Below are 43,652 nucleotides of genomic sequence, written 5' to 3'. Positions count from 1 at the left end.
TCACCTTTCAAACTCAGCACCTTGCGGCATCCAGTTCTACTCAGCGAAGCCTTGAATTATATACCGGTTTTTACACCGCCTACAACCCAAAACCAAACTTTCTTCTTCCACCTTCTCAGCCCCGGCAACCACAGGGCCTAGACCCCATCATCACCCGAACCTCCAGCGCCCCGCACCTCTGCAGCACCGCCTCAGTAGCGAAGCCCTCGACTATAGCATGAGTTCGGAGGGCAAAGGGAAAGCTGATCAATTCTTTCCTGAAGGCCTTCTCCAACCTGCGCTCCGTGCAGGCTCCGGCCACGCCACGACCACTGCGCCTCCTTGCGGTCCTCTATTAAAGGGGGAGAAAACACATCCAGTGGGGATGCGAGCGCCCCGCCCAGTTCTGCCCCATCGCCGGCAACACCACCCTCCCCCCGATAATCCTGCCCTTATGGCACTTATCACCTTACTGGACGCCCAACTCGCATTTGGGCATGTTGCACTGCTGGACCACGCCGGCTTTTCCCTGGAGACTGCCGAGCGCGTGGGACTGATCGGGCGCAATGGCGCGGGCAAGTCCTCGCTGCTCAAGATTCTCGGGGGGCTGGCCAAACCAGACGACGGCTCACTGCAGGTACAACAGGGCGTGCGCATTGCCTTCGTGGCCCAGGAACCCTCTCTGGATTCCACCGCCACCATCTTCAAGTCCGCGTCCGAAGGATTGCAGCGCGTCATTGCCATCCGTGACCAGTACCTGTCGGGTGCGGAAGGCCTGGACCTCGATGCCCTGCAATCCGAAATTGAAGCCTACGACGCCTGGAACTGGGAACAGCGGGTAGAGGAAACACTGCAGCGCCTGCATCTGGATCCGGATGCCGTTGTGGGCACATTGTCAGGGGGGACCAAGAAGCGTGTGGCACTCGCACAAGCGCTGGTAGCCCGCCCGGACGTCCTGTTGCTGGATGAACCCACCAACCATCTGGACCTCGACTCCATCGAATGGCTTGAAGACCTTCTGCTTGATTTTCCAGGCAGTGTGGTCACCATCACCCATGACCGGTCGTTCCTGGACCGCGTTGCCACCCGCATCGTGGAGCTTGATCGTGGGCAGTTGCGCTCCTACCCCGGCAACTTCGCGCAATACCAGATACAAAAGGAGGATCAGCTGGCCCAGGAAGCCGTCATTTCCGCCAAGGCCGACAAACTCCTCGCCCAGGAGGAAGTCTGGATTCGCCGCGGCGTCGAGGCGCGCCGCACCCGCAGTCAGAGCCGCATCAGCCGCCTGGAGCACCTGCGCGCGCGCCGCGAGGCCCGCCGGGAAGTGGTGGGCAGCGTTCGCATGGACGTGGCGACCGGCAGTTCCAGCGGGTATCAAGGCAAGATCGTCGCGGAGCTCAACGGTGTGGGCAAATCCTTCGGCGACAAGACCATTGTGCGCAACTTCACCGGAACGATCCTGCGCGGCGACAAGGTGGGCTTGATAGGACCCAACGGCGCAGGCAAAACCACCTTGCTCAAGATGATTCTCGGGGAGCTGGCACCCGACGAAGGCACCATCCGCCAAGGCGCCAATCTGCAGGTCGCGTATTTCGACCAGATGCGCCATGCCGTCAACCTGGATGCCACGCTGGAGGACTTCATCAGCCCAGGCAGCGAATGGATCGAAATCGGCAACCAGCGCAAGCATGTCAAGAGCTACCTGAGCGACTTCCTGTTCTCTCCGGCCCGCGCGCATTCCCCTGTCCGCTCGCTGTCGGGCGGCGAGCGCAACCGGCTGCTGCTGGCCCGGCTGTTCGCGCGTCCCGCGAATGTCCTGGTACTGGATGAGCCCACCAATGACCTGGACATCGACACCCTCGATCTTCTGGAGGAGCTGCTGGAGAACTACGAAGGTACCGTGTTCCTCGTCAGCCATGACCGGACTTTTCTCGACAACGTGGTCACCAGCACCATCGCCTTCGAGGGCGACGGCCTGTGGCGGGAATATGAAGGTGGCGTGCAGGACTGGTTGCAGCAATCCAAGCGCAGCCGGGCACTCCAGGCCTCCCCCGCGCCCGGCCAGAAGGCTGGCCGAGAGAATTTGAGCGAAAATCCGGCTCAGGCCTCATCCAGCAAGCGCGAGCCGCTATCAAAAAAGAAGCTTAGCTACAAGGAACAGCGTGAGCTCGACCAGTTGCCTGCACAGATCGCCGGACTCGAAGCAGAGCAGCAGGAACTGCAGGACGCTCTGGCGGATGGCACCCTGTACAGCGCCGACCCCGCACGGGCCGCCGCCATGACCACGCGGGCCGGGGCCATCGAGGAAGAGTTGATGGCCGCACTGGAACGCTGGACGGCCCTGTCCGCCTGACGCACCAAGGCACCGGGCACAAGCAGGACCGCGCTGCTCTGTCGCCAAAATGCGCGGCCTGCAACGCAGGCCGTGCCCGGCCATCAGATCCGGTGGTGCAGCCGATCCGTCGCGCCCCGCAAACGCGTAATCAATGCGGAGGCGATCTGCCCCAGCGGCAGAACCTCATCCGCGGCGCCGTGGGCAATGGCTTCGCGCGGCATGCCAAATACGATGCAGCTGGCCTCATCCTGCACGTAGTTGTAGCTGCCAGCATCCTTCATCTCTTTCATCGCGGCCGCGCCATCGTTGCCCATTCCGGTGAGCATGATGCCGAAGGCATTGCGCCCCACCACGGCAGCGGCCGACTTGAACAGCACCTCGACCGAGGGCTTGTGGCGATTCACCGGCGGGCCATCATCCACCACGGCAACATAGTTGGCACCACTGCGGGCCACGTGGAACTGGGTTCCCCCCGGAGCGATGTAGGCATGGCCAGGCAGGATGCGTTCCCCGTTCACGGCTTCCTTGACCGTGATCTGGCACAAGCCATTGAGGCGGGCCGCGAAGCTGGTGGTGAAACCCGGGGGCATATGCTGGGTGATGACAATGGCGGGCGAATCCGCCGGCATCTGCACCAGCACCTCCTTGATGGCCTCGGTACCGCCGGTGGATGCCCCGATGCAAATCAGTTTTTCGGTGGACAGGCGCCCCAGGAGCGCCGACGCGGGCATGGCAGGCGCTGCACCTGCACCACTCCCCGCGCCGCCAGCGGCGGTGGTTTCGCGAGCGGGCGCGCGGCGAACCTGCGCCACCGCGGCCACGCGGATCTTGTCCACGATCTGGGTGGCCAGATCGTTGAGGCCGCTGGCCAGGCCGACACGGGGCTTGGCCACAAAATCCACCGCGCCCAGTTCCAGCGCCTTCATCGTCACTTCAGCGCCCCGCTCCGTCAGCGTGGAAATCATCACCACCGGCATCGGTCGCAAGCGCATCAACCGCCCCAGGAAGTCGATGCCGTCCATGCGCGGCATCTCGACATCCAGTGTGATGACATCGGGATTGAGCTCGCGGATCATCTCGCGCGCCACCAAGGGATCATTGGCCGTGCCGATGCACTCCATGTCCCGCTGCCGGTTGATGATCTCGGACAGCAGACTGCGGACCAACGCCGAATCGTCCACCACGATCACCCGGATTTTCCTGCTCATTAACTCACGCCTTCCTCAAAACAGATCGACAGAACCGCCCGAGGTGGTCTTGGCCACGGTGGCGGCATTGCCGCGCACTTCCTGGGCCACCAGGGCCTCGGGATGTGCGTGCGCCAACCGCTTGACCATGGCTTTCCCTGTGATGGGGAAAAAAACCACCTTGCGCGGATAGATATCCAGCACATCCTCGGAGACGATGGGAATACGCTCCGTGTGAAGGTAGTTCAAAACAAAATTGGTGTTGCGCTCACCGACATTCATGGTCGTGAAGTTGTGCATGACCTGCGCCCCGCCAAAAATCTTGGCCTGCATGGTTTCGCGGCGGGCTCCGAGCTTGAGCATCTCGTTGATCAGCAATTCCATGGCGTACGAGCCATAGCGCCCCGAGGCATCCCCCACATCGCCATCGGGCAGCATGAAATGATTCATGCCTCCTATGCGCGCACGGCTGTCCCACAGGCAGGCGGCAATGCATGACCCCAGCACGGTCATGATGACCATGTTCTCGTCGGCGACAAAATATTCGCCCGGAAGGACCTTCACGGCATTGTGCTGAAAGTGATGGTCCAGATAAAAGAAGGAAGCCTCCCCGGGTTTGCGGCTGTGCGCCTTGAGCTCCTGCAGCGAAGACTCCCGGGCCGGCCCTGACCCGGCGGCATAGATGTCCGCGCTCAGGGGGGCGATGCGGGGAGCACGGCGCCGCTCGGACATGCCAGGCGCGGCAACGGCCGAAGAAGGGGATGAGCCTGATGGAGTGGTGGTCATGTGTGCTCGGTGCTAGGCAACATGCGGGTCAGCGACGCTCGTACACCGTTTTGCCACGCAGCGTAAACAGGTCCCTAGACTCGCTGAAGTTCTCGGCATGCCCTACAAACAGCATGCCGCCGGGCTTGAGGACCCTGTGGATCCTCTCCAGCACCCGCCGCTGCGTGGGTGCGTCAAAGTAGATCATCACGTTGCGGCAAAAAACCACATCGAAGGGCTCTTTGAACGGCCAGTCGTCCCGGATGAGGTTCACACTCATGAAATCAATGGCACGCCGCAGTTCCGGCTTGGCCCGCACCATGCCCAGATTGGCCCCCTTGCCCCGCAGAAAGAACTTCTGCAGGCGCTCCGGGCTCAGGCCTTTGAGGCTGTCGAGGCGGTACACCCCCTGCGCTGCCGTCGCCAGCACGCGGGAATCGATGTCGCTGGCGGTCAGCTTGAAAGACGCGTTGGCCCCCAGCGCCTCGAACGCCGTCATCACGATGGAATAGGGTTCTTCTCCGGTAGAGGCGGCATTGCACCAGACCCGCCAGCCAGTCGATGGCTTGCTGCGCAGATGCGAGGCGAAGATCTCGAAATGGTGCTGTTCGCGGAAGAAGGCCGTGAGGTTGGTGGTGAGCGCATTGATGAACTCCTGCCACTCCGGGCCGTCATGCGTCTCAAGCCATCCGAGATAGTCGTGAAAACTGTTGTGCCCCGTGTCACGCAAACGGCGCGAAAGGCGGCTGTACACCATGGCGTGCTTGCCGTCGTGCAAGCTGATGCCCGCGCGCTGATAGATCAGCGCCTGCACCCGCGCGAAATCCGCATTGGTCCAGACAAACTCGCGCCCCTGGGCCAGCGGCCCCGAGGGGGCAGCCGCGGCGGCATAGGCCGGATCCACCCTGGCGGTGGTGGGCCGGGCCGTGGGGAATGCACTGGTGGGTTGGGCCATATTGATCGTCCGACGGGAAATCCTGTTCGCTCCAAGAGACCTGCTAGCCACACCCGCCATCTGCTGGCAGGTGCTGGATCCACCACTGGTGTGACGGTTGCGCCCTATTCGCCCTATTCGTTGGCGGTCACCAGCCCCATGTCCACGCCGGACATGAGTTTCTCGATGTCCAGCAGAATCAGCATGCGCTCACCCACCGACCCGAGCCCGAGGATGCAGCTGTTGTCGATGGCGCTTTCAATATCCGGTGCAGAGCGAATGCTCTCGGGCGTCAGTTCCATCACGTCGCTGACGGAGTCCACCACGATTCCGACCACCCGGTTGCGGAGGTTCAAGATGATGACCACCGTGAAGCTGTTGTAGTCCGCCTGCGCGCAGTTGAACTTGAGGCGCATGTCGACAATGGGCACGATCGTGCCACGCAGGTTCACGACGCCCTTGATGAAACTGGGGGCGTTCGCAATCCGTGTCGGTGGCTCATAGCCACGGATCTCCTGCACCTTCAGGATATCGATGCCGTACTCTTCCTGGTCGAGGCGGAACGTCAGATATTCGCGGGTGCCCGTTGGCACCGCCTCTGCGGTTTTACCCATCACACTCATGGTGAATTCTCCTTTCGTGACAGCGCCCTGCCCTTCGGGCACGGCTGCTCAAATCTAGTGGCGCGCCCGCCGCACCAGCCCGCCCGTATCCAGGATGAGCGCCACCGTGCCGTCGCCCAGAATGGTGGCGCCCGACACGTTGGGGACCTTGCGGTAGTTCGATTCCAGGTTCTTGACCACCACCTGGTGCTGGCCCAGCAGCTCATCCACCAGCAGCGCAACACGGCTGCCATCCGCTTCCACGACCACCATGATGTTGCTGGACTTGTTGGGGTCAAAACGCGGCACCTGGAAGATCTTTTCCAGCGCGATCACCGGCATGTATTCGTCGCGCACCTTCACCAGTTGCGATCCCTGTGCCACGGTGCTCACATCGTCCGCGTTGACCTGGAAGGACTCCACGACGGAAGACAGCGGCAGGATGTAGACCTCGTCGCTCACCCCCACGGACATGCCATCCATGATGGCCAGCGTCAACGGCAGGCGCACGGAAACCTTCATTCCGTAACCCTCGGCCGAGTCAATCTCCACCGACCCGTTGAGCGCCGCGATATTGCGCTTGACAACGTCCATGCCCACGCCACGCCCGGACACATCGGTCACCTCGTCGGCGGTGGAAAAGCCTGGTGCAAAGATCAGCTGCCAGACCTCCGCATCGCTCATCTGCTCGGACACTTCGATGCCGCGCTCCTGCGCCTTGCTGAGGATCTTCTCGCGCGAGAGGCCACGGCCATCGTCGCGCACCTCGATCACGATCGATCCGCCCTGGTGCGAGGCCGACAGCGTGATGGTCCCGTGTTCCGACTTGCCCTTGGCCAAGCGGTCCGCCGGCATCTCGATCCCATGGTCGCAGCTGTTGCGCACCAGGTGTGTCAGCGGATCGGTGATCTTCTCGACCAGCCCCTTGTCCAGTTCGGTGGCCTCGCCCAGCGTCACCAGTTCGACCTTCTTGCCCAGCTTGTTCGCCAAGTCCCGCAGCATGCGGGGGAAGCGGCTGAAGACGATGGACATCGGAATCATGCGGATCGACATGACCGATTCCTGCAGGTCGCGCGTGTTGCGATCCAGGTCGGCCAGGCCCGCCAGCAGCTGCTGGTAGGCGCCTGCATCCAGCCCCCGGCTGTTCTGCGCGAGCATCGCCTGGGTGATCACAAGTTCACCCACCAGGTTGATGAGCTGGTCGACCTTTTTCACGTCCACGCGAATCGTCGTGGACTCCATCTGCGCCTGCATGGCGACCTTGGGCTCCGCAGCCTTGGGGGCCGCAGCCTTGGGCGCTTGTGCGGGGGCCTGCGCTGCCGCCCGGGGCGCATCGGTGCCGGGAGCACCCGGCGCATCGCTGAAGAAGCCGTACGCCTCGCCTCCGGCGGCATCCGCGGCGACCACGACATCGTCGTCCGCGTCCTCCGGGGCTGCAGCCGCTGCTGCAGCGGCCTCACGGATGAGGACCTGCTCCTTGGACACATGGAAGGCGAACAGGTCGAGCAGATCATCGTTGGTGGAGGTGGTCTCCACCGCGAACAGCCGCGTGTTGGGCTGGGTGCTTTCCATGTCCCTGATGGCACCGAGCCCGGGAATATCCCGGAACAGTTCCTTGATGGCATCGGCCTGCTGCGGCCGCTCCAGCGGGCCGATCTGGATTTCCAGTGCACGCGCCTGTCCAGCGACTGCGGGCGTCACCGCCTTGGGCGCTGGAGCCGCTACCTGCGGGGCTGGCGCAGGTGGCGGTGGTGCCACGGCGGGCGCGTCGCTGGGGACGAGCCCCGCAGCAAGCTCACTGATGCGGCGCACCAGCGACGTGGTGGAGACAGCCTCTCCCTGGCCTCCGGCCTGATGGCGGGCCAGCAAGCTGCGGGATGCATCGGCGGACTCCAGCAGCACGTCCACCATCTGGGGAACGGGTTGCAGCTCATGGCGGCGCAACCGGTCCAGCAAGGACTCCATCTGGTGCGTCAGCTCCGCCACGTCCGAAAAACCAAAGGTGGCCGAGCCACCCTTGATGGAATGGGCGCACCGGAAGATGCCGTTGAGCTCTTCATCATTGGCGCTGCTCAGATCCAGATCCAGGAGCATCTGCTCCATCTGGTCCAGGTTTTCGCCCGCTTCCTCGAAAAAGATCTGATAGAACTGGCTCAGGTCGAAGTCAGCGCCTGCTCCCGATCCTTCTTGGTAGGTTTCCGCCATCGTGGGCTCCTGTGTACTTGGTGGTCCGGGCCAATCCAATCCGGCTCAGCGGATCACTTTCTGGATGACTTCGATCAGGCGATTGGGATCAAAAGGCTTGACCAGCCAGCCCGTCGCCCCGGCCGTGCGCCCGGCCTGCTTCATCTGATCGCTCGACTCGGTGGTGAGGATCAGGATCGGGATGGTCTTGAATTTGGGGTTCTCGCGCAGTTTGCGCGTCAATCCGATACCGTCCAGGCGCGGCATGTTCTGGTCGGCCAGGACCAGATCAATGTCATGGCTCTCGGCCTTCTCAAGGGCATCCTGCCCATCCACCGCCTCCACAACGTGGTAGCCGGCACCCGTGAGAGTGAACGACACCATTTTCCGCATGGACGGTGAATCATCTACGGCTAGGATCGATTGCATGTAAGGCTCCAACTGACTTGAATATATAGGTTAACCAGTGACGTGAAGATCAGAACAGGTCCACGGAACCGGCATCCATCTCGCTTTGCGTGACGGGGTTGGGCCGGTCCGGCGCCATCTCTGCAAATGGCGCTGCTTCTTCACCATCTTCATTGCCCATGGCCTCGGAGGCCAAGCGGAAAGCGCATCCTTGAAGCACCTTGGTCGTGTGCCAGATCAACTGGGACGCCATATCCTGGAACTGCAATTCGGTCACGGCGCTGCGCAGCGCGGCCCGAGCGGCCACCAGCTCCGGAGAATCGGCCACAGCCGCGTCCGTCAGCACGGCATTGGCCTCTCCAAAACGTTCCAGCAGGTTGTCGGTGGCATGGCTGAGCAGGCCTTCCAGGCGATGCAGGTCATGCATCACGACCAGCAACGAATCCTGCAGCTCTGCCGCCACCATGACGGGAACCTGGACAGCAGGTCCTCCAGACGTTGTTAGCGTAGATTGCATCGTTTCTCCATCGCAGCACGCAGCAGCAAAGCACGCAAAAATCCCAGGACTACGATATCTGCACAAAAGCCCAAAGCAAAGGCATGCGCACCATGGTGTCGGCATCCATTGGACGCTGACGCTGAAACCATCCCAATCGGACAAACACCCTTGTTTGTTCCAATTTGTATCCTATGATAGCGCTCCTATGGTCACCATAGCACCAGACCAGACCCTCAGCATCCTGCATCTTGAAGATTCACTGGCGGACCATGAGCTGACCGCCTTGACCCTGCGGCGGTCCGGGCTCCATTGCCATCTCCATCAGGTCGACTCGCTTGCCGACTTCCAGCGGCTGACCGATACCCAGGCTTTTGACATCATCCTGGCAGATTACCGCCTGCCAGGCTTTACCGCGCTGGACGCATGGACGCATGTGGCGCAAAAGCCGCAGCACCCCCCTTTTGTGCTGCTGTCCGGCGCCATCGGCGAGGCAGCTGCCGTGGACGCCATCCGCCTGGGCATCGCAGACTACCTGCTCAAGGACGACCTGCAGCGCCTGCCCCATGTGATCGCACGCGCTCTGGAGGTCCACGACGCCCGCAAGGCGCGCGAACAGGCCGTGGCGCAGCTGGAGGCGTCCGAACGCCGGCTGGCGGAACTGACAGAACACCTGCAAACATCGATCGAGCAGGAACGCGCATCCATCGCCCGAGAAATTCATGACGACATCGGCGGCGCATTGACGGCCGTGAGGTTCGATGTGGCATGGATCGGACGCCACAGCACGGCCCCGGCGATGCAGGAACACGCGGCGTCGGCGGCCGAGATGCTGCAGCACGCCATCGAGGCGAGCCAGCGGATCATGATGAACCTGCGCCCGCCGATCCTCGAACAGGGGCTGGTGGCAGCCGTTCAGTGGCTTGCCGCCGGCTTCGAGCGCCGCTCGGGCATACCGGCTCCGGTCGTGACCAGCAGCGAGACCATCCACGCTCCGCCCGACATCCAGCTGGCGGCCTACCGCACCGCGCAGGAAGCGCTGACCAATATTTCCAAACATGCCCATCCAGGCACTGTGCGTATCGATCTCTCCGACAAGGAGGGCGTCCTGACGCTGGAGGTCACCGACGACGGCCGGGGCATCGATCCGCAAATGCTCGACAAGCCCAAGGCCTTCGGGCTCAAGGGCCTGCATGAACGCGCCCGGACTGTCGGGGGGTGGCTGGATATCAGCAGCCGGCCCGGCCAGGGCACCTCCGTGATCCTTTCCATACCGCTAACATCGCACCCATCACCAGCCCCAGGAGATGTGCAGTGATTCATGTGGTCCTGTGCGATGACCATGCCGTTCTGCGGCGCGGAATACGCGACACGCTGGCCGACGCCCCCGATATCCAGGTGACTGGAGAGGCCGGGGGATATTCCGAGCTGCGCGAGGTGCTGCGCTCGGCAGCCTGCGATGTGCTGCTGCTGGACCTGAACATGCCGGGGCGCAGCGGCCTTGAGGTACTGGCCAGCCTGCGCGAGACGCACTCCGCCATCAAGGTGCTGGTGGTGTCCATGTACCCGGAAGACCAGTACGCCCTGCGCTGCCTGAAGGCCGGCGCCCAGGGATACGCCAACAAGGCAGGGGATCCGGTCGAATTGATTGCGGCCGTGCGCACCGTCATGCAGGGGCGCAAGTACCTCACGGCAGAGGTTGCCCAGATGCTGGCGGACAGCCTGGCACAGCCCACGCCGGAGGCGCCGCATGCGGCGCTGTCCGAGCGGGAGCTGCAGACACTGGTCAAGATTGCCTCCGGCCGCAGGCTGTCGGACATCGCCGAGGAGTTGATGCTCAGCCCCAAGACCGTGAGCGTGTACCGTTCGCGCGTGCTGGAGAAGCTGAAGCTCTCGAACAACGCGGAACTCACCGTCTACGCCATCCGCAACCAGCTGGTCTGAGACGGCCTGCACACCCCCCTCTTTCCCCACTATCGCTGCGTGGCAAAGAGATCGACCGCCTGCTGCATCAGCGCCAGCACCGGTTGCTCCAGCAGCGGGAGCGTGGCCACGATGCCCAGCATGCCCACGGTCAACGTCACCGGGAACCCCACGGCATAGATGTTCATCTGCGGCGCCACCCGCGAAATGATGCCCAGCGTCAAGTTGACGAACAGCAGGAGCGCGATCATGGGCAGCGCGATCCACAGCGCACTGGAAAACAGGGACGAACCCAGCTCGTAAATGCGCATCTGCCCAAGGGCCTGCAGGAAGTTGCCATCGACCGGAAAGCGGTCAAAACTCTTCACCACGGCCATCAAGATCAGCAGATGGCCATTGATCACCACAAAGAGCAGCATGGACATGTGTCCAAAAAAGCGGGCTACCGCACTGATCTGCGCATTCGAAGAGGGGTCGAAAAATGATGCGAAATTCAACCCCATCTGCAACCCGATGATTTCGCCCGCCAGCTCCACGGCCGCAAACACCAGCCGGACGGAAAACCCGATCGCAAGCCCCACGGCCACTTGCTGGGCCACGGCTCCGAATGCCTCGCGCCCGTTGACGCTGATGACCGGTTGATTCACCAGCACGCCCTGGGCGCACAGCGCCACCAGGAACGCCAGTCCGATCTTGACGCGCATGGGTATCGTCCGCATGGAAAACACTGGCGCGACCGAGAAGACGGCGAGCACGCGCAAGAATGGCCACAGGATGGGAGACAGCCAGGCCATCAGCTGGGCTTCGGAGAAAGTGATCACGCGATCCCCGATGGGCAGCAAGAAATGGGGCTGGCGAACAAAGGGTGCGGCGCGAAGCGCAAGGCCGTGCCCCGCACTAGCCGATCATCGACGGAATGGACTCGATCGTCCGGCGGATAAAGTCCACCAGGGTACTGAGCATCCAGGGCCCCGCGATCGCAAAAACCACCATCGCGGCGATCAGCTTGGGAACAAAGGCCAGTGTCGCCTCATGGATCTGCGTGACCGCCTGGAAAATGCTCACGATCAGCCCCACCGCCATCACGGCACCGAGCACCGGCATCGAAATCATCAGCAGCAGCGTCAAGGCGTCGCGCCCGATGGTCAGCACCATTTGCGAAGTCATCGCCCACTCCTTCAGGGAACAAAACTGGCAGCCAGCGAGCCGATCAGCAAATTCCAGCCGTCCGCCAGCACAAACAGCATGAGCTTGAACGGCAGTGCCACCAGCACCGGAGACAGCATCATCATGCCCAAGGACATGAGGATGCTCGACACCACCATGTCGATCACCAGAAACGGGATGAAGATCATGAAGCCGATCTGAAATGCCGATTTCAGTTCGCTGGTGACAAAGGCTGGCACCAGCACCCGCAGCGGCGCGGTTTCCGCCGTCACGCTCGCATCCAGGCGCGCCAGCCGGGAAAAGAGGGCGAAATCGGATTGCCGGGTCTGCTTGAGCATGAAGCTGCGCATCGGCGCCTCGGCCTTGACCAGGGCCTGTTCGAAGCTGATGGTGTTGTTGGTGTAAGGCACATAGGCGTCCTGGTACACCCGGTCCAGGGTGGGCCCCATCACGAAGAAGGTGAGAAACAGCGACAGTCCGATGATGACCTGGTTGGGCGGCGCCGACTGGGTACCCAGCGCCTGGCGCAGGAGAGACAAAACGATCACGATGCGCGTGAAGCCCGTCATCATGAGCAGCACCGCCGGCAGGAAGGACAGGGCCGTGAAGAACAGCAGGGTCTGGATGGGCACCGAATAGCTGTTGCCCGAAGGGCCGCTGCCCACCACCAATGGCAGTGCGCCCGCGGAGGCCTGCGCGGCGGCCGTGCCATGCACCATGGCGCCCAGGGCGGCCACCGCAGCCAGCAGCAGCACATGACGCACCCGTGAAGCCTCAGCCATGGGAAGGACTTCCAGGCGCGTTGACGGCCGACGCAACCGCGTGCGCGAAAGATGGTTCCGCCTTGGGCGCCGCGGAAGGCGTGCTGGCGGCAACGGCCGGCAGCACGTGCAGGCAGCTCACCTGCTGCGCGGTGACGCCAAGAACCAGCCAGGTCCGCGCGTGTTCCGGCCCCACCTCCACGGTGACCACGCGCTGCTGGGGACCCACGGCCACGGCGGAGAGCACGCGGGAAGCCGCTCCAGCCCCCAGGCCGGCGGTGGCGTGGCGCTGCTGCAGCCGGCGGACCAGCCAGGGCAGCAACGCCATGGCGCCCACGAAAAGGACGACCACCACCAGCGTCTGGGTCATGCTGCCACTATCCACGGCTGACCCGCCGAAGGCGCTCGGAAGGGGTCACCACGTCCGTGAGGCGGATACCGAACTTGTCATTGACCACGACGACCTCGCCCTGCGCGATGAGATAGCCATTCACCAGGACGTCCATGGGCTCGCCCGCGAGCGCGTCGAGCTCCACCACCGAGCCTTGGGCCAGCTGAAGGATGTACTTGATCGGCACCTTGGTGCGCCCGAGCTCCACCGACAGCTGGACCGGAATGTCCAGCACCATGTTGATGTCGTTGACCGTGCCATCCCCGCCGCCAGAGAAAGGGCGCACGGGGTCGCCGGAGAGCGGGCCGCCCTGCTCGGCATCGCCGGGCTTGTCCTCAGTCCGCTTTTGCTCCTCGAGCGCCTCGGCCCAACCCGCAAAGGGGTCATCCGCCGCGCCGTCCTTGTTATCTTCTTCAGTTGACATCTTTTTCTCCCAGCCAGCTCATGTCGGCATTGCGCAGGCATTCTTCGATACGAATGGCGTACTTGGAATTGTGCGTTCCGTACTGGCATTCAAAAATAGGCACGCCCCCGATCGACGCGCGGATGCGGGGCTCGCGGTCGAGCTCGATGAAATCGCCAGGCTTCATGGCCAACAATTGCTCCACCGTGGCATCGGCGCGGGCCAGTTCAGCCACCAGCGTCACTTCGGCGGCCTGGATTTCCCGGGTCAGCACGCGCACCCAGCGGCGATCCACCTCGATGGAATCGCCCTGTGTGGACGAATACAGCACGTCGCGGATGGGCTCCAGCGTCGCGTAGGGCATGCAGATATGGATCGCCCCCGAAAGGTCGCCGATTTCCAGCTGAAAGGCCGTGGACACGACGATTTCGCTGGGCGTGGCGATGTTGGCGAACTGCGGCTGCATTTCCGAGCGCTGGTATTCGAGCTCCAGGGGGTAGATCCCCTGCCACGCCTTCTTGTATTCGGCGCAGATCACATCCACCAGGCGGTTGATGACCCGTTGCTCCGTGGGCGAGAAGTCCCGCCCCTCGATCCGAGTCTGGAACTTGCCCACGCCGCCGTACAGCGTGTCGATGATGCCGAACACGAGCGAGGGTTCGCACACGATCAGCCCGCTGCCGCGCAGCGGACGGATGGCCACGATGTTGAAATTCGTGGGGACCGCAAGCTCCCGCAGGAAGGCGCTGTAGCGCTGCACGGACACGGTGCCCACCGAGATCTCGGGGCTGCGGCGGATGAAATTGAACAGGCCGATGCGGAAGTTGCGCGCGAACCGCTCATTGACGATTTCCATCGTCGGCATCCGTCCACGGACGATGCGCTCCTGGCTGGAAATGTCGTAGTTGCGTACGGACCCCGCCTCCGCCACTTCCTCGACCGATTTCTGGCTCTCGCCAGTAACCCCTTCGAGAAGGGCATCGACCTCTTCCTGCGAAAGAAATGAATCACTCATGACTGGTCCTTGCCCGGGTCACTGGATGATGAAGCTGGAGAAAAGCACCCGGTGCACCGGGTTGCGCTCCGTGCGCCGGCGCGCGGGGCGTTCATCTTCGTCGCCGTCCTTGTCGGCCGCCGCGGCACGCGCGCGGTCGCGTTCCGTGGCAACCGGATAGCCCAGGGGACGCGAGACTTCGCGCAGGATATCGGAGGCCAGTTTTTCCTTGCCTTCCCTTTGCAGCAATTCGGCGGAGGTCCGCTGGGAAATCAGCATCAGGATGCCACTGCGGATGGTGGGCAGGTACAGCTTCACCTGTTCCGCCGTCTTGGCATCTTCCAGCTCCAGGGTAATGCCGATCTGTGCAAACCGGTCGCCACCGGGGTCCGCCAGGTTCACCACCATGTTCTCCATGGGCAGGAAGGTGGGAGCCACCTTGGGGGCCTCCTTGCGGGCCGGCGCAGCCCCTTCCTCGTCTTCGGCGTGGGAACGGCTGGAAATCAGCCAGGCCGCCACCCCGCCGCCAATCACCAGCACCGCCACAACGCCGATGATGATGATGAGCATCTTCTTGCTTTTGGCCGGAGCCGCTGCGGGGGTATTGGCTGACACGATGCGGATTCCTTGGTGGGAGACGGGCCGTACCCACGCAATCAATGGGCGGACAAGACCGGATGGCCCATTATTGGGCGATGCTGCGACCAATAATAGCCAGAATAAAAGCCCAAAACCATGGCATTCGCAGCGCTATCCCGATTGCAGGTCACCCGCCAGGAGCCGTGAGCCGGCAATGCGCCCACGGCGCGGCGCATGCGGGGCGGGCCGAAGGTTCCCGCCGCCATGCGGACTCACACAAAGATGTCCACGGCACGGTCTGGCGCGCCGCCACCGCCGCGCAGCGGCGAGGCCATGCTCACCGGCGTGGCGGCCACCACCTGCGCCTGGCGTGACCCATCGCGGCGGCCCTGCCGTTCGGGGTCGGCCGCATTTTCACGTTGTCCGGCCGACGTGCCGACCGACATGCCCGAGAGCACCAGCCCCTCGCTGCGCAGCAACTCGCTCAATTGCGCCATGCTCCGGTCCAGCATGTCGCGGGTCTGCGGCTGGTCGCTGCGGAAAGTCACATGGGCCTCATTGCCCGACAGCGACACCGACACCTCGACGGGCTGCCCGTCGCGGTTGAGCGTCAGCTCCGCATTCTGAGTCTTCTGGTTGATCCAGTACGTCACCTGCTCGGCGACCTGGTCCTCCATGCCGGCCTGGGCAGGATCGCCAAACGCCGCGGCGCCATCGACGGCCGCTCCTGGCTCCACGGGCGCCACGCCCCCGCCATTGTCGAACCATGCGCCGGCATCCCCCCGCCCTTCGCCAGGGCTGCCGCCACTACCGGCGGCCTCCCCACCCCGTGCGGGCGCTGCAGCCGCCAGCAGGTCGCCCGCCATCGCTGCGCCGTTGGCCACCAGGTCGCCGGCCCCGGCAGCCGCGCTCCGATCGGCGGCGCCCGCAACCGGCAGGCCCGCCGCCATGCGCTCGCTGGCGGCCTGCACCGTCGCCACGGCCGCCATGTGGTGCCCTTGCGTCGGCAGCGCCACATCGCCCGCCCGGGCCCGGCCCAGGGACATTTCTGCGGAATCCGCCCTTTGGGCCAATGCAGTTTGCATGCGCGAGAAAGCCCGGCCGAACGCTGCGGCACCGGCCTGTGGTGCCCCGCCCTTGAGGTCCGCGGAAGCGTCGAGCATGGCCGTTTCGGCCACCATGCCCTGTGGCAGGCCGTCCACGCCCGGCACACCAGCCGCCAACGGGTTCGCCCCTGCCTGGGCGCCCGCGCCGGGCATCCCCGAGCCTGCCGCCGTTCCATCTTGCACTGCAATGCGAAGGCCGGGGCCCTGCCCCGCCGCCGCCCCGGCGGCATCGCCCCGCACAGCGGCGTCGGGCGCCAGCAATCCCTGCCATGCCGCCAGGGCCGAAGCATCCAGGGCATCCTTCGCGGCATCGGCGGGCAACCCATCGGCCGGCGCCGCGCCGGCGGACGGCAGGTCCAGCGGCCCGGCGTCCCCCGGGGCAGCAGCATCCCCGAGCGCTGCCAGCAGGGCCAGAAAGCCGCTGGGGGCGGCACTGTGGGCGTCGTCCGGCGCCTGCGCCGTGGACCGGGTCCGCGCGGCGTGGGCCGGCTGGGTGCCCTGGGGAGAAGAAATTCTTGCTTGTTCCATTGTCACTACTCCCGGCCCGCAGAGCCTTGCATCGCACTTCGGTACTGCAGGGCAGCCCGTTCATCGGTTTGTTTCTGATCTCTTCGCATTTCAGCCCGCTCCAGGTCGTGGCGCCGCTTCTCCATGACCTTGCGCAGGCTGGCCAGCCGCAGTTCCGCCTCCAGCAGGTTGCGCCGGGCCGCCTCCACCCGGTTGGCATGGTCACCCACCACCCCGGTCTGGACACCCGCCGCATGTCCCAAACGGTCCATGAACTGGTAGTGGTGGTACATCACCTCGGGCTTCATCGTGGTGTCGGCCTTCATGCCCCAGCGCGCTTGCGTTTCACGGGCATAGTCTTCGAGCTGGTCGAGCTGGGCGCGTGCCGCCTGCTGCGCTGCCTGCGTGTCCTGCAGCACCTTGCGCGCGTCGTCCCGCTTGCGGGAAGCCACCTCGACGGCGACGGACAGCGAATTGAGGCTGGACATGGCTGGCGATCCGCTGTGTTCAGTGGTCCAGCACCGCCGCCATGCCCGCGACGCTCTGGTCCATGGAGGCCGCCTCGAACATGTCCTGCTGCAGGAACCCCGCCATCTGCGGCTGCAGACGGATGGCCTCGTCCAGCGCCGGATCGGAGCCGCTCATATAGGCGCCCACCTGCACCAGATCGCGGCTTTTCTGGTAGCGCGAATACACCGCCCGAAAGCGCCGCGCCAGGTCGAAATGCCCGCGCGACACCACGTTGTGCATCACGCGCGACGCGGATTGCTCGATGTCGATGGCGGGGAAATGGCCCGTCTCGGCCAGCGCGCGCGAGAGCACGATGTGGCCATCCAGGATGGCGCGCGCCGCGTCGGCGATGGGGTCCTGCTGGTCATCCCCTTCCGAGAGCACTGTATAGAAGGCCGTGATGGACCCGACGCCATGCAGTCCGTTGCCGCTGCGCTCCACGAGTTGAGGGAGCTTGGCGAAACAGGAGGGCGGATAGCCCTTGGTGGCAGGGGGTTCGCCAATGGCCAGCGCGATTTCGCGCTGGGCCATCGCATAGCGGGTCAATGAATCCATGAGCAGCAGCACATGCTTGCCCTTGTCGCGGAAATGCTCGGCCACGGCCGTGGCATAGGCCGCGCCCTGCATGCGCAGCAGGGGGGGTGCGTCCGCCGGAGCGGCCACCACGACCGAGCGCGCGCGGCCGTCTTCGCCCAGGATGTCCTCGACGAATTCCTTGACTTCGCGCCCCCGCTCGCCGATCAGCCCCACCACGATCACGTCGGCGCGGGTGTAGCGGGCCATCATGCCCAGCAGGACGCTCTTGCCCACCCCAGAGCCTGCGAACAGGCCCAGGCGCTGGCCGCGCCCCACCGTGAGCAGGGCGTTGATGGCGCGCACGCCGGTGTCCAGCGATTCGCGCACGGGATCGCGGTCCATGGCATTGATCTGGCGGCGCCCCATGGGCTCGGACACCACGTCCTGCACCGGCCCGCCATGGTCCAGCGGCAGGCCCTGCGCGTCCACCACCCGTCCGAGCAGGCCCTCGCCCATGGGCAAGCGCAGCACACCGGCGCGCTGGATGGCCCGCGCGGGCTCGCCCAGTCGCGGCATGGGAACGTAGGGTGCCGCCGGCACCACGCTCGCGCCGCTGGACAGCCCGTGGATGTCTCCCGCCGGCATCAGAAACGCGCGATCGGCGGAGAACCCCACCACCTCGGCCAGCACCGGGGCATGGCCCGGCATCTGGACCATGCACTGCGAGCCCACCGGCACGCGGATGCCCACGGCCTCCAGCACCAGGCCTGTCAGCCGCGTCAGGGTGCCGCGTGTTTCCAGCGGAGCGCCCTCGGCAACACGCTCGCGCGCATCCTCGATGAGGCGTGTCCAGGCGGCGGGGGCCTCAACGCTCATCGCCGCCCTCCTCCTGCCAGGGCGACTGGAGGCCCAGCGCCGCAATGGCGCGCTGCCAGCGCTTGTCCAGGCTGCCATCCACCACGGTGCCCGCAGACTCGACCATACAGCCGCCTGGCGGTACTGCGGCATCGGCCATCCACTGCACCCCTGGCGCATCCATCTCCTCGCGCAGGGGCTGGGCCATCGCCTCCATGTCGGCGGGGTTCAACCGGACCATCGCGGGCCGGCCTTCGGTCACCAGCATGCCCACGGCCTCCCGCACCACGGGCTGCAGGGCATTGGGGTTGACGGACAGCTCCTGGCGCACCACCTGGCGTGCGATGTCGCACGCCAGTTCCAGCAGCTGCTGGGCCATCTGCTGCTGCATGTCGATCAGGCTCGCGTCCAGCGTCTGCATCACACCCTGAAGGCGCAGGGCGGCTTCGTTCCCTTGCTGCGCGATGTAGTCATCCATGCGGCGCTGCCACTCCAGTGCCGTTTGGGCCTGGCCCTGGGCAAAGCCCTCGGCATACGCGTCGTCACACGCCTGCTGGACCAGCGCCTGCTGCGCGGCCTCGTCTATTTCGACCGGAATCTCGGCCACGGGCTCTGGTTCTGGCTCGACGAGGTCGGAGCCATCCACGGCGCCAAACTTCCACTGTGTGAAATCGCCGACTTCCTCGCTGGGGATGAAGCGCGAGTACGAACGCTGGCTAGACGAAGGCATCATCACCGCCGGATCCAATCACGATCTGACCCTCGTCGGACAGGCGACGCACGGTCTTGAGAATTTCCTTCTGCTGGGCCTCGACTTCGGACAGCCGCATCGGGCCGCGCGATTCGAGGTCTTCGCGCAGCGCTTCGGAAGCACGCGAGGACATGTTCGAGAGGAACTTCTCGCGCAACTCCGGCACCGCTCCCTTGAGCGCAACGATGAGCGTTTCGGAAGCCACTTCCTTGAGCACGGTCTGGATCGCCTTGTCGTCGAGCTTGAGCACGTCCTCGAACACGAACATCTTGTCCATGATCTTCTGGGCCAGGTCGGGGTCGTAGCCGCGGATGGACTCCAGCACCACGGCATCCATGTTGCCGCCCAGCAGGTTGATGATCTCGGCCGCTGCCTTGACGCCGCCGAGCGAGCTCTTGCGGATCTTGTCGCCGCCGGCCAGCACCTTGAACAGCACCTCGTTGAGGTCCTTGAGCGCCGTCGGCTGTATGCCTTCGAGCGTGGCCACGCGCAACAGAATTTCACTGCGCTGGCGGTCCGTGAGGTGCATCAGGATGCCCGATGCCTGGTCGCTGTCCAGGTGCACCAGGATGGCCGCGACGATCTGGGGATGTTCGTTGCGCAGCAACTCGGCCACGGACAGCGGGTCCATCCACTTCAGGCTTTCGATGCCCGAGACGTCGCCCCCCTGCAGGATGCGGTCGATGAGCAGCCCGGCCTTGTCATCCCCCAGCGCACGCCGCAGCACGGCGCGCACGTAGTTGCCGGTATCCGACACCAGAAGGCTCTGCGCCGCCGCCGCGTTGGAGAACTTGTTGATGACCTCGTCCACCTTGTCGCGCGACACCGAGCGCATGCGCGCAATGGTTTCGCCGAGCTTCTGCACTTCCTTGGGCGAGAAATGCTTGAACACTTCGGCCGCCTCTTCCTCGCCGAGGGACATCAGCATGATGGCTGCGTCGTTGAGTCCTTGGTCGTCCATGGTGGTCGTCGTCCGTGATGTCGGCGGTCAGACTGGCTCGCCGTTGAGCCAGGTCTTCAGGATATTGGCCACGGCCACAGGGTTCTCCTTGGCCAGCACCCGCGCCTCTTCCAGGCGCAGCTGCTCCGGCGTGGCGGGAAGCACTTCGTTCTTCGCGGCGGGCGCAGGCAGCGCGGGGCGCTCGGGTGTTTCGGACTCCACGGCGTCGAGCTGGCCGCCGGCCACCGGGATGGCGCGGGGCTTGGCAGCGGCGCCGCCCTTGAGCGCCGGCCGCACCAGGCCCAGCAGCACCAGGGCCGCGAACAGAACCGCACCCACTGGCCAGGCGAAGGTCTTGGCCAGTTCGATCACTTCAGGCTGTTTCCACAGCGGAACGTCGTTGGCAGGCGTCGCGTCCACCTGGAACGGGGTGTTCATGAGGTTGACCGAGTCGCCACGATCCCGGTTGAAGCCAATGGTTTCGCGCACCAGGGCGGTCATCTGCTCGAGCTGCTCTGGCGTGAGCGCCTTGGATACCGTCTTGCCCTTGTCCTCGGCGGACTGGTAGTTCACGACCACCGCCGCACTCACCCGCTTGAGGGCGCCGCTGCCGCCACGCGTCACGCGCACGGTCTTGTCCACTTCGTAATTGGTGATGGATTCGCGCTTGCTCGCCGCTGCCTGCGCACCCTGGGCCTGCTGGCCCGCCGCCGTGGGTGCCGGATTGGCGCCGTTGATGGGCGCCGCAGCAGGAGCGGGAGGCTGGTTGGTCGTGGCGCCAGGCACGCCCGTGGGCAGCGGATTGCCCTGCGGACCGGAGCTTTCCACGATCTGCTGGCTGCGGATGGCGCTGGCATCGGTGGCGAGGTTGGGGCGGTGCTGCTCGGACGTGGATTCGGTCTGGGTGAAGTCCACCTCGGCCGTCACCTGCGCCTTGACGTTGTTGCGGCCCACCACGGGTTCCAGGATGTCCAGGATCCGGCGGGTGTACTGCTGCTCGATCTGCTGCACATACAGCAGTTGCTGCGCGTCGACCCCGGTTCCCGCGGCGCCATCGGGCGATTGGGACAGCAGCTTGCCCGTGTCGTCCAGCACGCTCACGGCGGAGGGCGCCAGTTCCGGCACGCTGGAGGCGACCAGGTGCACGATGCCCGCCAGCTGGGCACGGTCGAGCACGCGGCCGGGATGCAGGCTCACCAGCACGGAGGCCGAGGGTTTTTGCTGCTCCCGGAAAAAGCCATTCTGGTTGGGAAGCGCCAGGTGCACGCGCGCGCCCTGCACGGACGACAGCGCCTGGATGGAGCGGGTGAGTTCACCCTCCAGGCCCCGCTGGAAGTTCAGGCGTTCCTGAAACTGCGTCATTCCGAATTTGCTGGACTCCATCAGCTCGAAGCCCGCCACGGAACCCTTGGGCAGGCCCTGGGTGGCCAGGCGCAGGCGCACGTCATGCACGCGGTCGGCGGGGATCAGGATCGCACCGCCGCCGTCGGCATGCTTGTAGGGCACGTTCATCTGCGACAGCTGGGCGACGATGGCACCGCCATCCTTGTCGTTCAGGTTGGCGAACAGCACCCGGTAGTCGGGCTGGCGCCCCAGCACGATGGCCGCAATGGCCGCCGCCACCAGCAGCGCCGCACCCACGCCCAGCCGCATGCGCTGCGCCCTGTCCAGGGCAGACAGCCGCTGCAGCCAGTTCGGGCCGGCAGGGGGAGTGAGAGGAACTTCAGCAACTGCAGACATCTTGCTTTCCAGTAGGGCAGGCCCGACAAGGACCAAAGCGTGGGGTCGATTATTCGGCCACGCCCTCAAAATGTTCGCTGGATAAGCCGCGCGTTTGGCCATCAATTCAGAGCGATGGGCGGGGGCGCGATGGCTAGGATACGCAGCATACCCCCATTCCCACGGACACCGCCATGGACCTTCGCATCTCAAGCTCTACCGCCCCGCTCACGGGCGCTGGCGTGGCGCGCCGTGCTGCGGCGCCGCAAAACGACGCCAATGAAGTGGGTTTTTCAGGGGCGCTCAAAGGCGCGCTCCAGTCGGTCAGTGCGGCCCAGAACCGTGCCAGCGACCTGCAGACGGAAGTCCAGATGGAGAACCCCTCCGTCAGCCTCGAGGAAACCATGGTGGCGATCCAGAAGGCCCAGATCGGATTCCAGGCCACGCTGCACGTGCGCAACCGGATGGTGCAGGCCTATACCGACATCATGAACATGCAGGTATAGCAGGGGCGCTCCCCTGAGGCGCTGCGCGCCTTCCCCTCGCTCTCACAGCGCTGCGCGCTGTGGGCAAGGGGACGATGCCCTCGCTGCGGGGCAGCCCTTGCTGGGCATCCCTCGCGGGGGGCGCGCCGGTATCTGGCAGCGCAGGTCTGCGCTTACTCCTGATTTTGTAGCTGCTTGCGCTTTATGGATAAGCGCTACAGGCACTTTTTATTCCGTAAAAGACACGCCACACTCTCAGCACAGGGAGCTCCGCGACGCATCGCTGGCCGTGGCAGCTTCGTGACAAGCGTCAGGAATCAGCCGCTCTCAATTTAATAGCTGCTTGCGCCTGATGGACAAGCGGTAGCGCCGTATTTCATCCATGAAAAAGCCGACCTCGCGGGGTCGGCTTTGTCTGGGGCTTGGCGCATGCCTCAATGCATCATCTGCGGCTGGCCTTCGAACAGGTGTTCGAACTGCGCCAGCCAGGGCTCGGCCAGGCAACGGATCTGGGCATCGTTGCGCAGGATGCGCTGCATGATGCGGGTCTTTTCGCGCCGATGCTCTGGCAGCAGTTCGTGTTCCTGCGACTTGAAGCGCAGTTGCTCGATCAGCACGGCACAGGCTCCTTCATAGCGCACCACGCCATCCCAGTCCTTGAGCCTGGCGGCCTCCAGCATCTTGGCGCTGCTGTCTTCGATCGCCTTGTAGTAGTCAATCAGCATGTGGGACATGGTTCAGGCCTCCACCAGTGCTGGCTGCCCCGGGGTGGCGGCCTCCGCGACGGCGCCCGATTGCTTGATCTGGCTCCAGCCCTGCGCCACCGGCTCGATCAGGCGCATGACCTCCTGCATCATGGCATCGTCGTTGCGGGCATTCGCCAGGATCAGGCGGTGCAGGCAGTAGTCATACAAGGCTCCCAGGTTCTGGGCCAGCTCCCCGCCATCCACCTTGTCGAGCGCCGTGCTCAGCCCCTCTTCAATGATGCGGACGGCCTTGGAGATATTGTTGACCTTGCCCAGCACGTCGCCGCGCGCCATGGCACCCCGCGCCGTGGCGATGGAGTTCAGGACACCTTCATACAGCAGGCTGACCAGCTGGTGCTGGTCCATCGTGTGCATGCTGGTTTCTACATTGATACGCTGATAAGCGTTGGCTGCACGGGGGCTATAGGCGCTGAACATGCTGGCAATCCTTGCGATGTATTACTTTAGTTATCGGCTACAGCCAGAAAAACTGAAGCGGTCAGCCCGAGGATTTATTCCAGGTGGTCACCTGCTGCGAGATATACGCATTGAGCGCATTCAGGCTCGACATCTTTGTATCAAGGGCGGTGTAGCGCGCCGTCAGGCTCTTTTCCAGGCGGTCCGCACGATCATTGATCGTCTCCACGTCCTTGGCATTGAGCTTGAGGGATTGCTCGTAGATTTTTGCCTTGCTGGCGAAGAACCCGTCGTTTGCGAGCAGCTTGGTCGTGACCGCCTTGAATTTTCCGGCGAACCCGTCCTCCACGCTGCCGCCCTCCGGCCCCCGGAAGAAAGCCTTGACGTCGTCGGCGTTTTCCATGGCCTTGTTGAACTTGGTCGCGTCGAGCGTCAGGTTGCCGGTGGGTGCCACGTTGCCGAGCCCACCCTCCGAGACCACTCCCACGGCAGACAGATTGCGCAGCGCGCCCGAGCTGTTCACGGACTGCAGCGCCATGCGCAAGGTGTTTTGCAAGGTCACCGCCGCGCTATCCCCCTGCAGCAACCCCGCCGTTTTGGTGCCCTGGTCGTACTTGGTGACCTCATTCAACGCCTGATTGATGGCGTTGTATGCGCTCACGAAGGCCTCGATGTTCTTCTTCACGGCAGAGTTGTCCTTGGCCACCGTCACCGCCACGTCGCCCGTGGTGACCTGCAGCGCCGTGAACGTCACGCCCGACACGGTATCGGCAAAGGCATTCGTTGCCGAAGTGACGGCAACGCCGTTGACGGTCGCGTTCGCGTTCGCCGCATACTCCGTCACGCCGCCCACCACGAGCCGCGACAAGCCCGCACCGTCCGCCAGGTTGCCGTCGGCGTCCGCCGCGCTCATCCGGTAGCCGGCATCCTCGCCCGTTGTCTTGCTGCGCAGCATCAGGCGCTCGCCGGAGGCATCGCTCAGCACGGTGGCCGTCACGCCGGCCTTCGAGCCATTGATCTTGCTGGCGACGTCCGCCAGCGTATCCGTGGCGCTGACGTCCACATTGACTGCGCCCGCGCTGCCCATTGTGAAGACCTTGGGCTCGCCGGACCACTTGCCCGTTTCAAAGGTCAGCGTGCCCGCCCCGACGGCCTGCTTGACGGGCGACAACGCCACGGAGATGGAGGACTGCGCCTTGGCCAGGTTCTGCACCTGCACATTGAATGACGTCGCCGCGGCGCCGCCCACGGCGGAGACCGACACGGCTTCCGGCTTGGCGGAGGTCGCGCTCACCCCGTTCCAGCCCGTGACGCTGGCGAGCTTGCTGGCGGCATCGGCCAGCGTGGAGACCAGGGATTTGAACTGGCCGAAGGCAGACACCTTCGCATTCGTGATGGCCGCCTGCTGGTTCAGGCCGTTGGTCTTGGTGATGGGGATCTTCACGGCGTCGACCGAAGCCTTGATCAGCCCATTGACGTCCACGTTGCCGCCCAGGCCGATGCCTATCGATGAAAAGCTAGCCATATCCCACCTCCTGAATCCGTGTCGGGTTGAATCGCCAGAAATTATCCAGGCCTTTGGCTTGTTGCATCCAGCCGATAAGCACCCAAGAAAGCCACCAATCTACCGCGTTGCAGCCCGATTGGCAAAAAGCGGAAAGCGGCGGCGACCAGGTCGCCTCCGCCTTGTGAGGAGCGGGCTTGTTTCACAAACCCGCCCCGCCTGTTCAACCCTCTGCCAAAGATGATCAGCGCAGCAGGGCCAGAACACCTTGTGGCAGCTGGTTGGCCTGGGCCACCATGGCCGTGCCAGCCTGCTGCAGGATCTGGGCGCGCGACAGGTTGGCGGTTTCTGCGGCAAAGTCGGCGTCCTGGATGCGGCCACGCGAGGCAGACATGTTTTCGGACGTGCTTTGCAGGTTGTTCACCGTGGTCTCGAAGCGCGACTGCAGGGCACCGAAGCTGGCGCGCTGGCCGTTGACGGCGGACAGGGCCGAATCGATGATCTTCAGGGCCTTGGTCGAACCGTCGACAGTCGACACGTCGATGGTGTTGACGGAATTCAGGGTCGAAGCACCGGCTGCCACGTACGCGGAGGTGCCGCCCAGAGAGAAGCCCTTGTCGGAGCTGAACTCCACCGTGCCACGCGAGTTGGCCGTGCCGCCAGCGACTGCCATGGACTGCGCGGCAGAGAAGGTCAGCGTAGCGGCCGTCGCGTTTTGCGATGCCAGGGTGGTCACGGCCACCGTCGAGTTGTTGACGATATTGATGTCCGAGCCCGCATCATTGGTCAGCAGGATGCCATCGCCGGCGCTGTTGAGCTTGGCGGTGATGCCGGTCTGCGATGCCACGTCATTGAATGCCTTGACGGCTTCGCCCAAGTCGGTTGCCGAGGTCGCGCTGAAGGTGATGTTGGCGGCGGTCGTGGTGTTGTCGCCCTTGATCGCCAGGGACACGGCACCTGCCGTGGTGATCTTGAACTCGGACAGATTGCGAGCCGAAGCCGTCACGCCGGTGGTCTCGGCCGCTGCGTTGACCGCTGCGGCAATTTTCGAAGCCGTGTCGGCAGCGTCGACGTTCACCGTCTTGCTTTGCAGGCCGTTCACGATAACGGTCGCGGCGGCGGCGGCGGGGGCGGCGGCAGCCGCAGGAACGCTGGCCGAGGCCTTCAGCTGCGCACCATAGGTGGTCGTGCGGAAGTTGCCGGTGGTCGCTGTGATGGTCTGGTTGGCGTTGGCGCCCACCTGGAAGGTGGCGGAGCCGAAAGAGCCGTCCAGCAGCTTCTGGCCATTGAATTCGGTCGTGGTGGAGATGCGGTCCAGTTCGGACAGCAGCTGGCCGACTTCAGCCTGAATGGCCTTGCGGTCGCCGGCGGAGTTGGTGGCATTGGCGGACTGCACGGACAGTTCACGCACACGTTGCAGGATGTCGCCAGAGGCCTTGAGCGCACCTTCAGCGGTTTGCGCCAGCGAAATGCCGTCGTTGGCATTGCGCACTGCCTGGTTCAGGCCGCGGATCTGCGAGGTGAAGCGCTCGGAAATGGCCAGGCCGGCGGCGTCGTCCTTGGCGCTGTTGATGCGCAGGCCCGACGACAGGCGCTGGATGGAGGTGTTGAGCGACAGTTGGCTCATACCCAGATTGCGCTGGGCGGTCAAGGAACTGACGTTGGTGTTGATGGTAGCTGCCATTTGCAAATCTCCTGAAAAGAACTGACTGAACATGGCGTTGCCGCCAACCTGGTGCCAGGCAAGGCACCCGGCCATACGGTTCACAGCGCCAGCATGGCCTTCTGTAGAACGGCGGGCATTTACGTCCCGTTGCAAATGTTTTCGGAAGCTGCGGCGAAAACTTTAGGGCGAAACGCACAAGTTGCAGGGTTTTTGTGCGCTTTATCGCACCACTGCGCACCGCGCTCGACTTTCACAATTCACCCATCGTTCCCGTCTTGTCTGCCGGACGGTGGGGCTTCTACCGGCGCAGATTTGGTTTTTCAAGCCTTTAAGGAGCATATCCATGGCAGCCACTATCAATACCAACGTCAGCTCCCTGACCGCACAGCGCAATCTGGGCATGAGCCAGGCATCGCTCAGCACCTCCATCCAGCGCCTGTCGTCGGGCCTGCGCATCAACAGCGCCAAGGACGACGCCGCCGGCCTGGCCATTTCCGAGCGCTTCACCACCCAGATCCGGGGCCTGAACCAGGCGGTGCGCAATGCCAACGATGGTATTTCCCTGGCCCAGGTCGCTGAAGGCGCCCTGGCGGGCGCCAGCAACATTCTGCAGCGTGTGCGCGAATTGTCCGTGCAATCCGCCAATGCCTCCAACTCCGCCGGCGACCGCAAGGCCATTCAGGCCGAAGTCGGCCAGCTGCTGTCCGAGCTGGACCGTATTTCCGTCACCACCGAGTTCAACGGCCAGAAGCTGCTGGACGGCTCGTTCGGCTCCGCCACCTTCCAGGTGGGCGCCAACGCCAACCAGACCATCACAGCGACCACCGGCAACTTCCGCACGACGACGTACGGAGCACAGCTCAAGCAGTCGGCGCCCGTGGTGGTGACGGCGGCGGCGGCCCCCACGGCACTGACCGGCACGTTCGACATCGCCGGGCTGCAAACCAAGACGGTCACGCTCACCGCCACCGACACGATGGCCACCGCGGCCGCCAAAATCAATGCGCTCTCCGAATCCACCGGTGTCTCCGCGTCTGCACGCAACCAGGTCAACCTGACCACCTTCGTGGCTGGCGGCTCCTACTCGCTGGCGGTGAAGGGAGACAACGCGACCGCCGCCAACGTGACTTTCAGCGTATCCGCCGCCGGCGCGACCGCGGGCGGGCTGGCGGAAGCCATCAAGGGTTTCAACGACGTGTCGTCGCAAACCGGCATCACCGCCAAACTCAACGACGCCGGCGACGGCATAGTGCTCATCAATGAGTCGGGTGCCAACATCCAGATTCAGAACAACTCCCTGGCGGGCAACACCATTGCCGTGGGCGCCTACGATGCCGCGACGTCGGCCTCCACCGGCACCCCCACCTTTGTCGCGGGTGTCGCCGCTGCGCCCGCCGGCGGCTTTGCGACGGCCACCGGGTACCTGGAGATGAGCTCGGACAAGGGCTTCGCCATTACCAATCTGACGGGCACGCCCCCGGTCACGGCGACGGCATCCACATTGAACGCCGTCAACGTCATCGACGTGTCCACCGTCGACGGCTCGACCAAGGCCCTGAAGATCATCGATTCGGCCCTGGCGGCAGTGAACGGCCAGCGTGCAAGCTTTGGTGCCTTGCAGGCGCGATTCGAGACCACCATCTCGAACCTGCAGCTGTCCTCGGAAAACATGTCTGCCTCGCGTGGCCGCATCCAGGACGCCGACTTTGCCGCAGAAACCGCCAACCTGTCGCGCGCCCAGATCCTGCAGCAGGCTGGCACGGCCATGGTGGCCCAGGCCAACCAGATTCCGCAGGGCGTGCTGGCCTTGCTCAAGTAGTAGTGGCACGCAGGCCTGGGTGGGCGAAAAGTCTCAAAAACAGGAGCATCTACCGCTTACCACACAACCACTAGAGGCCAATTTGGCCTCTTTTTTTGCGCCGTGTTGTGCTAACGTCATTGCGCGGCACGCCGGCCGCCAGGTCGTCCCAGGCAACCCGTTCGTTGGTCTGGCCCCTGCAATCCGATACATTTGAGAACACAGCGCCCGCGTTGTCTGCCCCCCTGAATCCGCCGCATCGTTTGCCCGCTCGCCGCAACTCATCACGCACAAAGCATGTTTGTCATCATCGGTTACGTCGTTTGCCTCGGCTGCATCTTCGGCGTGTACATCGTGCACGGGGGAAATATCAGCGTGATCCTGAAGGCCCTGCCCTTCGAGATCATCACCATCCTGGGGGGCGCGCTGGGCGCCTTCGTGGTGAACAACCAGCCCAAGGTGATTAAGGCCACCATGGCGGCCATCCCGATGGCGCTCAAGGGATCCAAGTACACCAAGGCGCGCTACATGGAGCTCATGGCGATGCTCTATGACATCCTGCAGAAGGCCCGCAAGGAGGGGCTGATGGCGATCGAAAAGGATGTGGAAGCACCCCACGAATCCGAGATCTTCAAGAAGTACCCCACGGTGGGCAGCGACCACCACGTGATCGAGTTCACCACCGACTACCTGCGCATGATGGTGTCGGGCAACCTCAACTCGCACGAGATCGAGGCGTTGATGGACAGCGAGATCGACACCCACCACCAGGAGGCCCACGCGCCCGTGGCCGCGCTGGCGCGCCTGGCCGGCGCCCTGCCCGCGTTCGGGATCGTGGCCGCCGTGCTGGGCGTGGTGAACACCATGGGCTCGGTGGGCCAGCCGCCCTCGGTGCTGGGCGGCATGATCGGCTCGGCGCTGGTGGGCACGTTCCTCGGGATCTTGCTGGCCTACGGCGTGGTCGAGCCCCTGGGCGGCCTGGTCGAGCAAAAGACCGAAGATGCCGCCAAGGAGCTGCAGTGCATCAAGTCCACCCTGCTGGCCAGCATGCAGGGCTACAACCCGGCCACGGCCATCGAGTTTGGCCGCAAGGTGCTTTTCTCCAGCGTCCGCCCCAGCTTCACCGAGCTGGAGGGGCATGTGAAGGGGAAGAAATGAGACACCGCCCTGGTGCGCCACGCGCCTTCCCTCCGCTCTCGCTGCGCTGCGGGGCGGACCTTGGCTTGCTGCCCTGGCTTGGGACACGCCGGCATCAAAGGCTGCAGGTGGTGCGCAGCGCCATGGGGAGCCGACGGGATAGCTGACCATGGCAGAAAAGAAGCTCCAGCCCATCATCATCAAGCGCATCAAGAAAGGCGGCCATGCGGTGCATGGCGGCGCCTGGAAGATCGCGTATGCCGACTTCGTGACGGCGATGATGGCGTTCTTCCTGCTGATGTGGCTGCTGGGTTCCACCGCCAAGGGCGAACTGCAGGGGATTGCAGCCTATTTCGCGTCGCCGCTTAAGGTGGCCATGACCGGCGGCGACGGTGCCGGCAACAGTTCCAGCGTGATTCCCGGCGGGGGGAACGACCTGTCCAAGGTGCACGGTCAGGTGCGGCGCTCCGACGTGGAGGCCGCCAAGCAGCGCCGCATGAGCATCGACGCAGCCCGGGCCGAGCAGGCCAAGCAGGACTTGGACCGCATCAAGGCGCTGGAAGCCAAGATCGATGCGCTCATCACCGAAAACCCGCGCCTGAATGAATACAAGTCGCAGATCCGCATCGACATCACGCCCGACGGGTTGCAGATCCAGATCATCGACGACCAGAACCGCCCCATGTTCGACAGCGGCAGCGCGTTGGTGAAACCCTACATGCGCGACATCCTGCGTGAGATCGGCGCCGCCCTCGGCGGGGTGGAAAACCGCATCAGCCTGGCTGGCCATACCGATGCAGTCCCCTACGGAAACAGCGACCGGGGCTACAGCAACTGGGAGCTTTCGGCCGACCGCGCCAACGCCTCGCGCCGGGAGCTTGTCTCGGCCGGCATGCCAGACGCTAAACTGGGACGTGTGGTGGGCCTGGCGGCCAGCGATCTGCTGGAGCCAAAGAACCCGCGCGCACCCGCCAACCGGCGCATCACCATCACGGTGCTGACCCGGGAGGCCGAAGAACGACTCATGGGCAAGGGGATTCCCGAAATCACTTCGACAGAACTGTTGAATGAAAAGCGGGAAAATCCCCCCCCCGGCAGGTAAACGTTACGACTTGTCACCAACCCTGCCACCCATGACAATACTTACAGCCATTTCCGACCGAAAGGGTCCCACGTGACCACAGCCCTTCGTTTTTTGATCGTTGACGACTTCTCCACCATGCGGCGCATCGTGCGCAATCTGCTCAAGGAAAGCGGCTTTGCCGATGCCGACGAGGCCGAAGATGGCGTGGCCGCCCTGAACAAGCTGCGCAACAGCAAGTTCGACTTCGTGGTGACCGACATCAACATGCCCAACATGAACGGCTTCCAGCTGCTGGCGGAAATCAAGAAGGACGACAAGCTCAAGCACCTGCCCGTCCTGATGGTCACCGCGGAAGCCCGCAAGGAAGACATCGTGGCCGCCGCGCAGGGCGGGGCCGCCGGCTACATCGTCAAACCCTTCACCAAGGCAACACTCGAAGAGAAAGTGACCTTGATCCTGAAAAAGATGGGGCTATGACACCATGGACGACATACCGGACAACAGCCAGCCGCCTGCGGATGTACACCACAAGATCGGCCTGCTGACACGCCAGCTGCACGACTCGCTCAACGAGCTGGGCTACGCCGACAAGCTGCGCGGCTCCATGGGCGAGCTGCCCGACGCCCAGAGCCGCCTGTCGTACATCGCCCGGCTGACCGGGGAAGCCGCCGAGAAAGTGCTCAACCGCGTCGAGCAGGCCAAGGCGCAGCACGACTACATCGCCGCCGAGACGCGCCGTGTGGTGACGTCCCTGGTCAAGGACCCGGTGGCGGCCGTGGCCAAGGGGGAAATCATGAATTTCCTCACCGATGTCGAGCGGGTGACGAAGGAAGCCGACACGCACCTCACCGAAATCATGATGGCGCAGGACTTCCACGACCTGACCGGGCAGGTGATCGCCCGGGTGGTCAACCTCGCCGCCACCATCGAGGACCAGCTGGTGCAGCTGCTGATCCAGACCGCCCCCCCCAATGCACAGGTGGCCGCCGTGGCCGAACCACCCCGCACCCAGCACCTGCAGGGCCCCGTGGTGGACCCCGAGCACACTCCCGACGTGGTGACCGACCAGTCCCAGGTGGACGACCTGCTGGCCAGCCTCGGCTTCTGAGGCTGCGGCCACGCAACGCCGCCCGCGGCCCTGCGGCGGCCGCAGGCGCCACGCCGGCGCCTGTTACGTCTCTGAAAAGAGGGGGCTGCAGCCTCCTTATCGGCCTTTAGATTTCCGGGTCGCTCACGACAATGGCATGACACGAGCCGTCATGCCACCATGGAATCCAGCCAAGAAAAAAGCCTACCCGCGTCAGAGCGCAAGCTGCAGAAAGCGCGCGAAGACGGCCAGGGAGCACGCTCGCGCGATCTTTCCCACCTGGCGATCCTGGGCGCGGGCGCGGCCTGCCTGCTCATTCTGGCCCCCCAGCTGATGGACCACATGCAGCGGGCGATGAGCCAGCAGCTCGCGTTTGACGCCACCACCGTCATGGCGCCCGGCACCATGCTCAAGCGCCTGCAGGACATGGTGGTCGTGGGCCTGGTGGCCAGCGCGGTGTTCGCCATCCTCACCGGTGCCGCGGCCCTGATCAGCGCCATCGGTGCCGGCGGCTGGATTCTGAGCCTCAAGCCCATTTCGCCCCAGTTCAACCGGCTCAATCCGATCTCGGGGCTCGCCAACCTGTTTTCCAAGCAGCAGATGGCCAACGTGGCCAAGATGGTGCTGATGACCGCGATCCTGAGCTACGTGGCCTGGAAGTTCATGGGCAGCAGCATCGACACCGTGGCCATGCTGGTGCTGCAGCCCTCCCCCATGGCCATCCGCCAGCTGGCCGACTGGCTCACGTCCGGCATGAGCCTGCTGCTCCTGGTGGTGTTTCTGGCGGCGCTGGTGGACGTGCCCCTGCAGGCCTACTTCTTCAAGGCGCGCCTGAAGATGTCGCACGAGGAAATCAAGCAGGAGCACAAGGAATCCGACGGCAACCCCCACACCAAGGGCCGCATCCGCCAGAAGCAGCGCGAGATCGCCGACCGTGCGAGCGTGGGCGCCGTTCCCAAGGCCGACTTCGTGGTCATGAACCCCACCCACTACGCCGTGGCGCTCAAGTACGACGAGAAGACCATGAGCGCGCCGCAGGTCATCTCGCGCGGCACCGACCTCATCGCGCTCAAGATCCGCGACGTGGCCAAGGAGCACCACGTGCCCGTGCTGCAGTCGCCCATGCTGGCCCGCGCCCTGTATGCCCATGCCGAGCTGGACCAGGCCATTCCCGCCACGCTCTACACCGCCGTGGCCCAGGTGCTGGCCTACGTCTACCGCCTCAAGGCCGCCCTGCGCGGCGAAGGCCGCATGCCCGACAGCCTGGTGGAGCCGTTTGTGCCCCCTGAACTCGATCCGCTGAACCGCACGCCCGTGCAAGGTGCCGCCGCATGAACACCTCCGTGAAATCTTTGCAGCAATGGGCGGGCAGCAATGCCAACGCCCTCCAGGGGCTGTCGGCCCCGTTGCTCGTGGTGGCCATCCTGGCGCTCATGGTGCTGCCCATCCCGCCGTGGCTGCTCGACGCGTTCTTCACGCTGAACATCGCCGTGGCCCTGATGGTGATGATGGTGGCGGCCTACATGCTGCGCCCCCTGGATTTCGCGGCCTTTCCCTCGGTGCTGCTGCTGACCACCCTCATGCGCCTGTCGCTGAACGTGGCCTCCACCCGCGTGGTGCTGCTGGAAGGCCACACGGGTCCGGGCGCCGCCGGCGCGGTGATCGAAGCCTTCGGCCACTTCCTGATCGGCGGCAACTTCGCTGTGGGCCTGATCGTGTTCGCGATCCTGGTGGTGATCAACTTCGTGGTGATCACCAAGGGCGCCGAGCGCATCGCCGAGGTGTCGGCACGCTTCACGCTGGACGCCATGCCCGGCAAGCAGATGGCGGTGGATGCCGACCTGAACGCCGGCCTGATCGACGAGAAGGAAGCCAAGCGCCGCCGCGCCGAAGTGGCCGAAGAAGCCAACTTCTTCGGGTCCATGGACGGTGCCTCCAAGTTCGTGCGCGGCGATGCGGTCGCCGGCATCCTGATTCTGCTGATCAACATCATCGGCGGCTTCGCCATCGGGGTCTTGCAGCACGACCTGTCGGCCAAGCAGGCGGCCGACAGCTACATCCTGCTGGCCATTGGTGATGCGCTGGTGGCGCAGATTCCCGGCCTGCTGATCTCGGTGGCTGCGGCCATGGTGATCTCGCGCGTGGGCAAGGACCACGACATGGGCCGCCAAATCGTGCAGCAGCTCTTCATGTCGCCCCGCGTGCTGGGCGTGACCGCCGGCATCCTGCTGCTGCTGGGCCTGATCCCGGGCATGCCCCACGTGGTGTTTCTGACCATGGGTGGCCTGCTCGCCTATGGCGCCTGGGTGCTGCACGAACGCCAAAAGGTGCCGCCCGAAGTCGAGGCCCCGCCCGCCCCCGTGAGCGACGGCGAGGCCACCTGGGACGACCTGCAGCCCGTGGACCTGCTGGGCCTGGAGCTGGGCTACCGCCTGATCAGCCTGGTGGACAAGAGCCGCCAGGGCGACCTGCTCACGCGCATCAAGGGCGTGCGCCGCAAGTTCGCGCAGGAAGTCGGCTTTCTGCCGCCCGCCGTGCACGTGCGCGACAACCTCGAATTGAAGCCCAGCGGCTACCGCATCACGCTGCGTGGCGTGGTGGTCGGCGAAGGCGAGGCCTTCCCCGGCATGTTCCTGGCGATCAACCCGGGCGGCATCACCACGCCCCTGATCGGCACCCCCACCACCGACCCCGCGTTCGGCCTCCCAGCACACTGGATCGACGACCGCCAGAAGGAAGCCGCACAAATGGCGGGTTTTACGGTCGTTGATTCCGAAACCGTGATGGCCACCCATTTGTCACACTTGATGCAAGTGCAAGCCGCCAAGCTCCTCAGTCGCACGGAAACGCAGCAACTCGTGGAGCACGTGGCCAAGCTGGCTCCCAAGCTCATCGAAGAAGTGGTCCCGAAAATGGTCTCCATCGCAACGTTCCAGAAAGTCCTCCAGCTGCTGCTGGAAGAGTCTGTGCACATCCGCGATATCCGCACCATCATCGAAACGCTGGCCGAGTTTGCCGGCGGCATCTCCGACCCGGTCGAGCTGGCCCGCCGCGTGCGCATCGCGCTGTCGCCCGCCATCGTGCAGCAGATCTACGGCCCCACCCGCGAACTCAACGTCATCGCCATCGAACCAGGCCTCGAACGCCTGCTGGTGCAGGCGCTGGGCAACACGGCCGGCCCCGCCCTGGACCCTGGCGTGGCCGACATCCTCACGCAAAAGGCCGCAGAGGTGGCCCTCAAGCAGGAAGAGATGGGCCTGCCCGCCTGCCTGCTGGTGCCAGACCAGATCCGCAATGCCATCTCCCGCCTGGTGCGCCGCGTCGCGCCCCGGCTGCAGGTGCTTGCCCACAGTGAAATCCCCGAGACCCACACCATCCGCATTGGGCCGATCCTTAGAGGTGCATCAGCATGAACATCAAACGCTTCCACGCTCCCACATCCCGGGAGGCTCTGGCCAAAGCGCGCATGGCCTTTGGTGACGGCACATTGATCCTGTCCAACCGCCCCACGGCCAACGGCGTCGAAGTCGTGGCCACGGCCGAGGACACGCTCTCGGCGCTGGACGGTGGTGGCGCGGGCCCGTCCGCCAACCCGCCCTTGCTGGCCCCCACACCGGCGCGCAGCGCGCCCCAGCGCGCAAGCCAGGCAGCAGCCGCCGCCGCCAGCACCCTGGGCCGCAACGCGGTGGAGGAAGACACCGAGCAGCTGGCGATGAGCACGCTGTCGTTCCAGGACTATGTGCGCGAGCGCATGCTGCGCCGCCGCCACGAGGCGCTCAATGGCCCGGCCGAACCGCAAACCCTGTCGGAGCGCAGCCGCGACCAGGAGCCGGAGCGCGAACGCATGCCCGCGCCTGCCGTGGCGCGCCACAACCCGCTGCGCACCATCCCCATGGACATCCCGCCCGAGCCGCCACGCCGCCGGCAGGAGCCCGCCGTGAGCAGCGCCGTGCAGTCGGCCGCCAACCAGCAGAGCGTGATGAGCGAGCTGCACGCGATGAAGGAACTGATCGAGGACCGTTTCAACACCCTGGCGTGGCTGGGGCAGGCGCGGCAGAACCCCATCCAGTCCAACCTCATGCTCAAGATGATCCGCGCAGGCTACTCCCCTTCCCTCGCCCGTGCCGTGCTGGAGCGCATGCCCGAGGAGCTGTCGGCCGCCGAATCCGTGCGCTGGCTCATGGAGGTGCTGGAGCGCAACCTCAGGACCGACCTGGCCGAACCCCCGCTGTACGAACAAGGCGGCATCTTCGCGCTGGTGGGCTCCACCGGCGTCGGCAAGACCACCACCACCGCCAAGCTGGCCGCGATGTGCGCGCGCATCCACGGCCCCGGCAGCGTGGGCCTGATCACGCTGGACACCTACCGTGTGGGAGCCCACGAGCAGCTGCGCACTTACGGCCGCATGCTGGGCATCGTCGCCCACCTGGCCCACGACCGCGCCGCGCTGCAGGACCTGCTGGGCCTGCTGTCGGGCAAGAAGATGGTGCTCATCGACACCACGGGCGTGGCCCCGCGCGACCCGCGCAAGCGCGACATGCTCGACGTGCTGGACCTGCCCCATGTGAACCGCCTGCTGGTGCTCAACGCGGGCTGCCATGGCGACACGCTCGACGATGTGCTCACAGCGTTCAAGACCGAAGGCTCCCAGCAGGCCATCCTGTCCAAGGTGGACGAAGCCGTGAAACTCGGCCCGGCCATCGACGCACTGATCCGCCACCAGATGGTGCTGCGCGGCGTGACCAACGGCCAGCGCGTGCCGGAAGACTGGGAGCGCGCCGATGCGCACAAGCTCATCAGCACCTCCATGCGCGCTCCCGCCAAGTCGGCTTTCGACCCCAAGGCAACCGACCTGAACTTCTTCTTCTCGCATTCGCCCGACACCATGAACGAACGGGGGCTGGTCGATGCTTGATATCGGCTTTCACCAGGCGGCAGGCCTGCACAGCTTCACCCCGCAGTCGGAACTGCGGGTGGTGGCGGTCGCCAGCCAGGACAACGGGGGCACCGGGCTGGAGACGCTGTGGCAGATCTGCGCAAGCCTGCAGCGCCTGGGCTACCCGGTGGTGGTGCTCGATGGCACCGCCCAGGAGACGGACGACAGCCCAGGGCTGCTGCACCTGCTGCAACAGGCGCCCTGGAACGAGGGTGTCAGCCTGAACATGGGGGCCATGGCCTCCTCGCTGGCGGTGATTCCGGCGGCGAAGGGCCTTCTGCGCATCAGCCGGGAAGCCAGCCGCAATGAAACGGCCCCCCTGCCCAGCCTGCTGCCCTATTTCCGGACCTACGGGTTGATCGTGCTGCACGCGCCTGCGGCCACGCTCGGGCCGCTGCTGACGCACACGTCCACCATACCGCTGGTGGTGATGGGCGACGGATCGGCCGGCGTGCTGACCAGCTACAAGAGCCTCAAGCAGATCGCCCTGCACACGACCCTGCCCTGCATGGTGGCGGCCTTGCTGCGCGGCGACACCGCCGCCGAACGGCGCAAGACACAGCACGCGCTGCTGACCCTGCAGGACTGCGCGGAGCGCCACCTGGGTGGCCCGGTGCGCACGACCACCATCGCCACGCAGAACCCCCAGGACCTCCAGCGCCTGGCCTTGCAACTACTGGAAAATGCGGGCACTATCAGTGAATCGCTGACTGCGCTGCCACCCAGCAACTTGACAGGCATGCCTGCGCATTTTGTCCGGAGCCACTGATCTGATGTACACCGCCAAAGGCCAGCTCGATCGTGATGCGCTGATCCGCCAGCACGTCCCGCTGGTGCGAAGGATTGCGCACCACATGATCGCCAAGCTGCCGCCCAACGTGGAGCTGGACGACTTGATCCAGGTCGGCATGATGGGCCTGGCGGAAGCACTCTCGCGCTACGAAGCCGCCCAGGGCGTGCAGTTCGAGACCTTCGCGACCCAGCGCATCCGCGGCGCCATGCTCGACGAGTTGCGCGAGGGCGACTGGATGTCCCGCAGCTCGCGCAAGAGCCAGAAAGACATCGAGCACGCCGTGCAACGGCTGGAGCAGAAACTCGGCCGCAGCCCGCTCGAATCCGAGATCGCCAGCGAAATGGGCATGAACCTGGCGGACTACCAGAACCTGCTGGGCAAGGTGCGGGGCACGCAGCTGGTGTACCTGGAAGACATGACACACGGCAACGAGGACGACGACGGTTTCCTGGACCGCCATGTTGCCGACGGCGATGCCGACCCCATGGAATTGCTGCGCGACCAGCGGCTCAAGATGTCCCTGGTCAACGCCATCAAGAGCCTGCCCGAGCGCGAGCAGCACATCATGGGCATGTACTACGAGCACGACATGAATCTCAAGGAGATCGCGGCCGTGCTGGGGGTTACCGAGTCACGGGTGTGCCAGCTGCACAGCCAGTCCATCGCCCGCTTGCGTGCCAAGATGCGGGCGCATTAGGGCTCCCTGAGGCCATGGCTCCCCCTGAGTCGCCTGCGGCGCCTTCCCCCTGAAGGGGACGCCACCCCTGGACTGGCGAAGCCAGATCCCCGGTGGCACTGGTTGGGTTGCGACCGTTTCGACGGCCATTGCGCAAGGCCGAACTTCGGCGTACTGACCCCGGTTCGCTATCGATGGGATAGCTGCTTGCGCTTGACTTGCGTTGGATCAAGCCGGTTTGGCCATTCAAACGCAGGTAGCTCAAGCGCTGGCAGCTATCTTTTTTGAGTTGCGACTCGACTCAGCCCGCCGACTTGTAGATCCGTGCCACGCCGGGCTTGCCGGGCTGGGCGCCGCGGCCGTCGCCATAGGTGGCGGGGGAACCGGCCTGGGGTAGCAGGCTGGCAACCTGGCGGTCGGCGTTGGCGGACAGGCGGGCGAGGCCCTCGCGGTGATTGGCGAGCATGTCGCCGATGGCATCCACCCTCTTTTGCAACTGCGCGGGCAAAGGCAGGCCCCGGGCCGCCGCCTGCTCCAGGACGCGCGCGAACTGGGCCGCAGCATCCCGCAGGGCCATGCTGTTTTTCTCAAGGGATGGGGGATCTGCCGCAAGAAGGGCGGCGGAGACTTTTTCGATCAGCTGTTCAACAGCCGAGAGGGATTCTTCCAGCGACATGGCCCATTGTGCGCTGGATGGCATCTGGCTGCCAAGCGAGCTGTGGGATCAGCCGCGGGAGCGGGAGAGGATTTCCTGGGCGTTGGTGAGCATCTTGTCGGCAATGGCCTCGGCATCCACCGAGAACGTGCCTTTTTCGATGGCCGTGCGCACGGCCTTGACCTTGCCGGCATCGAAATCGCCCGAGGAACGGGCCGTCTGGTCCAGTGCGCGGGCTGCGGTGGACACCGTGACGGGCACACCGGCGGTTGACACGGCCGCTGCGTCCTTGGCGGCTCCTTCAGCAGCGCTGGCAGGACTTTTGGCCTGCTTGGCAGGCCCCGTCTGCGCCAAGGCGCCCGGGAGTTCCGGTTTTTGACCAATCTTCATCGCTCTCTCCACCACCCCGCTTGATGTGGGGCACAGTAGCAATGTTTTCGACCCTTTTGTCCCGGACTTTAGCCATTTATCGCCACAGCGTCATCAAAGAGCCACGACCACTGTCCCAGTCTCATTCACAGTTCCACTGACAACGCGGCCATTGTCCATGCGGATGCGAACAATCTGCCCCGCTGCCCCTGCCGACATCGCCTGGCCGGCCGATGTCACGGCATAGCCCGGCCCCTGCGCGACCACCTTGACCTGGGCCCCTGCCCGGAAAAGATGCGGGGCCCGCACCATGGTCTGGCGCAAAGTCTGCCCGGCGACCAGCTGGCGGGCGGCCACCTGCCCGACCCACAGCTCCGGATTGGCCATGACGGCCGCCGACTCCTCGGCCCAGTCCACCTCGGCCTGCGTCGCATCGTTGGCCGTGAGGATGGCGCCAGGAGCCACGGGGTTGATCAGCACCCAGGCGGGGCCAAAGGCCTTGACGGTCACCGGAAGATACACGTTCCATGCGGTCTGCCCCTCCACGCAGCGCAGTCCCAGGCGCGTACGCCCCCACAGCCGCGCGCCGGCCGGCAGATAGGGCTCAACCCGCGCACACGGCGCCAGCCGCAGCCTGGAATCCAGTGAGCCAACGCTCACTTCCATCCGCAAGGGGAGCCCCGCAGGCTGGTTGCGCGACATCGCATCGTCCAGCCAGCGCTGGGTCAGCGGCCCCAGGTCGGCCGCGGGATCGGCGGCGGCCTGCGCGAACGCGGCGCCGCTGCCGCCGGCCACAGCGGCCGCCAGCGCCACGCCCGCCAGGGCGCGGTGCGCGGCCACCTGCCCGCGCAAGGACACAGCCTGCGCGCAGGCTCGGACGAAACGGGAAGAAAAGGTCGATGGCATGGGGCCTCCTGGGCGTCGCGCGTCTTCCCGCACAGGGCGGCAAAGACTATTTCACGACTGGAACTATAGGCAGCCGGGCACAGCGCAAAACCCGAAACTGCGCGCCCATTTCCTCGTTCTTCGCGCTTTAGAAAAAAGCCACGGTTTCCATAATCAAGCCACGCCGGAAAGCCCCCTGCCCGGCGCCATTGCAACCCAGGGTGTGAGGCAACCATGCTTGACAAGATGACCAACCGGCTGGACTTTCACGGCAACGCGCTGACGCTGCGTGCCGAGCGCCAGCGCGCCATCGCCAGCAACATCGCCAACGCCGACACCCCGGGCTACGTGGCGCGCGATTTCAGCTTTGGCGACGCGATGCGCGAAGCCACGGGGTCCGGATCGGGCGTAACCCGCCTCGCCATCGCAGGCTCCGTGGGCACCACGGGCAACCTGGGGGCCAAGGGCGCCACGGACCCCCGCCACATTCCACTGCCCGCGGCCAGCACGGGCACTGGCGCACCCGGCGCACTGGGCTATTCCGTGCAGGCGCAGCCGAGCCTGGACAACAACACGGTGGACCTGGACCGGGAACGCGCGAACTTTGTCGACAACGCGGTGCGCTACGAAGCCACGCTGCGCTTCATCAACGGCAACGCCAAAACCATGCTCAGCGCGATCCAGGGCCAGTAAAGCCCACCGCATTGCAGCGCAGAAAGCGAGTCACCCCATGTCCATGTTCTCCATCTTCAGCGTGTCGGGCAGCGCCGTCAGCGCGCAGTCGCAGCGGCTCAACGTGGTGGCCAGCAATCTGGCCAATGTCGATGCGGTGGCCGGCCCCGACGGCCAGGCGTACAAGGCGCGCCAGGTGGTGTTCCAGACCGCGCCGATGGGCGCCGACAGCTCCGCCGGCGTGCGGGTGAGCGCCATCAGCGAAAGCAACACCCCCGGACGCCGCGTGCACGACCCCGCCCACCCCTCGGCCGACGAGCAGGGCTACGTGACGCACTCCAACGTCAACGCCGTGGAGGAAATGGTCAACATGATTTCCGCCTCCCGTTCGTACCAGAACAACGTCGAGGTCATGAACACGGCCAAGTCGCTGCTTCTCAAGACCCTGCAGATGGGCCAGTAATTTCCGGGAGACCCCACCATGATCCTCAGCGCCACCAACGCCCCTTCCGTGACGGATGCGACCGGCACGAAAGCCAACGCCGCCACCGACCCCGCCGCCGCGCAGGACCGGTTCCTGAAGCTGCTCGTCGCGCAGCTGAACAACCAGGACCCGATGAACCCGCTGGACAACGCGCAGATGACCTCGCAGATCGCGCAGATCAACACGGTGACCGGCATCCAGCAGCTCAACCAGACCATGCAGAGCATGTCCGAGCAGTTCAACTCGCTGCAGGTGATGCAGGGCACGGCGCTGATCGGCCGCAACGTGATGACCGAAGGCTCGAGCGTCGCCGTGGCCGACAAGGTCGGCAAGGGCGGCTTCGAGCTGCCCTCGGCCGCCACGAACGTGAAGATCGAGGTCACCACCGCGGGTGGCCAGGTGGTGGACACCATCGACCTGGGCGCCAAGGCCGCGGGCCGCCACACCTTCGAGTGGGACGCCAGCAAATACACCGGCGCCACCGATGCGCTGCAGTTCCGCGTCAGCGCCGTCAACGGCTCGGCCAAGCTGTCGAGCACGCCGCTGTCCCTGTCCAAGGTCACCGCCGCGGGCGCCGAGGACGGCCAGCTCAAGCTGACGCTCGCGAACGGCAAGACCATCAGCTACAGCCAGATCAAGGCCCTGGTCTAACGCCGGCCCAAACCCTTTCTTCGCCTCTATCAGGAGAACACCATGAGTTTTCAGCAAGGCCTCTCGGGCTTGAATGCCGCCAGCAAGAACCTCGACGTCATCGGACACAACATTGCCAACTCCAACACCGTCGGGTTCAAGGCCTCGCGGGCGGAATTCGCTGAAATGGTCGCTTCCGCCATCGGCTCGGCCGGCGGCACCAACGCGGGCATCGGCGTCGAAGTCGGCGCCGTCTCGCAGCAGTTCACCCAGGGCAACCTCACGATCACGGGCAACAGCCTGGACGTGGCCATCAACGGCAATGGCTTCTTCACGCTGACCCTGCCCGACGGCACGCCCGCCTACACCCGCTCCGGCAACTTCAAGCTGGACAAGGAGGGCAACATGATCACGAACGACAACGCGAACGTGATGGGCTACCCCGTGGACCCCGTGACCGGCCTGCGCTCGGGCACCGACCCCATCCCCATGGTCTTCCCCACCTCCGAGCCGATCCCGGCCAAGCAGACGACGAAGATCACCGCGGCCTTCAACCTGCCCGCCACCGCCACCGACGCGGCCGGCGACCCCGCCGCCACGCCACCCATCCCGGCCACGCCGCGCGCCACCTATGGCACCTCCATCAACGTGTTCGACAGCCAGGGCGTGGCCAAGCCGGTGAGCCTGTACTTCCAGAAGACCGCGACGGACAACACCTGGGACGTGTACGACGCGCTCGACGATCCCACGGCCACCCCGCCCGTGGTGGCCACCCCCATCGGCCAGATCACGTTCGACAACAACGGCGTCATCACCGGCCCCACCGCCACGCCACCCGCCACGGGCTTTTCGCTGCCGCTCACCGTCAATCCGACGCCGCCCAACCCGAACAACCTGCCCACGTTCACCGTTGACGTGAGCCTGGACAAGGTCTCCCAGAGCGGCAGCAAGTTCGCGGTCTCGAACCTGAGCCAGGACGGCTACACGACGGGCGAGCTCACCGGCATCAACATCGAGAACAACGGGATGATCATGACCCGTTACTCCAACGGCGTGACCCGCGCGGAAGGGCAGCTCGCGCTGTCGAGCTTCCGCAACACGCAGGGCCTGGCCTCTGTGGGCGGCAACAACTGGGTGGCCACCTTTGAATCCGGCCAGCCCGTGGTGGGCACCGCGACGGACGGCAACTTCGGCGCCCTGCGCTCGGGCGCCCTGGAAGACTCCAACGTCGATCTCACGGCCGAACTCGTGAACATGATGACCGCGCAGCGTGCCTACCAGGCCAACGCCCAGACGATCAAGACGCAAGACCAGGTGATGTCCACCCTGGTGAACCTGAGATGAAACGCCCCCTGAGTCGCTTCGCGCCTTCCCCCTCTCTCGGCGCGCTGTGCGCTCCGGAAGGGGGACGCAGCCAGCGCGGCGGGGCGGCGCTTGCGCGGCTGCCCGCGCCTGGGCCGCGCCGGTTGCACACGCTGCGCACGGCACGCAGCACTGCAGGGTACTGAAAGGAGCATCGCACCATGGACCGCATCATCTACACCTCGATGACGGGCGCGAACGCCGCCGCCCACCGGCAGGCCGTGCTGTCCAACAACCTCGCCAACGCGTCCACC

At 64.9% G+C, this 43,652-nt stretch carries 46 protein-coding genes (1 of these 46 cut by a window edge); 19 read left to right on the top strand and 27 right to left on the bottom strand.

Annotation, left to right across the window (positions count from 1 at the left end; all coding sequences use genetic code 11):
- Window positions 1-433 precede the first annotated feature (433 nt).
- Window positions 434-2,332, top strand: coding sequence for an ATP-binding cassette domain-containing protein (locus AC1RVY_RS21295; protein ID WP_218296987.1), 1,899 nt, complete (start codon window positions 434-436; stop codon window positions 2,330-2,332).
- 83 nt (window positions 2,333-2,415) lie between these two features.
- On the opposite strand, the gene AC1RVY_RS21290 is transcribed toward AC1RVY_RS21295, so the two are convergent.
- From AC1RVY_RS21290 to AC1RVY_RS21260, 7 genes are all read right to left on the bottom strand, one after another.
- Window positions 2,416-3,522 carry a protein-glutamate methylesterase/protein-glutamine glutaminase gene (locus AC1RVY_RS21290; RefSeq protein ID WP_218296986.1) on the bottom strand — a complete coding sequence of 369 codons (1,107 nt, stop codon included), beginning with the start codon at window positions 3,520-3,522 and terminating at the stop codon, window positions 2,416-2,418.
- A gap of 15 nt (window positions 3,523-3,537) precedes the next feature.
- Window positions 3,538-4,287, bottom strand: coding sequence for a chemoreceptor glutamine deamidase CheD (cheD, locus tag AC1RVY_RS21285; protein ID WP_218296985.1), 750 nt, complete (start codon window positions 4,285-4,287; stop codon window positions 3,538-3,540).
- Window positions 4,288-4,315: 28 nt separating this feature from the next.
- Entirely contained in the window at window positions 4,316-5,221 is a 906-nt protein-coding gene (locus AC1RVY_RS21280; RefSeq protein WP_369643490.1) for a CheR family methyltransferase, read from the bottom strand.
- Window positions 5,222-5,334: 113 nt separating this feature from the next.
- Entirely contained in the window at window positions 5,335-5,823 is a 489-nt protein-coding gene (locus tag AC1RVY_RS21275) for a chemotaxis protein CheW (RefSeq protein ID WP_218296984.1), read from the bottom strand.
- Between the two features lie 54 nt (window positions 5,824-5,877).
- Window positions 5,878-8,007: a chemotaxis protein CheA gene (locus tag AC1RVY_RS21270; protein ID WP_218296983.1), complete on the bottom strand. Its 2,130-nt coding sequence runs from the start codon at window positions 8,005-8,007 to the stop codon at window positions 5,878-5,880.
- 45 nt (window positions 8,008-8,052) lie between these two features.
- Complete coding sequence (locus tag AC1RVY_RS21265) at window positions 8,053-8,415, bottom strand: response regulator (protein WP_056173069.1); 363 nt, start codon at window positions 8,413-8,415, stop codon at window positions 8,053-8,055.
- A gap of 49 nt (window positions 8,416-8,464) precedes the next feature.
- A complete protein-coding gene (locus tag AC1RVY_RS21260) occupies window positions 8,465-8,911 on the bottom strand; it encodes a hypothetical protein (RefSeq protein ID WP_218296982.1) in 447 nt (148 codons plus the stop codon).
- A gap of 187 nt (window positions 8,912-9,098) precedes the next feature.
- Between AC1RVY_RS21260 and AC1RVY_RS21255 the strand changes: the two genes are divergently transcribed.
- Window positions 9,099-10,208 (top strand): hybrid sensor histidine kinase/response regulator, encoded by a 1,110-nt coding sequence (locus AC1RVY_RS21255; protein ID WP_218296981.1) that lies wholly within the window; start codon window positions 9,099-9,101, stop codon window positions 10,206-10,208.
- On the top strand, window positions 10,205-10,834 hold the full coding sequence (locus tag AC1RVY_RS21250) for a response regulator (RefSeq protein WP_218296980.1): 630 nt from the start codon (window positions 10,205-10,207) through the stop codon (window positions 10,832-10,834). Before AC1RVY_RS21255 ends, AC1RVY_RS21250 begins: the two co-directional genes overlap by 4 nt.
- Window positions 10,835-10,863: 29 nt before the next feature.
- Here the strand turns inward: AC1RVY_RS21250 and fliR are convergent, their stop codons facing one another.
- The 13 genes from fliR to fliF form a co-directional block, all read right to left on the bottom strand.
- Window positions 10,864-11,634 carry a flagellar biosynthetic protein FliR gene (fliR, locus tag AC1RVY_RS21245; RefSeq protein ID WP_218296979.1) on the bottom strand — a complete coding sequence of 257 codons (771 nt, stop codon included), beginning with the start codon at window positions 11,632-11,634 and terminating at the stop codon, window positions 10,864-10,866.
- Window positions 11,635-11,710: 76 nt separating this feature from the next.
- Entirely contained in the window at window positions 11,711-11,980 is a 270-nt protein-coding gene (fliQ, locus tag AC1RVY_RS21240; RefSeq protein WP_218296978.1) for a flagellar biosynthesis protein FliQ, read from the bottom strand.
- A gap of 11 nt (window positions 11,981-11,991) precedes the next feature.
- Window positions 11,992-12,762: a flagellar type III secretion system pore protein FliP gene (gene fliP / locus AC1RVY_RS21235; protein ID WP_369643492.1), complete on the bottom strand. Its 771-nt coding sequence runs from the start codon at window positions 12,760-12,762 to the stop codon at window positions 11,992-11,994.
- Window positions 12,755-13,111 carry a FliO/MopB family protein gene (locus AC1RVY_RS21230; RefSeq protein ID WP_369643493.1) on the bottom strand — a complete coding sequence of 119 codons (357 nt, stop codon included), beginning with the start codon at window positions 13,109-13,111 and terminating at the stop codon, window positions 12,755-12,757. The genes fliP and AC1RVY_RS21230 overlap by 8 nt, the downstream gene beginning before the upstream one ends.
- A 7-nt stretch (window positions 13,112-13,118) precedes the next feature.
- Complete coding sequence (gene fliN / locus AC1RVY_RS21225) at window positions 13,119-13,556, bottom strand: flagellar motor switch protein FliN (protein ID WP_218296975.1); 438 nt, start codon at window positions 13,554-13,556, stop codon at window positions 13,119-13,121.
- Window positions 13,546-14,550, bottom strand: a complete 1,005-nt coding sequence (gene fliM / locus AC1RVY_RS21220) for a flagellar motor switch protein FliM (RefSeq protein WP_010466026.1) — start codon at window positions 14,548-14,550, stop codon at window positions 13,546-13,548. Before fliM ends, fliN begins: the two co-directional genes overlap by 11 nt.
- A gap of 18 nt (window positions 14,551-14,568) precedes the next feature.
- Entirely contained in the window at window positions 14,569-15,144 is a 576-nt protein-coding gene (locus tag AC1RVY_RS21215) for a flagellar basal body-associated FliL family protein (RefSeq protein ID WP_218296974.1), read from the bottom strand.
- Between the two features lie 236 nt (window positions 15,145-15,380).
- Complete coding sequence (locus AC1RVY_RS21210) at window positions 15,381-16,742, bottom strand: flagellar hook-length control protein FliK (RefSeq protein WP_369643494.1); 1,362 nt, start codon at window positions 16,740-16,742, stop codon at window positions 15,381-15,383.
- Between the two features lie 5 nt (window positions 16,743-16,747).
- A complete protein-coding gene (gene fliJ / locus AC1RVY_RS21205) occupies window positions 16,748-17,209 on the bottom strand; it encodes a flagellar export protein FliJ (RefSeq protein ID WP_369643495.1) in 462 nt (153 codons plus the stop codon).
- A gap of 19 nt (window positions 17,210-17,228) precedes the next feature.
- The gene (gene fliI, locus AC1RVY_RS21200; RefSeq protein ID WP_218296972.1) at window positions 17,229-18,623 is read right to left on the bottom strand and encodes a flagellar protein export ATPase FliI; all 1,395 of its coding nucleotides are present in this window, start codon (window positions 18,621-18,623) and stop codon (window positions 17,229-17,231) included.
- Window positions 18,613-19,335: a FliH/SctL family protein gene (locus AC1RVY_RS21195; RefSeq protein ID WP_369643496.1), complete on the bottom strand. Its 723-nt coding sequence runs from the start codon at window positions 19,333-19,335 to the stop codon at window positions 18,613-18,615. Before AC1RVY_RS21195 ends, fliI begins: the two co-directional genes overlap by 11 nt.
- Window positions 19,319-20,314, bottom strand: a complete 996-nt coding sequence (fliG, locus tag AC1RVY_RS21190; RefSeq protein WP_218296970.1) for a flagellar motor switch protein FliG — start codon at window positions 20,312-20,314, stop codon at window positions 19,319-19,321. Before fliG ends, AC1RVY_RS21195 begins: the two co-directional genes overlap by 17 nt.
- A gap of 27 nt (window positions 20,315-20,341) precedes the next feature.
- On the bottom strand, window positions 20,342-22,033 hold the full coding sequence (gene fliF, locus AC1RVY_RS21185; RefSeq protein ID WP_218341828.1) for a flagellar basal-body MS-ring/collar protein FliF: 1,692 nt from the start codon (window positions 22,031-22,033) through the stop codon (window positions 20,342-20,344).
- Window positions 22,034-22,206: 173 nt separating this feature from the next.
- Between fliF and fliE the strand changes: the two genes are divergently transcribed.
- Entirely contained in the window at window positions 22,207-22,518 is a 312-nt protein-coding gene (gene fliE / locus AC1RVY_RS21180) for a flagellar hook-basal body complex protein FliE (protein WP_218296968.1), read from the top strand.
- Between the two features lie 413 nt (window positions 22,519-22,931).
- On the opposite strand, the gene AC1RVY_RS21175 is transcribed toward fliE, so the two are convergent.
- The 4 genes from AC1RVY_RS21175 to AC1RVY_RS21160 form a co-directional block, all read right to left on the bottom strand.
- Window positions 22,932-23,231 carry a flagellar protein FliT gene (locus AC1RVY_RS21175; protein ID WP_063461658.1) on the bottom strand — a complete coding sequence of 100 codons (300 nt, stop codon included), beginning with the start codon at window positions 23,229-23,231 and terminating at the stop codon, window positions 22,932-22,934.
- Between the two features lie 3 nt (window positions 23,232-23,234).
- The gene (gene fliS / locus AC1RVY_RS21170) at window positions 23,235-23,681 is read right to left on the bottom strand and encodes a flagellar export chaperone FliS (RefSeq protein ID WP_218296967.1); all 447 of its coding nucleotides are present in this window, start codon (window positions 23,679-23,681) and stop codon (window positions 23,235-23,237) included.
- 61 nt (window positions 23,682-23,742) lie between these two features.
- Window positions 23,743-25,185: a flagellar filament capping protein FliD gene (gene fliD / locus AC1RVY_RS21165; protein WP_218341827.1), complete on the bottom strand. Its 1,443-nt coding sequence runs from the start codon at window positions 25,183-25,185 to the stop codon at window positions 23,743-23,745.
- 223 nt (window positions 25,186-25,408) lie between these two features.
- Complete coding sequence (locus AC1RVY_RS21160) at window positions 25,409-26,848, bottom strand: flagellin N-terminal helical domain-containing protein (RefSeq protein ID WP_218296965.1); 1,440 nt, start codon at window positions 26,846-26,848, stop codon at window positions 25,409-25,411.
- A 325-nt stretch (window positions 26,849-27,173) separates the two neighbouring features.
- Between AC1RVY_RS21160 and AC1RVY_RS21155 the strand changes: the two genes are divergently transcribed.
- From AC1RVY_RS21155 to AC1RVY_RS21110, 10 genes are all read left to right on the top strand, one after another.
- A complete protein-coding gene (locus AC1RVY_RS21155; protein WP_369643497.1) occupies window positions 27,174-28,649 on the top strand; it encodes a flagellin N-terminal helical domain-containing protein in 1,476 nt (491 codons plus the stop codon).
- 276 nt (window positions 28,650-28,925) lie between these two features.
- Window positions 28,926-29,786: a flagellar motor stator protein MotA gene (gene motA / locus AC1RVY_RS21150; protein WP_218296963.1), complete on the top strand. Its 861-nt coding sequence runs from the start codon at window positions 28,926-28,928 to the stop codon at window positions 29,784-29,786.
- Window positions 29,787-29,934: 148 nt separating this feature from the next.
- Window positions 29,935-30,867: a flagellar motor protein MotB gene (gene motB, locus AC1RVY_RS21145; protein ID WP_218296962.1), complete on the top strand. Its 933-nt coding sequence runs from the start codon at window positions 29,935-29,937 to the stop codon at window positions 30,865-30,867.
- Window positions 30,868-30,939: 72 nt separating this feature from the next.
- On the top strand, window positions 30,940-31,326 hold the full coding sequence (cheY, locus tag AC1RVY_RS21140) for a chemotaxis response regulator CheY (RefSeq protein WP_010466076.1): 387 nt from the start codon (window positions 30,940-30,942) through the stop codon (window positions 31,324-31,326).
- A 4-nt stretch (window positions 31,327-31,330) separates the two neighbouring features.
- Window positions 31,331-31,957, top strand: a complete 627-nt coding sequence (locus AC1RVY_RS21135) for a protein phosphatase CheZ (protein WP_218296961.1) — start codon at window positions 31,331-31,333, stop codon at window positions 31,955-31,957.
- Window positions 31,958-32,116: 159 nt separating this feature from the next.
- Entirely contained in the window at window positions 32,117-33,271 is a 1,155-nt protein-coding gene (locus AC1RVY_RS21130; protein WP_492808041.1) for an EscU/YscU/HrcU family type III secretion system export apparatus switch protein, read from the top strand.
- Window positions 33,268-35,349, top strand: coding sequence for a flagellar biosynthesis protein FlhA (gene flhA, locus AC1RVY_RS21125; protein ID WP_218296959.1), 2,082 nt, complete (start codon window positions 33,268-33,270; stop codon window positions 35,347-35,349). The genes AC1RVY_RS21130 and flhA overlap by 4 nt, the downstream gene beginning before the upstream one ends.
- On the top strand, window positions 35,346-36,851 hold the full coding sequence (gene flhF / locus AC1RVY_RS21120; protein WP_218341824.1) for a flagellar biosynthesis GTPase FlhF: 1,506 nt from the start codon (window positions 35,346-35,348) through the stop codon (window positions 36,849-36,851). Before flhA ends, flhF begins: the two co-directional genes overlap by 4 nt.
- Window positions 36,844-37,641: a hypothetical protein gene (locus AC1RVY_RS21115; RefSeq protein ID WP_492808039.1), complete on the top strand. Its 798-nt coding sequence runs from the start codon at window positions 36,844-36,846 to the stop codon at window positions 37,639-37,641. Before flhF ends, AC1RVY_RS21115 begins: the two co-directional genes overlap by 8 nt.
- A 4-nt stretch (window positions 37,642-37,645) precedes the next feature.
- Window positions 37,646-38,362 carry an RNA polymerase sigma factor FliA gene (locus AC1RVY_RS21110; protein WP_218296956.1) on the top strand — a complete coding sequence of 239 codons (717 nt, stop codon included), beginning with the start codon at window positions 37,646-37,648 and terminating at the stop codon, window positions 38,360-38,362.
- Between the two features lie 280 nt (window positions 38,363-38,642).
- Here AC1RVY_RS21110 and AC1RVY_RS21105 read toward each other — a convergent pair whose 3' ends face one another.
- From AC1RVY_RS21105 to flgA, 3 genes are all read right to left on the bottom strand, one after another.
- Complete coding sequence (locus AC1RVY_RS21105) at window positions 38,643-38,918, bottom strand: hypothetical protein (protein ID WP_255591934.1); 276 nt, start codon at window positions 38,916-38,918, stop codon at window positions 38,643-38,645.
- Window positions 38,919-39,065: 147 nt separating this feature from the next.
- On the bottom strand, window positions 39,066-39,386 hold the full coding sequence (gene flgM, locus AC1RVY_RS21100; RefSeq protein WP_492808037.1) for a flagellar biosynthesis anti-sigma factor FlgM: 321 nt from the start codon (window positions 39,384-39,386) through the stop codon (window positions 39,066-39,068).
- Between the two features lie 93 nt (window positions 39,387-39,479).
- Window positions 39,480-40,271: a flagellar basal body P-ring formation chaperone FlgA gene (flgA, locus tag AC1RVY_RS21095; protein ID WP_492808035.1), complete on the bottom strand. Its 792-nt coding sequence runs from the start codon at window positions 40,269-40,271 to the stop codon at window positions 39,480-39,482.
- A gap of 213 nt (window positions 40,272-40,484) precedes the next feature.
- On the opposite strand from flgA, the gene flgB reads away from it, so the two are divergent.
- The 5 genes from flgB to flgF all read left to right on the top strand — a co-directional run.
- On the top strand, window positions 40,485-40,943 hold the full coding sequence (gene flgB, locus AC1RVY_RS21090; protein ID WP_492808034.1) for a flagellar basal body rod protein FlgB: 459 nt from the start codon (window positions 40,485-40,487) through the stop codon (window positions 40,941-40,943).
- A gap of 37 nt (window positions 40,944-40,980) precedes the next feature.
- Window positions 40,981-41,385 carry a flagellar basal body rod protein FlgC gene (gene flgC, locus AC1RVY_RS21085; RefSeq protein WP_218296952.1) on the top strand — a complete coding sequence of 135 codons (405 nt, stop codon included), beginning with the start codon at window positions 40,981-40,983 and terminating at the stop codon, window positions 41,383-41,385.
- 18 nt (window positions 41,386-41,403) lie between these two features.
- Window positions 41,404-42,057: a flagellar hook assembly protein FlgD gene (locus AC1RVY_RS21080; RefSeq protein ID WP_218296951.1), complete on the top strand. Its 654-nt coding sequence runs from the start codon at window positions 41,404-41,406 to the stop codon at window positions 42,055-42,057.
- A gap of 42 nt (window positions 42,058-42,099) precedes the next feature.
- A complete protein-coding gene (gene flgE / locus AC1RVY_RS21075) occupies window positions 42,100-43,380 on the top strand; it encodes a flagellar hook protein FlgE (RefSeq protein ID WP_218296950.1) in 1,281 nt (426 codons plus the stop codon).
- A gap of 179 nt (window positions 43,381-43,559) precedes the next feature.
- Window positions 43,560-43,652, top strand: partial view of a flagellar basal-body rod protein FlgF gene (gene flgF, locus AC1RVY_RS21070; RefSeq protein ID WP_218296949.1) — the 5' end (the start) only. It continues 648 nt past the right edge of the window; 93 of the gene's 741 nt are visible here — the first part of the coding sequence; the start codon lies at window positions 43,560-43,562; its stop codon lies off the right edge, out of view.

Source organism: Acidovorax sp. GW821-FHT11A03, assembly GCF_058809075.1.
This window is presented reverse-complemented; position numbering and strand designations above follow the sequence as displayed.

Bases quoted from the DNA above. Each gene is read 5' to 3' on its own strand.
- AC1RVY_RS21295 (WP_218296987.1), top strand. From the start codon at position 434: ATGGCACTTATCACCTTACTGGACGCCCAACTCGCATTTGGGCATGTT.
- AC1RVY_RS21290 (WP_218296986.1), bottom strand. From the start codon at position 3,522: ATGAGCAGGAAAATCCGGGTGATCGTGGTGGACGATTCGGCGTTGGTC.
- cheD (WP_218296985.1), bottom strand. From the start codon at position 4,287: ATGACCACCACTCCATCAGGCTCATCCCCTTCTTCGGCCGTTGCCGCG.
- AC1RVY_RS21280 (WP_369643490.1), bottom strand. From the start codon at position 5,221: ATGGCCCAACCCACCAGTGCATTCCCCACGGCCCGGCCCACCACCGCC.
- AC1RVY_RS21275 (WP_218296984.1), bottom strand. From the start codon at position 5,823: ATGAGTGTGATGGGTAAAACCGCAGAGGCGGTGCCAACGGGCACCCGC.
- AC1RVY_RS21270 (WP_218296983.1), bottom strand. From the start codon at position 8,007: ATGGCGGAAACCTACCAAGAAGGATCGGGAGCAGGCGCTGACTTCGAC.
- AC1RVY_RS21265 (WP_056173069.1), bottom strand. From the start codon at position 8,415: ATGCAATCGATCCTAGCCGTAGATGATTCACCGTCCATGCGGAAAATG.
- AC1RVY_RS21260 (WP_218296982.1), bottom strand. From the start codon at position 8,911: ATGCAATCTACGCTAACAACGTCTGGAGGACCTGCTGTCCAGGTTCCC.
- AC1RVY_RS21255 (WP_218296981.1), top strand. From the start codon at position 9,099: ATGGTCACCATAGCACCAGACCAGACCCTCAGCATCCTGCATCTTGAA.
- fliQ (WP_218296978.1), bottom strand. From the start codon at position 11,980: ATGACTTCGCAAATGGTGCTGACCATCGGGCGCGACGCCTTGACGCTG.
- fliP (WP_369643492.1), bottom strand. From the start codon at position 12,762: ATGGCTGAGGCTTCACGGGTGCGTCATGTGCTGCTGCTGGCTGCGGTG.
- AC1RVY_RS21230 (WP_369643493.1), bottom strand. From the start codon at position 13,111: ATGACCCAGACGCTGGTGGTGGTCGTCCTTTTCGTGGGCGCCATGGCG.
- fliN (WP_218296975.1), bottom strand. From the start codon at position 13,556: ATGTCAACTGAAGAAGATAACAAGGACGGCGCGGCGGATGACCCCTTT.
- fliM (WP_010466026.1), bottom strand. From the start codon at position 14,550: ATGAGTGATTCATTTCTTTCGCAGGAAGAGGTCGATGCCCTTCTCGAA.
- AC1RVY_RS21210 (WP_369643494.1), bottom strand. From the start codon at position 16,742: ATGGAACAAGCAAGAATTTCTTCTCCCCAGGGCACCCAGCCGGCCCAC.
- fliJ (WP_369643495.1), bottom strand. From the start codon at position 17,209: ATGTCCAGCCTCAATTCGCTGTCCGTCGCCGTCGAGGTGGCTTCCCGC.
- fliI (WP_218296972.1), bottom strand. From the start codon at position 18,623: ATGAGCGTTGAGGCCCCCGCCGCCTGGACACGCCTCATCGAGGATGCG.
- AC1RVY_RS21195 (WP_369643496.1), bottom strand. From the start codon at position 19,335: ATGATGCCTTCGTCTAGCCAGCGTTCGTACTCGCGCTTCATCCCCAGC.
- fliG (WP_218296970.1), bottom strand. From the start codon at position 20,314: ATGGACGACCAAGGACTCAACGACGCAGCCATCATGCTGATGTCCCTC.
- fliF (WP_218341828.1), bottom strand. From the start codon at position 22,033: ATGTCTGCAGTTGCTGAAGTTCCTCTCACTCCCCCTGCCGGCCCGAAC.
- fliE (WP_218296968.1), top strand. From the start codon at position 22,207: ATGGACCTTCGCATCTCAAGCTCTACCGCCCCGCTCACGGGCGCTGGC.
- AC1RVY_RS21175 (WP_063461658.1), bottom strand. From the start codon at position 23,231: ATGTCCCACATGCTGATTGACTACTACAAGGCGATCGAAGACAGCAGC.
- fliS (WP_218296967.1), bottom strand. From the start codon at position 23,681: ATGTTCAGCGCCTATAGCCCCCGTGCAGCCAACGCTTATCAGCGTATC.
- fliD (WP_218341827.1), bottom strand. From the start codon at position 25,185: ATGGCTAGCTTTTCATCGATAGGCATCGGCCTGGGCGGCAACGTGGAC.
- AC1RVY_RS21160 (WP_218296965.1), bottom strand. From the start codon at position 26,848: ATGGCAGCTACCATCAACACCAACGTCAGTTCCTTGACCGCCCAGCGC.
- AC1RVY_RS21155 (WP_369643497.1), top strand. From the start codon at position 27,174: ATGGCAGCCACTATCAATACCAACGTCAGCTCCCTGACCGCACAGCGC.
- motA (WP_218296963.1), top strand. From the start codon at position 28,926: ATGTTTGTCATCATCGGTTACGTCGTTTGCCTCGGCTGCATCTTCGGC.
- motB (WP_218296962.1), top strand. From the start codon at position 29,935: ATGGCAGAAAAGAAGCTCCAGCCCATCATCATCAAGCGCATCAAGAAA.
- AC1RVY_RS21135 (WP_218296961.1), top strand. From the start codon at position 31,331: ATGGACGACATACCGGACAACAGCCAGCCGCCTGCGGATGTACACCAC.
- AC1RVY_RS21130 (WP_492808041.1), top strand. From the start codon at position 32,117: ATGGAATCCAGCCAAGAAAAAAGCCTACCCGCGTCAGAGCGCAAGCTG.
- flhA (WP_218296959.1), top strand. From the start codon at position 33,268: ATGAACACCTCCGTGAAATCTTTGCAGCAATGGGCGGGCAGCAATGCC.
- flhF (WP_218341824.1), top strand. From the start codon at position 35,346: ATGAACATCAAACGCTTCCACGCTCCCACATCCCGGGAGGCTCTGGCC.
- AC1RVY_RS21115 (WP_492808039.1), top strand. From the start codon at position 36,844: ATGCTTGATATCGGCTTTCACCAGGCGGCAGGCCTGCACAGCTTCACC.
- AC1RVY_RS21110 (WP_218296956.1), top strand. From the start codon at position 37,646: ATGTACACCGCCAAAGGCCAGCTCGATCGTGATGCGCTGATCCGCCAG.
- AC1RVY_RS21105 (WP_255591934.1), bottom strand. From the start codon at position 38,918: ATGGCCCTGCGGGATGCTGCGGCCCAGTTCGCGCGCGTCCTGGAGCAG.
- flgM (WP_492808037.1), bottom strand. From the start codon at position 39,386: ATGAAGATTGGTCAAAAACCGGAACTCCCGGGCGCCTTGGCGCAGACG.
- flgA (WP_492808035.1), bottom strand. From the start codon at position 40,271: ATGCCATCGACCTTTTCTTCCCGTTTCGTCCGAGCCTGCGCGCAGGCT.
- flgB (WP_492808034.1), top strand. From the start codon at position 40,485: ATGCTTGACAAGATGACCAACCGGCTGGACTTTCACGGCAACGCGCTG.
- flgC (WP_218296952.1), top strand. From the start codon at position 40,981: ATGTCCATGTTCTCCATCTTCAGCGTGTCGGGCAGCGCCGTCAGCGCG.
- AC1RVY_RS21080 (WP_218296951.1), top strand. From the start codon at position 41,404: ATGATCCTCAGCGCCACCAACGCCCCTTCCGTGACGGATGCGACCGGC.
- flgE (WP_218296950.1), top strand. From the start codon at position 42,100: ATGAGTTTTCAGCAAGGCCTCTCGGGCTTGAATGCCGCCAGCAAGAAC.